Source organism: Pseudomonas sp. GNP012, from assembly GCF_054343835.1.
Genome location: NZ_JBTGUU010000001.1, coordinates 2,785,159 through 2,842,359, shown reverse-complemented (window position 1 = coordinate 2,842,359; position 57,201 = coordinate 2,785,159). Strand labels below are relative to the sequence as shown.

The following is a 57,201-nucleotide window of genomic DNA, read 5'->3' as shown; positions in this document are numbered from 1 at the left end:
TCATCGCCTCGATAATGGCTTTCTCCAGGCGCTCGGGCTGTCCGGGGTGGCTGCGCAAGACAGCCTTGAGATCCACCGAGTGCTCATTGCCCAGGCACAGCAGCAGGCGTCCTTCCACGGTCAGCCGCACCCGGTTGCAGGTGCCGCAAAAGTTGTGGCTGTGGGGGGAGATGAACCCCAGGCGAATCTGCGGCGCCTCGGCCAGGCGCCAGTAGCGCGACGGACCCTGGGTCGACTCGGCGGAGCCAATCAAAGTGTAGCGTTCGGCAATGCGTTCGCGGACCTGGGCGCTTGCAAAAAACGATTCTGCGCGGCTGTGCTCGTCGATGGTGCCCAACGGCATTTCCTCGATGAAGGAGATGTCGAGGTTGCGGTCGATGGCGAAGCTCACCAGATCATTGATCTCATGGTCGTTGCGCCCCTTCATCACCACGCAATTGAGCTTGGTGTTGCGAAAGCCCGCCTGGTTGGCCGCGTCGATGCCCTTGATCACCTGTGCCAGGTCACCGGTGCGGGTCAGTTCGCGAAAGCGTTGCGGGTCCAGGCAGTCGAGGCTGATGTTGAGGCGTTTGACCCCGGCCTCGAACAACGGCACGGCCAGTCTGGCCAGTTGCGAACCGTTGGTGGTCATGCACAGTTCACGCAGGCCGGGCAGGGCGGCGATCTTCTCGCACAGCTGCACCACGCCGGGACGAATCAGCGGCTCGCCCCCGGTCAGGCGGATCTTGCGGGTGCCCAGCGCGACGAAGCTTTGCGCCGTTTGATAGATCTCTTCCAGGGTCAGCACCCGTTGGCGCGGTAGAAACTGCATGTCCTCGGCCATGCAATACACGCAGCGGAAATCGCAGCGGTCGGTGACCGACATCCGCAGATAGTCCACGCGCCGGGAGAAGCCATCGATCAAGACTCGTTCTGACATGACACCCTCGCTTGGTGTTGGATGGGCTTTTGTGTAGGAGCGAGCTCGCGATGGTCGTTAACGAATGCGCGTGCTTACTGGCTAAACGCGGTGCTCTTGAGTCCATCGCGAGCAGGCTCGCTCCTACAGGTATTGCGCTGCTAACGGATCTGTTGAGCGCAGGTGTAGGAGCGAGCCCTGCTCGCGATGGTCGTTAACGGTTACGCGTGTTTACTGGCTAAACGCGGTGCTCTTGAGTCCATCGCGAGCAGGCTCGCTCCTACAGGTATTGCGCTGTTAATGGATCTGTTGAGCGCAGGCTAAGAGCAACTTTAACGGGCGTCCAATCACTATTAACAACCGGGTGATCGAGCGGGTCGATGATGAACTTTGTTTGTGGTTTAAAGGACTTTAATTGATTTTAAGTCATTGATAAATAATGATAAAAAACCGTGATAGAGCGTTTCGATAATGTAGTCGTAAATAGCGATTAGACAATAATTAATCCCCGTCCATATGCTTTTCTCCGTCAAACGATCAATGGCCTGAATCAGGTCACGGAGAAGTACCATGTCTCAAGTCGACCGCTACAAACCCTACAAAGGTGCCGCCGCCGGTTGGGGTGCACTGATTGCTGTTACCCGGAACTGGCTGGGCAGTGAAAACGCGCTGAAGAACATTCGCGCCATGCTCAAGACCAACCAGAACGGCGGCTTCGACTGCCCCGGTTGCGCCTGGGGCGAGTCGCCGGAAAACGGCATGGTCAAGTTCTGCGAAAACGGCGCCAAGGCGGTTAACTGGGAAGCCACCGGCCGTCTGGTCGACCCGGCGTTTTTCAACAAGTACAGCGTCTCGGCGCTGGCCGAGCAGAGCGATTACTGGCTGGAGTATCAGGGTCGCCTGACCCACCCGATGCGCTATGACGCGGCCACCGACCGTTACGTGGAAACCACCTGGGACGAGGCTTTCGCGCTGATCGCCCGGCACCTCAACGCGCTGGAATCACCGGACCAGGCCGAGTTCTATACCTCGGGCCGGGCCAGCAACGAGGCGGCGTTCCTCTATCAGCTGTTCGTGCGGGCCTACGGCACCAACAACTTTCCGGACTGCTCCAACATGTGCCACGAAGCCAGCGCGGTGAGCATGATCGAAAGCCTCGGCGTGGGCAAAGGCACCGTGGTGTTCGACGACCTGGAACATGCCGACGCGATCTTCGTCATCGGCCAGAACCCCGGCACCAACCACCCGCGGATGCTCGAACCCTTGCGCGAAGCGGTCAAGCGCGGAGCCCAGGTGATCTGCATCAACCCGCTCAAGGAGCGCGGACTGGAGCGCTTCCAGCATCCACAGCACCCGATCGAGATGCTCATGAACGGCTCCGAGCCGACCAACACCGCGTACTTCCGGCCGGCCCTGGGTGGCGACATGGCGGTGATGCGCGGCATGGTCAAGTTCCTGCTCCAGTGGGAGCGCGAAGCACAGGTCAGCGGCGGCGAGCCGGTGTTCGACCATGCGTTCATCGCCGAACACACCTCGGGAATGGGCGCCTACCTGGGCGAAGTCGACGCCACCAGCTGGGAGCACATCGAGCAGCAGTCGGGCATGTCCTTGGCTGACATCGAACTCGCCGCGCGCATGTACGCCCGGGCCAAACGGGTGATCATGTGCTGGGCAATGGGCCTGACCCAGCACACGCACTCGGTGCCGACCCTGCAGGAAGTCATCAACCTGATGCTGCTGCGCGGCAACGTCGGCCGGCCCGGCGCGGGCCTGTCACCGGTTCGCGGCCACAGTAACGTGCAGGGCGACCGCACCATGGGCATCAACGAACTGGCGCCCACCGAGTTACTCGATGCCCTGGAAAAACGCTTCTCCTTCAAGCCGCCGCGTGAGCATGGCCACAACACCGTGATGGCGATCGGCGCGATGGAGCAGGGGCGTTCGAAAGTGTTTATCGCCCTGGGCGGCAACTTTGCCCAGGCCACCCCCGACACGCCGCGTACCCACGCTGCGTTGCGCAAGTGCGACCTCACCGTGCACATCGCCACCAAGCTCAACCGCAGCCATCTGGTCACCGGTCGTGAAGCGCTGATCCTTCCGTGCCTGGGCCGCACCGACATCGACATCCAGGCCGAAGGGCCGCAAGGCGTCACCGTGGAAGACACCTTCAGCATGATCCACATCTCTCACGGCCAACTGAAACCCAAGTCCAAACACCTGCTGTCGGAACCGGCGATCATCGCCGGCATCGCTGCCGCGACACTGGGCAAGCACCCGATCGACTGGAACTGGGCCATCGGCGACTACGGCCGCATCCGCAACATGATTGCCGACACCATTCCCGGTTTCGAAGATTTCAACCGGCGCTTGCTGAACCCGGGCGGTTTCCACATGCCCAACGACGCGGCCAGGCGCATCTGGAAAACCGCCAGCGGCAAAGCCCAGTTCACTCCGAGCGTGCTGCCGCAGCACCTGATCAGCGAGGGCGTGCGTAACCTGGCGGTCAAGCCGCACTTGATCCTGCAGACCATGCGTTCCCACGATCAGTACAACACCACGCTGTACGGCCTGGATGACCGTTATCGCGGGGTCTACGGCATGCGCGACGTGGTGTTCGCCAACGAGCAGGACATTCGCCGGCTGGGTTTCGAACCGGGGCAGAAGGTCGACCTGGTGGCGCTGTGGGACGACGATCGCGAGCGTCGGGTCAGCGGTTTCACCCTGATCGCCTACGACATTCCGGCCGGTCAGGCGGCGGCGTACTACCCGGAGACCAATCCGCTGGTGCCGCTGGAAAGTTACGGTGACCGCACCTTCACCCCGACTTCCAAGTTCGTCGCCATCCGGCTGGAGCAGGCCAGGGCCAGCAACCTGATTTCGACCTCCGCTGCGTAGTACCGATCACTCAAGACTTTGTGGGAGCGAGCTTGCTCGCGATTGCAGGGTGCAAGGCGCCATTGATGTTGAAGGTGCCGGCCTCATCGCGAGCAAGCTCGCTCCCACAGTTTTAAATCCGCAATGAGGATTTCGATATGTTTAACCTGGAGGCACTGGACCTGGCGCGGATGCAATTCGCGTTCACGGTTTCGTTCCACATCATCTTTCCCGCCATCACCATCGGGCTGGCCAGTTTCCTGGCGGTGCTCGAAGGGCTCTGGCTTAAGACCCACAACGACACCTACCGCGATCTCTACCATTTCTGGTCGAAGATCTTCGCCGTCAACTTCGGCATGGGCGTGGTCTCGGGGCTGGTCATGGCCTACGAGTTCGGCACCAACTGGAGCCGCTTCTCCGACTTCGCCGGCAGCATCACCGGGCCTTTGCTGACCTATGAAGTGCTCACGGCGTTCTTCCTCGAGGCCGGTTTCCTCGGGGTCATGCTGTTCGGCTGGAACCGGGTAGGGCGCGGCTTGCACTTCTTCTCGACGGTGATGGTGGCCATCGGCACGCTGATTTCGACCTTCTGGATTCTCGCCTCCAACAGCTGGATGCAGACGCCACAGGGTTTCGAGATCGTTGATGGTCGCGTAATGCCGCTGGACTGGCTGGCCATCGTGTTCAACCCGTCGTTCCCGTACCGCCTGGCGCACATGGCGATTGCCGCCTTCGTGGCCACGGCGTTCTTTGTCGGCTCTTCGGCGGCCTGGCACCTGCTGCGCGGCAACGACACCAGACAAGTGCGCAAGATGCTGTCGATGGCGTTGTGGATGGCCTTGATCGTCTGCCCGATTCAGGCTGTGGTCGGCGACGCCCACGGCTTGAACACCCTGGAACATCAACCGGCGAAGATCGCCGCGATTGAAGGGCACTGGGAAAACAACGGTAGTGAAGCGACGCCGCTGGTGCTGTTCGGCATCCCGGACATGCAGGCCGAGAAAACCAGATACGCCATCGAGATTCCCTACCTGGGCAGCCTGATCCTGACCCACAGCCTCGACAAGCAAATCCCGGCGCTCAAGAGCTTCCCGAAAGAGGATCGCCCCAACGCGACGATCATTTTCTGGAGCTTCCGCGTCATGGCCGGGCTGGGCATGTTGATGGTGCTGGCCGGCGTGCTCGGCCTGGTCCTGCGTCGCAGCGGTGCCATCTACCGCAACCGCTGGTTCCTGCGCTTGATGCTGTGGATGGGCCCAAGCGGCCTGATCGCCATGCTCGCCGGCTGGATCACCACGGAAGTGGGGCGCCAGCCGTGGGTGGTCTATGGCCTGCAACGTACCGCGAATGCCGCGTCCAATCACAGCGTCACGCAGTTGAGCATCTCGTTGGCGCTATTCGTGGTGATCTACTTCTCGGTCTTCACGGTGGGTATCGGCTACATGATGAAACTGGTGGCCAAGGGGCCCAAACCCCATCACGAGCATGCGCCTGTGGGGCATTCCGATCAGGTGATCACACCGCGCCGGCCGCTGTCCGCCGACGCTGAAATCCTCGAAACCGACGCCCGCGTCAATTGAAGGAAGGGAGTTGAGTCATGGGTATTCAAGGTATCGATTTATCGCTGATCTGGGGCGTGATCATCGCCTTCGGCGTGATGATGTACGTGATCATGGACGGCTTCGACCTGGGGCTGGGCATTCTGTTTCCGCTGATCCCGGATGCGCAGGAGCGCGATGTGATGATGAACACCGTGGCACCGGTCTGGGACGGCAACGAGACCTGGCTGGTGCTGGGTGGCGCGGCGCTGTACGGCGCGTTCCCGCTGGCCTATTCGGTGATTCTCGAAGCGCTGTACCTGCCGTTGATCCTGATGTTGTGCGGCTTGATCTTTCGCGGCGTGGCGTTCGAGTTTCGCTTCAAGGCCAGCCCTGAAAAACGTCATGTCTGGGACATGGCGTTCATCGGCGGTTCGCTGCTGGCGACCTTCTCCCAAGGCGTGGTGATCGGCACTTACATTGCCGGTATCCCGGTGGTCGACCGGCAGTTCGCCGGTGGTTCGCTGGACTGGCTGGCGCCGTTTCCATTGTTCTGCGGAGTCGGCCTGATCGTCGCCTATGCGCTGCTCGGCAGCACCTGGTTGCTGGTCAAGACCGAAGGCATGCTCGAATCGCGCATGCGCCTGTTCACCCGGCCCCTGGCCTGGCTGCTGTTGACGGTGATCGGCGTGATCTGTGTGTGGACGCCGATCCTGCATCCAGACATCGCCACCCGCTGGTTTGCCCATGCGCACCTGGCGGTGTTCGCAGGCCTCGCGGTGCTGGCCTTGCTGGCGATGTTCGGCTTGCTCAAGACCCTGCGCCAACGCCACACCCATTGGCCGTTCGCCTTCACCCTGATGCTGGTGTTCCTCGGTTACATCGGCCTGGCGTTCAGTATCTGGCCGAACATCGTGCCGCCGTCGATCAGCCTGTGGGCGGCGGCATCACCGCCGACCAGCCAGTTGTTCATCCTGATCGGCGCGCTGTTCATCCTGCCGATCATCCTGATGTACACGGTCTGGAGCTACTACGTGTTCCGCGGCAAAGTGAGGATTGGCGATGGCTACCATTGATTCCCGTGAACCGGCACCGGCGCCTTGGTACAAGCGCCTGGGGTGGCTGGTGTTGATCTGGCTGGGCAGTGTGGTTGCGTTGGGGGTGGTGGCGGGGGCGTTGCGGATGTTGATGCAGGTGGCCGGGATGAGTAGTCACTGAGGTTCACTGAAAAAAACATGAAACCCGGAGCCCATGACAGGACTCCGGGTTTTTTGTTGGGTTGCGAAACTTTAAACCGAGGGCATTTCCTTTGGGGAAGCATTGATTTTTCTTAGAGTAATTTAGATCGTTTTCGGGCATTTTTCGATGCATCAATATGGTGTGTTTTATATGTTTAAGAAACTGTAGGAGGGTGGTGACATTATTTTGGGATGTTTCTGTTGTTAAAAAAGGATTGGTAGTTCGCTAATTGTAGGTGGTGTCTGAAATTTTGCTTTTCTCTTTACGTGGGCTTTCAGATTGTATTAGTTTTTATTTGTCGTGGTTGACGTTGGTTTGTCGGTCAATCGGTTTTTATTTTTACGGATTTATGATGTTGGTTCTGTGCGGTAGCGGGGGAAGAAAGAGATATTTAATTAAATTTTCGAGGTTTCAAGCTCAAGGAGTTCAAGATATGGATGAAGTAGGCGTGATGCTTGGTTCTAAAAAAGTCGGTATCCCTGAGAGAATGTTGGCGCAAACAATTAGGTCTGAAAGGTACGGCCCACCTTCAACCGCATTTGCTCTTGAAACCGTCCCTGTACCAGTCATTCAATCAGATGAATGCTTAGTCAAGGTTATGGCTGCTGGTGTGAATCATAATGGCGTTTGGGCCGCACGAGGATTTCCAATAGATGTCATTGAGCTACAAAGAGCCCTTGGTGAAGAGTGTGAGTTTCATATTGCGGGATCGGATGCTTCCGGGATAGTTGTTGCTGTGGGGAAGGACGTGGACGATATCGCTATTGGCGATGAAGTTGTACTGCACTGCGGTTGGTGGGATCGCGATGCGGTGACCGACGAAATCATGGACAAGTCGGCAAAGATCTGGGGTTACGAAATCAACTTTGGCGCTTTCGCTGAATACACTCGGGTCAAGCGCCAGGCAATCCTGCCTAAGCCCGCGCGATTGAGTTGGGAACAAGCGGCTTCCTACATGCTTTGTGGGGCAACGGCGTACCGGATGTTGCACGGCTTTGCACCCCATACGGTGCAACAGGGAGACGTGGTACTGATATGGGGCGGCAGTGGTGGAATGGGGTCCATGGCAATCCAATTGGTCAACGCTGCGGGGGCGATACCTATAGCCGTGGTCAGTAGCGAAGAAAAAGCTGCGTATTGTCGCGAGATCGGTGCAAAAGGCACGATCAATCGACAGGATTATAAGCATTGGGGAGGACTTGAAGATATTGAAGACCCAACCAAGTACGCCTGCTGGTTAGTTGAGGCCAAGCGGTTCCAGCAGGAGATCTGGCGTCTGGTTGGGGAGCGAAAATGCCCCCGAATTGTGATTGAGCATCCAGGTGAAGATACTTTTCCGACTTCATCTTTCGTCTGTGCCCCTGGTGGGATGGTAGTCATTTGTGCTGGCACCACTGGTTATAAGGGGACGTTCGATGTCCGATATCTCTGGATGCGCCAGAAAAGATTGCAAGGTTCGCATTTTGCCAATCTTGACCAGTGTCGTGAATTTAATAAATTGATTGATGAGGGCCTAGTGCAGCCATGCCTGACCCGATCTTTTTCCCTTGAGGATTTACCTGAGGCTCATCAAATTATGTTTGAGAATCGAGAGCCGCTAGGAAACTTCGTAGTGCGAATCGGTAGTCGTCGGGAGTGTTGATTTATGTTGTTCATTAATAGGTATTTGAATCAGGTTCGTGAAAGCCCTCAGTTTCCGGCTATTGCTGATGCATTGTCGGAGGTTTCATATGAGGAGTTGTTTTGTCGCGCGCGTCGATTGGCTTGGATGCTTGCAGGGGAAAGTTCGACAGGGATGATCGGTGTGGTAGTGAGTAGAAGTGTCGAGTACATTGTTTCAGTACTCGCTATACATTTGTTGGGTCGGACGGTTGTTCCGCTGGATGGTAATTACCCAGTTATCCGATTGAAGCAGATGATTACGTCTATTGACTTGTCTTTATGTCTGGTCAGTCATCAACAAACGATTGAATTGACTGGCATGTTGCAGGAATGCACGCACCTTTTACATATCGAAGACACGATAGGGGGTGCGACTGGCGAAGCTGAGTTCATGGTTGCGGCTGACGATGATACACCGGCGTACGTCGTGTTCACGTCTGGAACCACCGGCGTACCAAAACCGGTTCTGGTGCCTTATCGAGCACTCAGCACTTTGATCGACTGGATGGCTAAAGCAAAAGAGCCGAAAGGCACCACATTGTTGTATGCGGCACAGGGGTTTGACGTTTCATTTCAAGAGATCTACGCAACATTGTGCTATGGCGATCGCTTACTGATTGCCACAGATGCGCATAAAAAAGATTTGCGTGCCTTGTTCGATTATTTAGCTGCGGGAAAGGTAACTCGTCTGTTCCTGCCTACCTCAATGCTGATCCCACTGGTGAAATTCGGTCTTCAAGAAGGTGGGACACTGGTCGATTTGGAACAGGTGATTGTGGCAGGAGAGCAACTGAAGGTCACGCCAGCCGTCAGGCAGTGGTTCAAGGCCCATCCTCATTGTCGACTGATCAATCATTACGGACCATCAGAAACACATGTGGTGATGATCTACCAACTCGAAGATGAGCCGGGTGGATGGCCCGATCTGCCGCCGATCGGTCAGGTTACGGCAGGCAGTGATGCCTGGCTGTTTGATGAGCAGTTAAAACCTGTAGCACGAGGAGACTGCGGTCAACTGTACATTTCGGGTCGCTCATTGGCGTTGGGTTATTTCCGTATGCCGGAGCAAACAGAGGAGAAATTCATCACCCATCCCTTTACTCAAGAGCGGATGTACAACACAGGCGATATGTGTGTTCTCAACAAGCAGGCTCAATACGAATACAAGGGACGGCGTGACCGGCAGTGCAAGCTTCGTGGGTATCGAGTCGAGCTGAAAGAAATCGAGGCAGCAGTTGCGAATTCCGGATTGGTAGATGATTGCCTTGTCGTAGCGTTGCAAACAAATTTGATCACCTCGCTGGTCCTTTACTTTGCAGCACATGAGTCCGATCAAGATTTGAGTTTGAGTTTGCATGCACATCTTGCTGCAACATTACCGGAATATATGCTTCCGTCCTTTTACAAAAAAATTGCAGCCATTCCGTTGACCCTTAACGGCAAAGCCGACACTGCGAAGCTGCCACCGATTAGCGGGCTTAGATCGCAGTTGTCGTCTAGTTATGTTGCGCCGAGGGGCCAGCTTCAAACACTGGTGTGCGAACTGGCGGCGGAGTGTTTCGGGATCGACCGACTCGGTGTTGATGACAACTTCTTGGAGGCGGGAGCGAACTCTTTCACATTGATGGCCTTTTTAGCCGAGTTGCGCCACGTATTGGGTCACAGCTTACGGCAGACCGATCTGTTCGAGTACCCGACTCCCAGATTGCTGTGCGGAATCGTCCAGCGCTCGAAGCAAGTGCCTGAGTCAAAAGTCCCGGTCGTCTCTGTAACCCAGCGGAAATTGAGATCGGCTGCCATTCACAGTGTTCATGGAAAAAAGAGAGGCTGAAATGCACAACCATGAGGACTACTGCGCCGTACTGGATCAGAACAGCATTGCTATCGTCGGAATGTCTTGCCGGTTTCCGGGCGCGGGATCGGTGGATCAATACTGGCAAAATCTTTTGGCCAGCGTCGAAAGCATTCGGGTGAAATCTGACGTGGATGGGCGGGTGCATGCCCGCGCCGAACTGCCGGGCATTGAAGAATTTGATTTCGGTTTTTTCGGTTTCAGCTTCAAGGAAGCCCAACTACTTGATCCCCAACAAAGAGTCTTGCTTGAATGCGCATGGGAGGTGTTGGAGGACGCGTCGCTGAATGAGCGAGGCGGCTCCATCGGAGTGTTCTGCGGTGCCGGGCCCAGTTCCTACTTCATCAACAATGTACGTGGTCTGCAAGCACAAGAAACTGCTTGTGACTTGTATCAATCCTCTGAGTCACTGGCGCAGTTCATGGCGACTGACAAAGAGTTTCTAGCCAGCCGGATCGCCTACAAACTCAATTGCTGTGGCCCGGCGGTTAATGTTCAAGCTGCATGCGCGACATCTATGTTCGGCATTCATGCTGCGATTAATGCCCTGTTACTGGGCGAGTGCGAGGCCGCATTGGTGGGCGCGGCTGCCATCTCTGTTCCGCAATCGATTCCCTACTATTTTGAACCAGGGATGCCATTTAGCGCCGATGGTCATTGTCGTCCGTTTGATGCTTTGGCGAGTGGAACGGTTTTCGGTTCCGGAGCGGCGGTGGTCGGATTGAGGAGGCTAAGTGATGCACTTGCTGACGGCAATCAGATTCATGCCGTGATTCGTTCGGTGGCGACCAACAATGACGGTGCGCACCGGGCTGGTATGTCGGCGCCATCGGTTGCCGGTCAGGCTCGAGTCATCTGTGAGGCACTTGAACTCGCAGGTGTCGATCCCGCAGATATCAGCTATGTCGAAGCCCATGGCACTGCCACCCCCATCGGTGATCCGATCGAGATAAAGGCGCTGGCCAATGCCTTTGCCGGTCGTGATTGCGCACACACCTGCTATCTAGGGAGCGTCAAAGGCAACATTGGGCATCTGGGGTGGGCTGCGGGAATGGCAGGATTGATCAAAGCTGTCCTGATCGCCAAGCACAAAGTGATACCTCCGACCCTTAACTTCCAGCAATACAACCCCCAATTGCACATTGAAGAAACACCTTTTGAGATCAACCGTGAACCGGTTGCCATTAACCAACCTCACGTCATCGTTGGTGTTAGCAGTTTCGGGCTGGGTGGCAACAATTCGCACTTGATTCTTGAGACCGCACCGACAGTATCGATGACTCGCTTTTCTATCGACCATGAGCAGGCCTACCTGCTCCCCGTTTCGGCCAAAGACCCCAACGCTCTGCGAGACCTGTGCATTGCTTATAGGCAGTTTCTCGAAACTGAGACGGACAGCTGTTTTCCAGCATTTGTCTCCAACTTGAAATTTTCCAGATCACTGTTCGGGTACCGCACTTACATCGTTGCCAGCCGGCGTACGGAAGCGATTGAGGCCCTGAACGCGCTGTCCTTCGACAATCGTTCGCCGAACGGGCGTACTCCGGCGGTGGGGGTGATGTTCAGCGGTCAGGGCGCAGAGCATCGGGAGATGGGACTCGGGCTGTATGCTCAGGAAGCCTTGTTCAAGACTGAGCTGGATGCGTTTGATCCGGTCTGTCAGGAAACCTTTGGTGCGCGTGCCGTCGACCTATTGTTCGACGTACGGATCGAGCAGGACATTGCACTGTCGCAGCCGTTGACGTTTGCCTTGCAAGTGGCAATGGCGCGACTGCTTCTAGGTCATGGGATAACCCCTGTCGCTTTGTTCGGACATAGTCTTGGGGAGTATGCCGCCGCCTGCATCGCAGGTGTGTTCAGCCCGGAGCAAGGATTCAGAATACTCGTGCAGCGTGGTCGACTGCTGGATTCGCTCGGTGATATTGGAGCAATGGCCGTGCTGGGAGGCGATCACGCGTGTGCATCGAGACTGATTGGTACAGAACTCGGCGACTTGTCTATTGCAGCATTGAACGGCAGGAGCAATACGGTGGTGTCCGGACCACGGGAGGCAATTGAACAACTCCTGGCCAACGCGCAAGACGCTGGCGTCAACGCGACTCGACTGAAGATTTCACGTCCCGGGCATTCCAGTCTGCTCGATCCATTGCTGGAGAGCTTCGAAGCCTATCTGGACACTGTCGAAATGCACTCTCCGGTCGGCCCCTTCATTTCCACGTTGACGGGTGAGCTGGCGGGAGACGAAGTGGCAACCTCGCAATACTGGCGTCGACAATTGCGTGAAACCGTGAGCTTCAGTGCGAGTGTGGCATCGGCTTACGAACACGGCTGCACTCACCTTGTCGAGATCGGGCCGAAAGCAATACTCTCGGGCTTGGTTCTGGGGGACTGGGGCGATCGACTGAACGTGTTGCCGTTGGTCAAGGGTAGGGGGAAAGATCACCGGCAATATTTAACCGTCTTGGGCGAGTTGTTGCGGGTGGGCATCGATGTCCGTTTCCCAGAGCCGTCGCAGCGGACGCCAATCCTTTCGGGACTGCCGACTTATCCTTTTCAGCGGGTTCGCTGCTGGGTCGAAGCTTTGCCACCGGAGTCTGTCCCGACCGAACCTGTGTATCAGACAGTCTGGCAGCCGCTTAAGGCAGCGTCGATGGACGTGCAAGCGGCAGCGAGCATGAAGGTGCTGTTTTTCACTGCTGGCGAAACACCTGTGCAGGACGATATCCGCTATTTAGCAGGTGCTTTCAAACAGTTTCACTGTATCGCTCTTGATTTCTGGGCCGGTACCGGACGGGATATCGCTACGCGATCGTTCGACGAATTGTGGCGAGAGTACGGCGACGGCGTCGACCGAGTCTATCTCGATCTGCGGCACCTACCGGACACTCATGTATCTACAGCAGTTAGTGCCTGTGCTCTGACCTTGGACTTGATACGTAGCATCACGAGCTCTGAGCCGCAGATCTGCTTGTTGTTTGCCAAACAGGTTCGCAGCGATAGAGACAGGACGCCGGGGCCGGTGGCCAATAGTGTCGTCGGCATGCTGCGTTCTTTGTTGCTTGAGGAGCCTGGTCGAAAGGTGATCGTCCTTAACTTTCTCAGAAGTGCGCAGCCTCATTGCGCCGATGAGGCGAGGCCGATCCTGCTGTTGCCGTTCACTGAAGAGCTCGTCGTGACGATAGAACAAGGGCAGGTCAAAGTTCCGCGCCTGGAGCGCGTGATGGTTGACGACTTGCTGGATGGTGAAGTGGATCGTGACTCGCACTACCTGCTTCTCGGGGGTGGGGGCGGCATCGGCCAACAACTGATCGAACGCCTTTGTGCCGATGAGTGCGGTTCCATTTGCGTCATCGGCCGCGCACCTCAGCCTAATGACGCATTACGCAGGTTGATGATGCGTCATCCGACCGTCCGCTATCTGGGCTTCGACTTGTCGACCGATCAAGGGCGGGACGATTGTGCGCAGTATTTTCGGCAGACCATCGTGCGTCGGGTGACAATCTTCAATTTGGCCGTCGATCTCAACGATAAATTATGTAGTGAGATAGGGGTTGCGGATCTGCAGCAATCTTTCGATGCCAAATGCAGTAGTGTCCTAAGCCTGTATCACTTGCTGCGTGAGCAGGGCACGGTGATCGAGTGTGTTTTAAATTTTTCTACGGCAACCTCGATTCTGGGCAACGGCGGACAGTTGGCTTACGGGGCAGCTAGCGCTTTCCTCGATGCGGCCCACGCTATCCTGTTTCCTGAAGCGGGCCAAGTGCTGACGGTCAACTGGGGCGTGTGGGGTGATGCCGGAAAACTGCGTGATGCACATCAGCGCTTGCAGATACTCAAGGCCGGCGGTCTGAATAGCCACAGTTGCGAGCAGGGATACCTGTTCATCCGCAGGCTCTTGGGTGGTCCGTCCCGCCACGTTGCTTACATGAACATCGACGCTCAGCTATTAGCGGACAGGTCCCGAGTCAGCCAAAGGTTTCTGGAACACTTGACAGCCGAGCCCCGTCATCGCGAAATCAAGCACCCGGACAGTGTGGCGACGCGTCTGCTCGAATGTAGAGATGAGCACGAAATCGGCCAACTGCTAGAGAGCTGGCTGGTATCGACCACCGATGCGCTTGTCGGGCTGGAGGCGGCAAGCCAGGGAGATTATGACGCCATCAAGTCGTGTGGCTTCCAGTCGTTGGGGTTCGACTCTCTGGCGTTAATACAGCTGAAGAACGCCTTGGGCTCGCAATTTGGGTTGCAGTGGGGCCTCAAACGTTTCCACTCCATCGAGGCACTGAGCGAGTTGCACGCTGAACTGCTTGTTCATGTCAGTCAGCCGGCTTGGCTTGCAGCGAATCAGCCGAACAAAAGCGCCGTGGAAAACAACGTGCTGGACAGGGTTGTTTCCTTGCAACAGGCGCGGTGGATTTCGCTGATCGGGCAGGATTACGGTTTGCGCATTATTCCGTATCGGATTCACTGTTCCTTCGATGCCGAGCATTGTCGCAAGGCCCTGCTGCAGGTAGTCGACGAGCATCGATTGTTACGCACGTTTTTTCCACGGGGGCAGCCCGTGGTCAAGACGGCGGCACAGGTGGTCGAAGGCTTTGGGACTTTGTTTACCAACCTCGTAGGGCAATCGGAGGCGCAGCAGACACGCCAGATCACGACCCTTGTACGTTCAATGGCGCAAGAGTTGCCAAAGCCCGAGGATAATGTGACGTGGGCCATTCACTTCATCGACATCGCAGAACCTTGGTTCATTGCCTTGCTGGGTGTCCAGCACCTGGAATTCGATGGCAAGTCACTGACCTTGATGCTCGACCGTTTTGGAGAATGCCTTGATCAAATGGCCAGGGAACAGCCGCTGACCAGGATCGAACATGACATCGACTATGTCGACTACGCACGCCGTCAACAGCAGTATCTCAGTGGCGACTGGCTTAGAGATAAAGGCTTTTTCAAAGGGCTGTACAACGCATTCGAAAGACCTACGGTGCTTCCTGGACATCCTGGGTTCGACTCCACCACGGCGTGTTCGTCGTCGCGACACAGTGTTGACGTTGCCGGTGCGCACCGCACATTGAGCAAAGTGGCTGCGCAGAACGGATTTAGTGTGTTCAACGCCATTTTGTATGCCTACGCCTCGACCATGGCCGAGGTGATTGGCTGTGGTCAGCTGATTATCAGTGCCATCAACAGCGGCCGCGGCTTGAGCGAATTCAACGATGTGATCGGCCCGTTCACGTCTCCGTTACCGGTACCGATTATTGTGCATCACGAATGGTTGACCGGGATCTCAATGGTTGCACGCACATTGGAGGCTATGCACGCCTATCCGATGATGCACCCGACGATGCTTATCGATGAAGTATCTGCATTTTCGGGGATGGCCCATGACGCCTACTTTTCCGACCTCGGTATTAACTTCCTTAACTACCGTCACACCGTTGCGAGTCCGGGCAAGGTATGGATCGATGGGGTAGAAATACTTGGCCCTGTAGGCGAGGGGGTTCTGTCGGGGGCCAACGTCGAAGACATGCGACGAGTGCCCGGACTGCATCTGGTGGTTGAAATCAACAGTGATGACTTGCGCTTCAATTTCTGGTTCCACACCCAGCGTTTTACCAGCACCGAGGTGAAAAGTTGGGGCGATCTCATGGTGCGTAACGTCAATGAGCTGCTGGACCTGCCGAGGGCATTCAATGAATCGTGAGCCTCCGACACTGCTTTGCTTTTCTTATGCCGGTGGCAGTGCCGGATTCTATGGACGTTGGCGCAGTGTGTTGCCCCATATCAAGATCATCCCAGTCGACATGCCGGGGCGAGGTACTGCTCGGGACTTAAAGACCTTGGTGACCCGAAATGAAGTCATTGACTACCTGCTCGAACATTACCTGCGGCGGTGTATACCGCCGTTCGCATTATTTGGACATAGCCTTGGAGCACGCATCGCGTTTGAGTTGCAGTCGGTGTTGCAGTGTAACTATGGGTTGCAAGCCTCGCGGCTGTTTATCAGTGGTTGCCTATCGCCTGAGCGTTTTACTCGTGCCATGGCTATTAGCGAGCGGGATCTGAGCGATTCGACATTATTGCGGATACTGGCCGGACTGGGTGGTACACCGCCGGAACTTTTGGACAACCCACTCTTGATGCGGACGGCACTGCCAATGATTCGGGCTGATTTTGAGTTGGCGATTGACCTCTCCAAAAGTACCGTCATGCCCGTTGCATCACCCATCCATCTGTTGCTGGGCAATCAGGACAAAGTCACTTGCCTGTTCGAAGACTATCCCGGTTGGCGGCGTCATACCTACCGAGGGTGTCAGGTATCCCTCTTCGAAGGGGATCATTTTTTTATCCGCTCCCAGACGAACCCGGTTGCCATGCTTGTCGGGGAACAGTTGAAGGAGGTTGTGTCACATGAGGAATGAACTGCAGATACAGGATTGGTTAGGCAGTGGCGGCTGGCCCTTGTACACCATCGGTCAACGAATGATCGAGCTCGCCACGCAAGAACCCTCTTGTGCCTATCGTTGGTGTGTTCGTGATGTTCGGCAGGGTATCTGCCATATGTTCAATGAACACATGGCAGGTCCTGCTTCGAGCACCCGCAAGCTGTACATCCTTGTGACTACGCTGCTGCTGGTTGAGCGCGCAGAACTTACACTAGAGGAAACCCTTGTGGTCGATAACTCCAGGGCAGGGAACCAGACCTGTGGTGGTCTCTGGTTATTGGACAGTCCTCGAACATTCACTATCGCTGAACTACTCAAGTTGATGATGGGGCTGAGTGACAATGTCGCTACGTTCTATCTGGTTGAGCGGATTGGTTTGCAACGCCTGAATGCACTTTCAACGGATCTTGGACTGCGTCAAACCCGACATCTATCGTCGGTGCCAATTCAAGCATTGTCTGAGGATCACTCCTTGGACGCCGTCAACTCCACGACGGCGTGGGATCTGGCAACAGCGCTGTCATTTTTGGTCGATGGCGCAGAAGGTCGACTACCGCAAGGCGGTACCTTCATTGGCCAGCAACTTTGCCGGTTCGGCCTTGATTCCATGCGTGCCCAACAAGACACCACTGCAGTTAGGAGCTGGATGGATGATGTGGGTCACATAGGCGACAAGCAGGGCGTCGGCTATCGAAATTACAACAACGTCGGTTATTTGGTTCGTGATGGCTCGGTGCGGATAGTCTTTTCGTTCATTGTCGATGACCTTCACCGGATGGAGAAGCCGCGTCCGGCCTTTGCTTACGCCAGGGATTTCATTGCTCTGTTCTTTCGATTGCTGGACGACTCCAGCAAGTTCCAGTCATCTTCGAAGGATTCTTGATATGGTCTGTTCACTGGCTGAAAGCTACCAAAACAAATCCGCTATTTATGACAGCGCTAGACCGTCCTATCCGCTGCCGGCAATCGAATTCATCCACAATCAGCTCGATTTGTCCTCGGGCTTGCCGGTGTTGGACGTCGGTGCGGGTACCGGAATACTGACCCGGCAACTGGCGTTGAATGGAATACCAGTTGTTGGCGTGGAACCTGATCCGCAGATGCTCGCAAAGGCTCGAGCGGGGACCCATGCGCCCAATGCAAGTTTTCGAAATGCTACCGCCGAGCAAACGGGATTTGCTTCCGGCTCCGTGTCGGCGGTGGTGTGTGGTCAGTCTTTCCACTGGTTTGATCCAGGTAAGACCCAGGCTGAGTTCAGACGTGTACTGGCCACAGCAAACCCGGTATTTCTTGTCTGGAATATTCGTAGTCCCGACTGCGACGGATTTCATCGTGATTACGAGCAACTGCTGCTGAACCAGTTCGAACGTTATGAGGAAACGTTACAAATTGATCAATGTCTGGAAGATCGTCTCCGACAGTTTTTTGAGGGGCCGTACGAGGAGCGCACGTTCGTCAATAGCCAGCAGTTGAGCGCATCGGGACTGCTAGAAAGAACCATGTCTTGTTCTTATGCCATGCTGGTCGGAACACCAGAATATGATTCGGCCAGCCGCGCCTTAAACGCTCTGCATCAGCAATACCGGCAAAACGATGTTGTTTCCATGATCTATAAAACGCGAGTGGTCTATGGACGTCTTTGAACGGTTGAATGTGAATCAGCTATTGCGCGGAGCCGCTTGGGTGGTGCCATTATCATTTTTCCCAACATTGGCGCGGGCTGCATTTCTTTCCTATTTCCTGATTTTCCTGAGTGAGCGGTTTTCGCTGTCAGTGGATCAGATCGGTCTTTTTGTAGGAGGATTCATCCTCCTGAGTTCTGTCGGTAGTCTGGTGTCTGGCGCGTTACTCGACAGAATGAGTATCAGAAGATTGATGCTGAGTTCATCGGTCCTGCAGTCTGCTGTGTACGCCGGTCTGTTGTGGTCCGATTCGCTGGTGCTCGTGTTCATCCTGTGCTTGGTACTCAACCTGGCGTACCTGTCCCTCGAAACGGCCATACGCATGTGTATCGCTCGTTGGATTCCCTCAACAGAAACTGCTTCCGTGCTCTCAATTAAATACACCCTTACCAATACGGCGTATGCATTGGGGCCATTGGCCGGCCTCTGGTTGAACAAACAAGGCGTTTCGCCAATGTTATTTTGCAGCGCAGCCGCGATTGTATTTGCCTTGGCGGCGTTCCGTCCTTTCGCGGATACACAGGAGCGCGAACAACCACGCGACAAAAACGAAGGCATTATTGGCTCTCTGGCGAATATGGCGAAGGACTGCAAGCTGCTGAAATTCACAGTGGCCAGTGTCCTGTTGGCCGGCGTATTCGGGCAGTTTCACCTGTATGTAGGCCAATACTTGCTGACGATGTACTCCACCGAGCAAATGTACGAAATCATCAATGTGGTATTCGTCACCAACGCACTGGCATCAATCCTGTTGCAGTACCTGATCGGTCGCAAGGTAACGGCTGAACGCTTCAGGATTTGGACGTGCGGGTGTGTCTTGGCCTTCGCCGTCGGTCTGTTGGGGTTTGCATTCTCCAGCACGTTATTTGCCTGGGCTGTCTTCACTACCTTGTTTACGGTGGGGGAGATCATCATTCAGCCTCTTGAGTTTCTATATATCACGCGTATTGCTCCTGCCCGAATGGCAGGGGCGTACTACAGTTCTCAAAACCTTACCTATCTCGGAGCGGCATTCACGCCGGTGGTCTGCGGTTATATCCTCGTTGGCTTCAGCCCCTTATATTTTTTGTTGTATCTATTGGTGTTGCTGACTGTAGGCGGTGTGATTTTTTACAACGCAGGCGAAAAGTTGGCCTCTCTGGAAACAGTTCAGCCCCGCAATAGCAGGGCTGTAGGCGATCAGGGATCAATATGATTTTGCATAAAGTGCCCAGGTGTCCGTTTTACGACCGGTGAATAAACAGGTTGCGGAAGCTTTAGGTTGGTTGAGCGGAATACAGCGAACGGTTACTCCAAACTCTCCGATGGCTTTTTCAACTTTTTTGTCTTCGGTGAAGGGGGCGAGAACAAAGGCGTTAAGTTTTGCGTTCTGTTTAAATCGCGTTTTGAATTCGTCCAGGGTAGTGACCATTGTGGTGTTGTCGGCCAATTTCTTCTGTGCTACCTCCAACATGTCTTTTTGAAGGGTGGCCAGTATTTTAGAGATATTTTTAACGAAACTTTCAGTGTCAAGCTTCAGAAGAATTTTGCAGTTGTTTCGACAGGAGTAAGACACCACATTTTGCTCCAGTTCCTTAATGCCAATCTCGACCCGGACAGGGACGCCACGCTTTATGTGGAACCACTTTTTTTCACCGCCGTTCATGTCCCGCCAATCGATGCTGGCCCTTAGGTTTTGCCCCTTCAGTTTTTTCCGGGAAAGCTGTTTTTGCAGTTTTTTGCAGTAGGCATTAATGGCATCTGCATTTTGTTCGTCGCGGACGATCGGAACAATGATCACCTGGGTCGGCGCCACGAGGGGCGGGAGTACTAGCCCGTCATCGTCTCCATGGGCCATTATCATCGCGCCGATCAATCGCGTGGATACTCCCCAGGACGTGGTCCATGCCAGTTCCTTTATCCCTTCTTTGTTCACGAAGCGAATGTCTGAACTCTGTGCGAAGTTCTGGCCTAGAAAATGAGAAGTACCTGCTTGCAGGGCCTTGCCGTCTTGCATCATTGCTTCAATGGTATAGGTGCTGACGGCGCCCGGAAAACGCTCCCAAGAGCACTTTTCGCCCTTGATTACCGGTATGGCCAAGTGCTCGGTAGTAAAGCGCTCGTAGATATCCAGCATCTTTAGCGTTTCGTCCAAGGCCTCATCATGAGTTGCGTGAACGGTGTGACCTTCTTGCCATAGGAACTCCGATGAGCGAAGGAAAATCCGAGGACGCATTTCCCAGCGCATTACGTTCGCCCATTGATTGATAAGTAGCGGCAGATCCCGATAGCTTTGTACCCATCGTGAAAAGGATGCACCGATGACCGTTTCACTGGTGGGCCTGATGATCAACGGTTCTTCTAGTGTTCCTGCGGGAGTAAGTGTTCCATCCGTTGATTTTTCGAGACGGTGATGGGTTACAACCGCGCACTCTTTGGCAAAGCCTTCAACATGCTCGGCTTCTTTTTGAAGAAAGGATAACGGAATCAATAGTGGAAAATAGGCGTTTAAATGTCCTGTGTCTTTGATTTTCTGATCAAGTTCTCGTTGAATCTGCTCCCATATGCCATATCCCCAAGGACGGATAACCATGCAACCTCGAACTGGAGAATTCTCAGCCATTTCCGACTGGATAATCACTTGTTGATACCAGTCAGAAAAGTTGTCATTTCTTGTAGGTGATATTGCGTTTTTCATAGAGCCCTGACTTTGAGGTCGAAATTTGCTATTCGAAATGGTGTCGTAGGGGCTAGGTATATTTATTGCGCTTTGAAATTTCAAGATTTCATGTGTGGTTTTTCATATTTCAGAAATTTCCTTCAGAAGGATCTTTCATTTTGTGAAGTTACTCCACTCTTCGACATGTTCATTGACCACAAAGAACCCCCGATGCAATCGCTTCGGGGGCTATGGCACTCACTGCGCCCCAAACATCGCCGTCCAGTAAATCCCCGCATCGCTCTTCGGGTCGGTCGCATACGCCGCTCCCAACTCGCGGAACTGCGGGTTCATGAGGTTGGCGCAGTGGCCGGGGCTGGACAGCCAGCCTTCGACCACTTTGTGTGCGGTGTCTTGCCCGGCGGCGATGTTTTCGCCGATCTGCTGGAAGTTGTAGCCGGCCAGTTCCGCGCGGTCGCCCGGGGTGCGGCCGTCGCGGTCCTTGTGGTCGAAATAGTTGTTGTTGGCCATGGAGCGCGAGTTGCTTTCGGCGGCGCTGGCCAGTGTGGCGTTCCAGGCCAGCGCTGGCGCGGCGGGGAAGGATTGCGTGCCGCACTGGCGTGGCTGGGTGCGTGCGGTGTTGAGTTCGGCGAGCAGCTTCTGGCCTTCGGCCTGCGCGTCGCCCAAGCGTGCGCTCAACAACGGCCGAGCGACCACGATGCGCCATTGCTGGTCCTGGCGGCTGACGCCGACATCGACGAATTGCGGGTCGAGGACGATCTGGCAAAAACTCTCCTGGATCGCCTTCATCGCTGCGGCTGCATCGCGAGGTCCGGACAGGCTGATGGCCTGCACGTTTTTCATCGGATAACCGGCAGCGGCCATGGCCTGCTGCAGATTACCGATGCTCGAGGCGCTCAGCACCAGGCGCGGGTCGGCCGACAGCGGCGGCAGTTCCGATGACACCTGGCCGGCACAGCGCTGTAGTTGGCTGCGGTAGACGTTGATCGATTCGATCAATTGCGCTTCGTCCGCCGCCATGGCGTTGGCGGCACATACCAGGCCCAGTGACACACCGGCCAAGCGCATTGCGGATGAGATGAATCCCATGAAAATCCCCTTTGAGCAGATGGCGCTCATGATGCGCGAAGTTGGCCCATTTAAGACAACGGATTTATCCAGAGTGTAGTGGGGTGGGCGAAATCATTTCACGACTAGACTGAATCGAACCACTCACCGAGCGACACCGACCATGCGCCTCGACTGGATCGCCACCTGCTTCGCCCTCACACTGCTCGCCGGCCCGGTATCGGCTACGGATCAGGAGCAAAAAGAGGAATCGGCGGAGAACAAGGCCCAGGTGCTGGAACAGAAGGCCGCCGAGAATGAATCCCCGGCAACGGCTCCCAAGGCCGAAGCCATTACCCCGTCCGAGGTCCAGGCCGTTGACCCGGGAGGTGCCGCGCCGCTGGACGATGCGATCACGTGCCTGGCCCGCTCCATTTACTGGGAAGCCAAGGGCAAGGACTCTGCCGACATGGAGGCGGTGGCCAATGTGGTCATGAATCGCTTGGGTCACGAGGGCTTTCCGGACACGGTGTGCAAGGTGGTCAAGCAGGGATCGGAGAGCAAGAGCTGTCAGTTCTCCTGGTGGTGTGACGGCAGATCCGACTCGGTCCAGGAAGAGGTGCCGTATGCGATGGCCAAGGAAATCGCGCGCAAGGCCCTGAACAAGGAACTGCCGGATCGCACCCAGGGTGCCTTGTATTTCCATGATCGTACGGTCAAGCCGGATTGGGCCAGGGAATACATCAGGACCGTGGATATCGGCCTGTTCCGGTTCTATAAGCCCCGTGACGGATCGGCCAGGTAGCAGCGCTGATTTCGGCCAGATAGTGTTTTTGCAGAGGTCGTGCGCGGCGTTATCCAAACTGAAATGTTTCTGTTTTATAAGCTGCATGACGCAACCGTGCGTGACATGACGTTATAAGCAGGAACTGCACATGAAGCGGGTGAGGGTCTGGATCAGTAATTTCGCGTCGATCGCGGCGCAGTCGCCAGCGTGCGCTCCATGACCGTCCTGGTCACCGGTGCCGCCGGTTTCATCGGTTTTCATACGGCCCGGCGCTTGTGCCACGAGGGGCAGGCCGTCGTCGGTATCGACAACCTCAATGACTACTACGACGTGGAACTCAAGCACGCACGCCTCAAGGTGCTGGAGACTTTGCCGGGTTTTCGCTTCCGGAAAATGGACATCGTCGACAAACCGGCCCTGATGGACCTGTTCCGCGACCATGGTTTTACCGAGGTGGTGCACCTGGCGGCGCAAGCCGGGGTGCGTTACTCGCTGGACAACCCGGATGTCTATGCCCAGTCGAACCTGGTGGGTTTCCTCAATGTGCTGGAAGCCTGCCGGCACCATCGCCCCGAGCATCTGATCTATGCCTCGAGCAGCTCGGTGTACGGCACCAACAACAAGATGCCGTTCAATGTCGAGGACCCTGTCGATCATCCCGTATCGCTGTACGCGGCCAGCAAGCGCGCCAATGAACTGTTGGCCGAAAGTTACTGCCACTTGTATGGCTTGAAAGCCAGTGGCTTGCGCTTTTTCACCGTCTACGGCCCGTGGGGCCGCCCGGACATGGCGTTGTTCAAGTTTACCGACGCCATCCTCAAAGGCCTGCCCATCGACATCTACAACCAGGGCCAGATGTCGCGCGACTTTACCTATGTCGACGACATTGTCGAAGGCATCGCCCGACTGCGCCCAAAGCCGCCGGTGCCGCAAGGCTCTGGCGCTGGCGTCAACCGGCTCTTCAACATCGGGCGTGGCATGCCGGTGGCATTACTGGATTTCGTCGAGTGCCTGGAGTCGGCCCTCGATCGGCAGGCCCGGCGTAACTACCTGCCGCTGCAGGCCGGTGATGTGGTCAAGACCTGGGCCGATGTCTCGGCACTGGCCGAATGGGTGGGGTTCAGTCCGCAGGTGACGCTGGAAACCGGCGTCGCAGCGTTTGTGCAGTGGTATCGGCAGTTCTATCGGATTTGAAGCGTTCGCCTCTGATCTCGAAAAAATCATGAAAGGCGAGAGAGACTCCATGAGCCAAGACATTTTTGTATCCGTGCTGATCCCGGCCAAAAACGAAGCGAACAACCTCAAGCCGCTGCTTGAGGAAATCCGCGTGGCGCTGGCCGATGAGTCGTACGAAATCATCGTCGTCGACGATGGCAGTACCGATGCGACCCTGCAGGAACTGCGGCAGATCCGCCAGAGCGGCTTGAACACCCTGCGCATCCTGCATCACGAGCGTTCGCTGGGGCAGAGCACTTCGCTGTACCACGCCGCCCGGGAGGCGCGCGGGCAATGGCTGGCGACCCTCGATGGCGACGGCCAGAACGACCCGGCGGACATCCCCGGCATGCTGGCGCTGGTGCGCGGCGAACCGGGCAAGGTCGATGTGCAACTGGTCGCCGGGCACCGGGTCAATCGCCGCGACACCGCGAGCAAACGCTACGCCTCGCGGTTCGCCAACAACCTGCGCCGCCGCCTGCTAAAGGACGCCACCCCGGACACCGGTTGCGGCCTGAAGCTGATCGAGCGCGCGGCGTTCCTGCGCCTGCCGTACTTCGACCACATGCACCGCTTCATTCCGGCGCTGATCCAGCGCCACAACGGGCGCATGATCGTGCACCCGGTCAACCACCGGCCGCGCACGGCCGGGGTGTCGAAATACGGCAATCTCGACCGCGCGCTGGTGGGCATTCTTGACCTGATCGGCGTCTGGTGGCTGATCAAGCGCACGCGGCTGAACACCATTGCCCAGGAGCTCGAAGGATGATGCTGACCCGTGAAACTCTGTGGCTGGTGGTCGGCTTTGCGGGGCAGATTGCCTTTACCGGGCGTTTTGTCCTGCAGTGGCTGTACAGCGAATACAAAAAGCGCAGCGTGATCCCGACCAGCTTCTGGTACCTGAGCATCGTTGGCAGCTCCTTGCTGCTCGCTTACGCCATCTACCGTCAGGATCCGGTGTTCATTGCCGGGCAGGCCTTTGGCTCCATCGTCTATTTTCGCAACCTGCAATTGATTGCCAAAAGCCGCAGCGTGAAGGAATAAACCATGCGTAGATCGTTGTCGCCCCGGGTCGAGTGCCTGGGACTGATGCTGCTTGCCCTGTTGCTGATCGGCGCGGGGCTGGGGCTGCGCCAGGCTCAGAACGTGGATGAGGAGCGCTTCCTCGGCGTCGCCCTGGAGATGCTGCAAAACGGCTCGTGGTTGATCCCGCACCGTGCCGCCGAGATCTACGGTGACAAACCGCCGATTTTCATGTGGACTGTGGCGTTCTTCACCTGGCTGACCGGCAAGCCCAACATCGCGCTCTACCTGCCGGGACTGTTTTCGGCCGTGACGGTCACGGCGATGGTCTATGACCTGGGTCGTCGCCTGTGGACCCAGCGTACCGGGCGCAACGCCGCGCTGCTGTACCTGGCGACCTACCAGACCTACAGCATCCTGCGCACCGGCCAGATCGACAGCTTTTTGATTCTGTTCACCTCGCTTGGCGTCTACGGTCTGGCGCGGCACCTGCTGCTGGGACCTGCGTGGCGCTGGTTTTACGCCGGCTGCGCGGCCATGGGCATCGGTGTGATCACCAAGGGCGTGGGTTTTCTGCCGGCGCTGTTGCTGATTCCGTACGCCTATGCGGTGCGCAAAGGCTGGCCCGGCGTGGTGGCCATGCCTGGCGAGGCGCGCAAGTGGTTGCTCGGACTTGCGCTGATGCTTGGCGCCATCGCGACCTGGCTGCTGCCCCTGGCCTTGTCGATCATCCTCAATGGCAGCGCCGATGAAATGGCCTATGCGCGGGAGATCCTCCTGCGTCAGACCGCGGGCCGCTATGCCGCGGCATGGCATCACCGCGAACCGTTCTGGTACTTCTTCACCAAGGTGATTCCGCAGTATTGGCTACCGTTGGTGCTGGTGCTGCCATGGCTGGTGCCTGCCTGGCGCCGGCAGTTGCAAAAACGCGACGGCAGGGTTTTGGTATTGCTCGGTTGGGTGGTGCTGGTGGTGCTGTTTTTCTGCATCAGCACGGGCAAGCGCAAGTTGTACATCTACCCGGCGCTGCCCGGGCTGGTGCTGGTCGCCGCGCCGCTGATTCCTTGGCTGCTCAAGCGCTGGTTCAAAAAGCACCCGCGTTTGCGTCGAGTGTTCCCGGCACTGGTGGCAACCTGGTTCGCGCTGTGGTTCGCCCGGGGTTTCATCGAACCGCTCAAGGACGGCACCAATATCGATCAGGTGCTCATGGCGCAGGCGGCGACCATGACCCGGGGCGCCGATCTGGTGCTGGTCAACTGGGAGGAGGGGCACTGGTTGTTCGCCCGCCAGCCGATCGTGCATTTCGGCATGGACAACTCGTCCATCGAGAAGGCCGCGCTGTATCTGCGCGAACACCCCAAGGCCTACGCGTTGGTGCCGGATGACGTTTTGAACCAGTGTTTCAACGCCGAAGCGGCCCGTGAGCTGGGCGAAAACGCCCGGGCGAACTGGTCGATCGTGGGCGCGGATGCCGACAACGGCAAATGCCAGCCGCCTGAAACCGGCAAAGCCTATCGGTTCAGCTGGAATGACCCGCACATGCCAATGGCGCCGGCGCAGGTAGCCAATCCCTGAAGACAAAAAAAGGTCCTTCACGCAATCCCGGAAAACTGTAGGAGCCAGCCTGCTGGCGATGGACTCAAGCGCGCCGCGTTCATCCAGTTCACCCGCGTTATCGTTGACGACCATCGCTGGCAGGCCAGCTCCTACAGGGGACCGCGTTCATCCAGCTCACCCGCGTTATCGTTAACGACCATCGCTGGCAGGCCAGCTCCTACAGGAGACCGCGTTCGGCTCTCCTGTCACCGGCTGGCGTCCAGCACCACGCGGTAGCGCGCCTTGCCGCTGCGCAAGTGATCGATGGCGTCGTTGATCCGGCTCATGGGAAACATCTCGACCTGCGGCAGGATCTGATGGCGGGCGCAGAACTCCAGCATCATCGCGGTGTTGGCCGGTGAACCCACCGGTGAGGCGGACATGGTTTTTTGTTGGGGAATCAGGTTGAACACGTGCACCGGAATCGCGTCGGGCACGACGCCGACAAAGTGCAGGCGCCCCTTGCCGCGCAGGGTGGCGAGCATGGCGGTCCAGTCGAGGTTGGCGTTGGCGGTGACCAGAAGAAAATCCAGGGTGCCGGCAATGTCGTTGAGCGCATCGGAGTCGGTCGAGGCAACCACCTTGTGTGCGCCCAGGCGCCTGGCTTCGTCCTGCTTGCTCAGCGATGAGGTGAACGCCGTGACTTCGCAGCCCCAGGCGTTGAGAAAGCGCAGCGCCAGGTGACCAAGGCCGCCGATACCCACCACGCCGACCCGGTCGGTGGGCTTGATGCCGAATTCCACCAGCGGGTTGAACACGGTCGAGCCGGCACAGAACAACGGCCCGGCCATTGCCGGGTCGAGCCCGGCCGGGATCGGCAGGGCCCAGGCCCAGTGCGAGCGGACGCGGTCGGCAAAGCCGCCGTTGCTGCCGATGATGGTCGGTTGCACCGTGCTGCACAGGTTATGCGAGCCTTCGATACAGGACGTGCAATGCATGCAACTGCCCTTGTACCAGCCGATGCCCACCCGTTGCCCCAGTTCCAGGCCACGCACCTGATCGCCCATCCGCACGATACGACCGACCACCTCATGGCCGGGAATGAACGGGTAGCGGCTGATACCCCAGTCGTCGTCGATCAGCGACTGATCGGAGTGGCAGACGCCGCAATACTCTACGGCGACTTCCACCTCATCGTTGCCCAACGGACCGGGATCGTAGCTGTAGCGTTCCAGTGGCGCGCCCGCTGTCGTGGCGGCCCAGCCGGTAAAGGTGGTGAGTTCGCTGCTGTCGCTCATGGGATACCTCCAGATCAGAAGTCAGGGGGCTTGGCCGCTCGGGAGCAGCGGCGGAGCGAGGAAAGTGTAGCGGGTTGCCGGCGTCGCATCGGGCGCGAGCCTGGATACTTGAAAATACAAAGGCGCCCGATCTGGACACAATGCCGATACATGAGCGCGGTTTCATGGGGCCAGGTCCCACGACAACAGAGAGCTCCGCCATGTTCCGCAAACTGCAGCAGGTCGCCAGAATGTTCAGCCAGAGCGCCCGATTGATGGTCGGCGTTCCCGAGTACGACAACTACGTGGCACAAATGGCCCGCAACCATCCGGGCGAGCCAGTGATGAGTTATGAGGCGTTTTTCCGCGAACGCCAGGAAGCGCGTTTCGGTCGGGGCAAGTGCAATACGCGGTGCTGCTGACTCGAGAGCTACCTCAGAAATCCAGATCAATCACGAAGGCATCATCGAAGTCGGGGTTTTCGTTGATGCCGTTCTTGGCATAGCCCCGAGGGTTGCAGACCACGCGGGTGTTGCCCACCCGATAATCAAAACTGCCATGGGTGTGGCCATGCAGCCACAGCGCCGGCTGCCAGTCTTTGATCCGCGATTCGAGATCCGAGACAAAACTCGAGTTGATAGGCGAATCGGCAAAGGTCGGGCTGATGCTCGATCGTGTCGGGGCGAAATGCGAGACCACCACCGTGGGCGTGCTGCTGTCGCGGGCGAAGCAGTCTTCCAGCCAGGCGACCGTCTGCAGAAACACCAGCTGGGAAATGGCCGGCGTGAACAGGTCTGGAAAATCGGGGGCGATCTTGATGTGGCTGAAGTCACGGATCAGTTGAGTCGCCAGGTTGATACCCAGCGCTCGATCCTCGGGGCTGTCGAGCAGACGATAGTCAGACCACAAGGTGCAACCGAGAAAACGCACGCCGTCGTGCACGTACTCCTTACGTTCCAGCACGTGGATCTGCGTGCCTTGCGCCAGGCTGTTCAGCTGTTCGTAGGTCGAGACCAGGTCACTGCCATAGAACTCGTGATTGCCTGCCACGTACAGCAGCGGAACCGGGCACGCCCTGGCCCACTCGATGGCCTTGGCGGGTCGCGCGATGTCCCCGGCGAGCACGACAATATCGGCGTCCACGGCGGGAAAGGGGACCGCGTTGACGGACAGGTGCATGTCGGACAGCAAGGCGATGCGCATGGATCAACTCCGGCGTGTCTTGGAGGGCTGGTCAATCAAGTTACGCGTTGTGAGCCCGTCGCCACAACCCTGCTCCCACAGTTTGATCTTCAGTGAACGCCAATCCCACGGCTGGCCAAAATCCCTGTGGGAGCGGGCTTGCCCGCGAAGAGTCCGGCAAATCCAATAGAGATATTGGCTGAACTACCGCCTTCGCGGGCAAGCCCGCTCCCACAGTTTTGATCTTCAGTGAACGCCAATCCCACGGCCGGCCACAATCCCTGTGGGAGCGGGCTTGCCCGCGAAGAGTCCGGCAAATCCAATAGAGATATTGACTGAACTACCGCCTTCGCGAGCAAGCCCGCTCCCACAGTTTTGATCTTCAGTGAACGCCAATCCCACGGCTGGCCAAAATCCCTGTGGGAGCGGGCTTGCCCGCGAAGAGTCCGGCAAATCCAATAGAGATATTGACTGAACTACCGCCGTCGCGAGCAAGCCCGCTCCCACAGTTGACCTGTTTACTTCAAATACCACCCCCAAGGCTTGTCACTGACGTACTCGGTCACCTGCTTGACCTCCAGGTAATTGTGCAGCCCCCATTGCCCCAGTTCCCGGCCGATGCCGCTGTGTTTCATCCCGCCCCAAGGCGCTTCGACGAAGGTCGGTTGCGAGCAGTTGACCCAGACGATCCCGGCGCGCAGCTGGTTGGCGACCCGGGCGGTGCGCTGCAGGTCGGCACTCATCACGGCGGCGGCCAGGCCGAAGCGGCTGGCGTTGGCCATTTGTACTGCTTGTTCTTCGGTCTTGAAGCGCTTGATGCACAGCACCGGGCCGAACACTTCTTCGCGCCACAGAATGCTGCTGTGGCCGGGCTCATCGAAGATCGCCGGCTCAATGAAATACCCTTCGGCCAGATGCGCCGGGCGCCGTCCGCCCGTGAGCAAACGGGCGCCACTGGCCAGGCCCTGATCGATGAATCCGAGCACCTTGTCATACTGGCCCTGGCTGACCAGCGGACCCAGCAGAACCCCGGGCTGCATGCCGGGGCCGATGCTGATCTTGCGGGTTTCCTCCACCAGCCGTTCGATCAGGCGTGGGGCGATGCTTTCCTGCACCAGCAGGCGTGATGTGGCGCTGCACACCTGGCCCTGGTTCCAGAAGATCCCGAACAGAATCCACTCCACGGCGGCTTCGACATCGGCGTCATCGAACACGATAAAGGCCGACTTGCCGCCCAGTTCCAGGCTGATATTCTTGATGTCCCGCGCCGCCGCCGACATGATTTTCGCCCCGGTGGGCACGCTGCCGGTGAAGGCCAGTTTGTCCACGCCGGGATGTTCGGTGAGCGGGCTGCCGGCGTCGGCGCCCAGGCCGGTGACCAGGTTCAATACCCCGGCGGGCAGGCCGATACGGTCGGCGGCGGCGGCCAGTTCCAGGGCGGTCAGCGGCGTCAGCTCGGACGGTTTCAGCACCACCGTGGCCCCGGCGGCCAGCGCCGGCGCCACTTTCCACGCGGCCATCAGCAGCGGGTAGTTCCAGGGAATGATCTGCCCGGCCACGCCTATCGGTTCGTGGCGGATGCGGCAGCGGAAACGCTCGTCCGGCAGGGCCAGCGGCTGGTCCTGCTGCTGATCCAGTTCGCGGGCCAGACCGGCGTAGTAACGAAAGCAACCAATCGCATCGCCAATGTCCCACTGCGCTTCGGGCAGCGGTTTGCCGTTGTCGCGCACTTCCAGTTCCGCCAGTGCCTGTTTGCCGGCCTCCAGTTCATCGGCCAATGCCTCCAGCCACTGCGCACGCTCGGCGCCGCTGGTCTGACCCCAACCATTATCGAAGGCCCTGCGAGCGGCGCGCACGGCATGGTCGACATCTTCTTCAGTACCCGCTGCCACGCGGTGCAAAGCCTGTTCGGTGGCAGGATCGATCACGTCCAGATAGCCACCCAGGTCCGGGCTGACCCATTCGCCGTTGATGTAGAGCTGATCACGCATGGTGCGACTCCTGGACGCCGGTGCGGCGGTTTTGCAGATGGCGGGAAGTGAACAGCAGGGCCAGCGACACGCAGATGATCACCGTGGAAATCGCGTTGATCTCCGGCGTCACGCCGCGGCGGATGGAGGAAAAGATGTAGATCGGCAACGTCGTTTCGGAACCGGCGACGAAGAAGGCGATGATGAAGTCGTCGAAGCTGAAGGTGAAGGCCAGCAGGAACCCGGCCATGATCGCCGGGCTGATCTGCGGCAGGGTCACCCGCCAGAAGGTGTCCATCGGTGGCGCGTACAGGTCCGCCGAGGCTTCCAGCAGGGCCTTGTCGAGGGAATCGACGCGGCTGCGCACGATCACCATCACCAGGGCCATGGTGAACAGCGAGTGTGCGGCGATCACGGTGAAGAACCCCATGTTCAACTTCGGCACAGTGGGCAGCCAGCTCGCCAGCAGCGGGTTGATCAGGTCGAACAGGCTGATGAAGGCGATCAGCGTCGAGATACCGATGACGATACCGGGCACGATGATCGCGCAGTAGGTCAGCGCATCGAACAGCAGGCGCACCTTGGCGCCGCAGCGCTGCAAGCCGAACACCGCCAGGGTGCCGAACAGCGTGGCGATCACCGCCGAGCTGAAGGCGATGAGCGCGCTGTTACCCAGGGCTTCCATGATGAAGGGGTTGCCGAACGCGGTGCCGAACCATTGCACCGAGCAGCACTGGAAGGCCAGGCCACTGCGCCCGGCGTTGAAGCTGAACAGTACGATCAAGGCAATCGGCGCGTAGAGGAACAGGTACAGCGAAGTGGAATAGCTGCGCAGCCACATGTCACAAACCTCCGTCGGCAGGGCGGCCGCCGTAGCGCGCCACCAGTTTCAGATACACGCCGATGATCAGCAGCATCATCGCCACCAACGTCATGGCCAGCGCACTGCCGAACGGCCAGTTGCGCGATTGCAGGAACAGGTCGACCAGCGCATTGCCGACAAAGAACACCTTGCCGCCGCCGAGAATGGCCGGGATCAGGAACTCGCCCATCAGCAGGATGAACACCAGCATCACCCCGGTGATGATCCCCGGCGCGGACAGCGGCAGGGTGATCCGGCGAAAGCTTTCGAAGGCGCTGGCGCCCAGGTCGGCGGACGCTTCGAGCAGGCGCTTGTCGAGTTTTTCCAGGCTGACGTAGATCGGGAACACCATCAGCGGCAGGTAGCCGTAGACGATGCCGATCAGCACCGCCCACGGCGTGTTGATCAGCCGCACATCCTCAAGCCCCAGGCTGGCCAGCAGCGCCGGAATGCCTTTGCCGCTGAGGATGAAAATCCACGCATAGGTGCGGATCAGAAAACTGGTCCAGAACGGCACGATCACCAGGGTCAGCAACAGCGAGCGGCTCCTGCTGACCTTGACCGCGAGGAAGTACGCGAGCGGATAGGCCGCCACCAGGCACACCAAAGTGCCCAGCGGCGCGAGCATCAGCGTGTTGCTGAACGCTGCGCCGCGAGAGCCGAGGTTCAGGTAGTTGGCCAGGGTGAAGCCACCGGCGTAACCGCCCACGGCGCTGCGCTCGCCGAAACTGAAAACCAGGATGATCACCAGCGGCATCAACAACAGCAGCAGGAACCACAGGGTCGAAGGCAAGAGCATCAGCAGGGTAATGCGCCGGCCGAGGCTGCGCCGCTGGCGAACCTCGGCCGACAGGGCATGGCCCGGCTGCACCGTTTGCGGGTGGGCGGCGGCATTCATGGATGACTCCTCATTGGCCATGGTCAGGCGATCAGGCGGACTTGAAACGCGCCATCAGTTCGGCACGCGCCGGGCTGGTCAGCGTCGCGGCGGCACCGAACTCAAGCGGGCTCAAGGCCTCGGCGGCCGGGTACATGATCGGGTCGTCGAGCATCGCCACCGGCAGCAAGGCATCGACACGCTTGTCGCCGCTCGGGTAGCCGTGGCTCAGCACTTCCAGCTTGTTGTGCTGCGGATCGAGCAGGTAGTTGATGAACGCGTAGGCGGCGTCCTTGTGTTCCGAACTTTTGGGAATCGCGAAGAAGTCGCTCCACAACTCGCCCCCTTCCTTGCCCAATTCGAACTGCATTTGCGCGTTGTCGCGGTGCAGTTGCGAAGCGTCGCCGGTCCAGGACATCGCCAGCCAGGCATCGCCGCTGCGCATCGACGGCTGGATGTCGGAGTTGATCGCGAACAGGTGCGGCTTGATCTCGATCAGCAGCTTTTCCGCGTCGGCCAGTTCTTTCGGGTCCAGGGAGTTGAAGCTGTAGCCGAAGCTTTTGAGGGCGTTGCCAATGGCGGTCAACTGGTAGTCGTGGACCATCGTCCGGCCACTGGCCGGGCCCTGGGCGGCGACCCAGAATTCCTTCCAGCTGGTCGGGCCGTTTTTCAGCTTGCCGGCGTCGTAGAGCATGCCAGTGGTGCCCCAGTTTTTCGGTACCGCGTAGACCTTGCCGTCCACCGTGCCCTGGGCCATGAATTTCTGCTGGAACGCCGAGGCATCGAAGTTGGGAATGCGCGACAGGTCCAGCGGTTCGATCAGGCCCAGCCCGACGTAGGTGCTGATGGTGTAGTTGGTCGGCACCAGCACGTCCCAGCCACTGCCGCCGGCCTGCAATTTGGCGAGCATTTCCTCGTTGGAACCGAACACGCTCATCGACACCCGGGCGCCGGTGGTCTTGCCGAAGGCGTCGAGGTTCTCCTGGCTGTGGTAGTTCGGCCAGGTCGCCAGCGACAGGCGATCACCGAGCTTGGCCTGCTCGGCCGCCTCGGCGCTGGAGGTCAGCAGGCCGGGCATGTTGGTGGCGACCACGGCGGCAGCGATACCGAGGCCGGTGCGACCAAGGAACTCGCGACGGCTGATCGAGCCGTTCTGCCAGCTGCGCAGGGTTTGTATAAAAGTCTTCTGGTCCATAGCACGCTCCATATCCGGTTGATGAATCGAATCGATGATTTACAACGCCATGGCCAGGCCATTGGCGTGATCCCAGCCGACGCGAACCGCTGCGCCGTGTTCGAAGGCATTGGCGCCGTGATCCTGCTGGCGCGGCACCCGCACGCAAACCACGCCGAAGGCCTGGGTGCGTACGCGGTATTCGGTGGAGTTTCCCAGGTAGATCCGGTCTTCGACGCAGCCCGGCAGCTTCACTTCGCGGCTCATCTCGGCATGGGCGCCGGCGATGCTGATCAGCTCCGGGCGCACCGCAATGCAACCGGCTGTGTTGGCGCTCAGGGCTTTACCGGTGGGCGTCAGCGGGCTGGTCAGTTCCAGACCCTGCTCGGTACGCAGCACCACCGAATTGCCGTTGAGCTGGCGCACGGTGCCGTCGAACAGGTTGGACTCGCCGATAAAGTCGGCGACGTAGCGGCTGGCCGGAGCCTCGTAGAGTTGCTCCGGGGTGGCGGTCTGGATGATCGAACCGTTGTGCATCACGCTGATGCTGTCGCTCATCGACAGGGCTTCTTCCTGGTCGTGGGTGACCAGCACGAAGGTGATGCCGACCTCGCGCTGCAAACGCAGCAACTCCGATTGCATCTCCTTGCGCAGCTTGCGGTCCAGCGCGGCCAGCGGCTCGTCGAGCAGCAACACCGTCGGCTTGTTGACCAGCGCGCGGGCGAGGGCAACACGCTGTTGCTGGCCACCGGAAAGCTCGCTCGGCTTGCGCTGGCCAAAGCCGCTCAGGCGCACCATTTCCAGCGCTTCATCGGCCATGCGCAGTTGCTGTTTCTTGTCCGGGCGCGGTGTGCGATAGCGCAGGCCGTAGGCAATGTTCTGCGCCACGGTCAGGTGCGGGAACAGCGCGTAATGCTGGAACACCATGTTCACCGGCCGCTCGAACGCCGGCACACCGGCCACGCTCTTGCCGGCCAGACGAACCTCGCCGCTGGTGGGCTGTTCGAAGCCGGCGATCATGCGCAGGGTAGTGGTCTTGCCACAGCCCGAGCCGCCGAGAAAGGAATGAAACGAGCCACGCCGCACCGCGAAATCCAGACCGCTGACGGCCTGCACCTCGCCATAGCGTTTGACCACATTGCAGAATTCGATATCGCTTGGCGGGGTGTTGTTCACGAGGCGGGCTCCCTTGCAGTGATGAATCAGTGCGTCGGGGGCCAAACTAGCAATGGGGGTTTTGCGGTGTATATATCCCTACGGGGATAGAAGCAGATTGTTGTAGGAGCGAGCTCGCTCGCGATGGACTCAAGAGCGCTGCGTTCAGCCAGTCATCCCGCGTATTCGTTAACGACCATCGCGAGCAAGCTCGCTCCTACACAAAATGCAGATGCGTGTTTAAAGACATCCGGGGTTACTTCGCGAAGGCTACACCACCTTGCGTCGTTGCCTACAGGTACGCCAGAATCCGCCGGCTTGTGCGCCTTGGGCCTGGGTTTTATCGTTTGCCGGTCACTGGATAACAACAGTGATCGGGTTTGGTAGCCCGGCTATGTGAGGTGCAAAGCGTCATCATCTGCAGCGTTTTTCTACTCTGCTCTATGGTGGCCATGCACAGGGCGCCTTCGGGCGCGCCGGTCTCCTTGCATCCCGGTCTACCAACCTGCGTATGGCCACCACCCTCCGTTTGGTAGCGTGAGAGTGATGGCTCCTTTTTACGATGCGAGGAGTTTCGCTATGTTCAAGGTCACACCCAACCCGCCTGACACTGATCCGGCATCTCCGTGCGAAAGCCTCGATTACGACCTCAACCCCGGCCCCCAGATCATGGCGACGCCGCGCAAGCCCAGCACCATGTTCATCGTCAATCCCGAACTCAATACCGAAACCTTGCTGGTGCACGCCTGCGAGTCGCTGGCGTCGGCCAATGTCATGGCCAACGATCTGGTGGATCATCTGGAAGGGCCGAGCCGCAATGCATTGTTGGGTATTGCGCAGGTGATCATGTTGGGGGAGTTGGCGGTGAACCGGGCACTGGATCAACTCGATCCGCCTGAATAACCACACCTATCCAGGCAACACAAAGACCTGTGGGAGCGGGCTTGCTCGCGAAAGCGATATTCCAGTTGCCATATCAGTTGCCTGACACACCGCTTTCGCGAGCAAGCCCGCTCCCACAGGGTGTTGTGCTAGCTGACAGGTATCAGGCCTGCAGCCTGAGGCCGGGCGCCTGCAACGGATCCTCCGTCAGCTCCCGAATGAACAACCCCAGCAACTCCGACTGGCTGCCAATCCCCAGTTTGGCGTAGATGTTCTTGCGGTGAATTTTCACCGTGCCGGGGCTGATGTTCAGTTGTTCGGCCACCGAGGCGCTGGAGTGGCCGCGCAGCAACAGCTGGACAATCTCCTGCTCGCGCCCGGTGAGGATGTGCGCGCCGAAGTGGTCGAAGGCTTCGCGGATCTTGAAGTCCAGGTCCTGCGCCGGTCGCGGTTGCTGGGCCTGGCGCAATCGCCAGGCTTCATTGATGACCTGTTCGACCACCGCTTGCGCACACTCGACCAACTGCATTTCGTCCCGGCTGAAGGCGCAATTGGCACTGGAGCGCATCAGCGACAACACCGCCGTGGCGCCGTTGCCGAGGTCGACGAAAAACGCCACTTCCTCGGCCAGGCCGGTCTGCTGGTAATAGGTCAGGAAGTATTCGCCAAGGTAGAAATGGTCGGGGGCGAACTGGCGCAGACGCCACAGCCCCGGCGCCTGCCCGCGTGTACAAGCCAGGTAGAACGGATCGAGCAGGTAAGGCCCGCACTGGTAGTCGTCGACATACACTGCGCGCTTGTCTGCTGAGAACGTATCGAACAACGCCAGTGGCCGGTGATTGCCTTCGTAGACAAACAAGACGAAATGATCGACCGGGCAGATTTGTCGAAGCCAGTGGCTCAATCCCGACAGCCGCGCATGCCCGGCAGGCAGGTCGAGCAGGTGGGCGACTCCGGTGGTCCAGAGTTTCAGTTCCTTGGGGCGCATGGCGACTACAGGCAGAAGAGGATGGCCTTTGGATGCACAAAGTACGCCATGGCGGGTGGCCCCGTGTGGAGCGGGGTGGCGCACGGCAAGGCGTTTAAAAGACGCACCGCATTGGGGCCGGGTGTTACCGAGTGCTACAGGGTTGGTAGCAGAAATGATCAGGAGCACAGGTGGCTTTCCCTGAGCTCAACCCTCGCCCCCGGAAAACCTGCGCGCCAGCTGTCGCTGTTCAAATGCCTCGCTGATGAAGTCGATGAACGCCCGGGTCTTGGCCGGCATGAGGGCGCGAGTGGCGAAGTACATGGAAATGGTGCCGGCATCGGCGTACCAGTCCGGCACCAGGCGCAGCAGGTCGCCGCGTTCGATCCAGCCTTGCACATCCGCCACGGCGAGAAACCCTACGCCCAGCCCCAGCAATACCGCCTCGCGCACGGCAACGGGATCGTTGACGATGATGCTTTCCCTGACTTGCGCGGGCACTTCCACGCCGGCCTTGTTGCGCATGCTCCAATAACGTACCCGACCGGTCTGGGGGGATCGCATCAAGATGCCTTCAAGGTCTTCGAGTGCGTCCGGGGTCGCGGGGACAGGACGGCCCCGCAGGTAATCCGGTGAAGCGACAGCGATGACATGAGCAGGGGCCAACGGTCGTGAAATGACGCCTTGGGCCAGCTCAAAGCCAGCGCCGATGGCCACGTCATAACCATCGGCGATCAGGTCTACCTGGCGGTTCTCGAAATGCCATTCCGGGCGAATCAACGGATAACGGGCCAGAAACGCCGGCAGCAGGGGCAGCACGTGGCTGATGCCAAAGGTTGGCGCCATGCTCACCTTCAGTTGCCCGCAAGGTTCGCCCTGATCGGTCGCCACTGAACTGATCGCGTGTTGCAAGGCGTCGAGGTTGCCGCCGATGGACGCCAGGAAGTGCTCGCCGGCTTCGGTCAATGTCAGCTTGCGGGTCGAGCGATGGAACAAGCGGACGCCAAGGTTGCGTTCAAGCATCGCCACATTGCGGCTGACAGCGGCGGGCGTCAGGGCGAGATGACGGGCCGCGGCCGAAAAGCTGCCGGTCTGCGCGCTACGGACAAAAGACTCCAGATTGGCCAGGGTTTCCATCGCTCACCTGATACGAATGCTTGAAAGTGATTTAAGTCATTGCACTCTAATCATTAAGTATTGGCGCGGCCATGATGATTTCACCTTAACCCGAGAGTGAATCCATCATGACGACCCAAACCCTCCCGCTTGCCGGAAAAGTTGCCCTGGTTACCGGCGGCTCGCGTTCGATCGGCGCAGCAATTGCCAGGCGCCTGGCCGCCGACGGTGCGCAGGTGGCACTGACCTACAGCGCCTCGCCGGACAAGGCCCGGGAAGTGGTGCAGGCCATTGCCAGCGAAGGCGGCCGCGCCATGGCGATTGCGGCGGATGCCGGTGAACCGCAAGCGATGCGTGCGGCGGTTGCGCAAACCGTCGACACCTTCGGGCGCATCGATATTCTGGTCAACAATGCCGGCCTGGCCCTCGGCGGCCCGATCGAAGACATCGAGTTCGAAACCTACCAGCGCATGATCGCGGTCAACGTCACCGGCGTGTTCGTGGCCACCCAGGAAGCCGTGCGCCAGATGAAGGACGGCGGCCGCGTCATCCATATCGGTTCGTCGATGACCCGTTATGCCGCATTCCCCACTGCCTCTCTGTACACCCTGACCAAAGGCGCGATCACCGGTTTCAACCGCAGCCTGGTGCGTGACCTGGGACCAAAAGGCATCACGGTCAACACCGTGCATCCGGGCCCGACCGATACCGACATGAACCCGGATGGCGGCGCGGTCAGCGATTTCGTCAAGCCCGGCATCGCTGTTGGCCGCTACGGCCAGCCCCACGAAATTGCCAGCCTCGTGGCCTTCCTCGCCGGCCCCCAAGCGGCCTTTATCACCGGCGCCGACATCGTCGCGGACGGCGGTTTCACGGCTTGACCCATTTCTTTCATTGAACGAGGAATTTTCACTATGACCACTATCGGTGTGATCGGCGCGGGGGCTATAGGCAGTGCTTTTGCCCGGGCAGCGGCAAGCAAGGGGATCAGCGTCATCCTTTCCAACAGCCGTGGCCCGGCGTCGCTGGTTGAGCGGGTCAGGGAACTGGGGCCGCTGGTCAAGGCCGGCACCCGGGAGGAGGCCGCCGCACAGCCGATCGTGCTGGTCGCGGTGAACTGGTCGAAGTTGCCGGCAGCACTGGCAGGGCTGCCGGACTTCGCCGGGCGGATCGTGATCGATGCCAACAACCCGATCGAAGCGCCGCTGTTCAAGGGTGTCGATCTGCATGGCCGGACTTCCAGCGCGGTGTTCTCCGAGCTGGTACCCGGTGCCCGGGTGGTCAAGGCATTCAATCACCTGCAACCGCAGCTGATTTGCGCCGACCCGGGGAGGGAAGGCGGGCGCCGCGTGCTGTTTTTCTCCGGCGATGACCCGCAAGCCAGGGAGACGGTCGGTGGCTTGATCAACCGCCTGGGTTTCTTCGGCATCGACCTGGGGATGCTCGACGTCGGCGCCCGGCTGGTGCAGTTTCCTGGCGGACCTTTGCCGGCACTCAATCTGGTCAGTTTTGCCTGAGCAGATTGAGGCGCGCCTTTCATTGCCGCAACCGCCATCAGCGCCCAGACACCGACGGGCGCTGCCCAGTAGACGGCAACAGGATCGTCAGAATCCCCAGCAGCGGCAGGAATGAACACAGCGTGTAGACGTACTCGATGCCATGGATATCGGCCAGGTGCCCCAGCAGCGCAGCACCGATCCCGCCGAATCCGAACATCAGGCCGAAGAACACCCCGGCGATCATGCCGACGTTGCCGGGCACCAGTTCCTGGGCGAAGACCACGATGGCCGAGAATGCCGAGGCGAGGATGAAGCCGATGATCATGCTCAACACGCCCGTCCAGAACAGGTCGACGTAGGGCAGGGCAAGGGTGAACGGCGCTGCGCCGAGGATCGAGAACCAGATCACCCGCTTGCGGCCGATCCGGTCGCCGATCGGGCCGCCAAAGAACGTGCCCGCCGCGACGGCGCCGAGGAACAGGAACAGGTACAGCTGCGAACTGGCCACCGACAGGTCGAATTTCTCGATCAGGTAGAAGGTGAAGTAACTGGTGAAGCTGGCCATGTAGAAGTATTTGGAAAACACCAACAGCGCCAACACGATCAGAGCGAAGGTCACCCGCCGTTTCGACAGGCCGTGGGTGGCCTTGCTGCCTTGCTTGAGCTTGAACAGGTTCAGGTGATTGCGATACCAGCGGCTCAGGCCATATTGCACGAGGATGGCGAACACCGCGAACAGGCCGAACCAGGCGACGTTGCCCTGGCCATAGGGAATGATGATCGCGGCGGCCAGCAAGGGGCCGAAGGCGCTGCCGGCGTTGCCGCCGACCTGAAAGGTCGATTGCGCCAGGCCGTAGCGACCGCCCGAGGCCAGGCGCGCCACCCGCGAGGTCTCCGGGTGAAAGGTCGACGAGCCAACCCCCACCAGCGCCGATGCCACGAGAATCGCCGGGAAACTGCCGACCATCGACAGCATCAGGATACCGATCAGGGTGCAGACCATGCCGGCCGGCAGCAGCCACGGTTTGGGATGACGGTCGGTGTAGAAGCCGATCCAGGGTTGCAGCAGTGAGGCGGTGAGCTGGAAGGTCAGGGTGATCAGGCCGACCTGGGTAAAGCTCAGACCATAGCTGGCCTTGAGCATCGGATAGATCGACGGCAGCACGGCCTGGATCAGGTCGTTGATCAGGTGCGCCAACGCACAGGCGCCGATGACGCGCATGACCAGGGGGCTGGCCTGGCTGGCGACCGAGACGGTGGGTGAGGGCGAGCTGAGGGTGGTGGTCGACATAGGCAGGTTTCCGGATAAAAAAACGCGAGCCGCGAACGCAAGGCGCAGCCAATTTCAGGGTTCGGCGTTATCCTATGGCCCACAAAGTCGCCCGTCTCGCGCAACTCGGGCGCGGACCATCGCAAAAAGGGCGTCATGATCAAGCCATTACAGACATTTCTTGCGGAGATCGACCAGGGCGGCTGGAGCGTTCGCAGCAGTGCGACCGACTACCCGGAAAACTGGTTTATCGCGCCGCATTCCCATGAAAAGCATCAACTGATCTATGCCATCGAAGGTGTGATGGTGGTGCACGCCGCCGCCAGCCAATGGACGGTGCCGCCGAGCCGTGGCATCTGGATGCCGAGTGGGGTAGTGCACTGGATTCGCTGTGTCGGGCCGATCAAGATGCGCAGCGTGTTTGTGCACCCCGGCGCGAGCCCGGACCTGCCCGGTGAAACCCGCGCGGTGAGTGTGTCCGCATTGCTCAGTGAGCTGATCAAGGTCTCGGTGGATTTCGATTTCAATGGCGACCCGGACTCGCGGGAAGCCCGGGTGCTGCGGCTGATCCTGGATGAACTGACGATACTGCCGACCTTGCCATTGAACCTGCCGCAGCCCAGCGATCAACGGATCAGCCAGATCTGTAGCGCGTTGCAGCAGGACCCGGGCGATGGCTCGACCTTGTCGGACTGGAGCGCGCGGTTGAGCCTCGACGCCAAAACCATCCAGCGCCGCTTTCGCAAGGAAACCGGCATGACTTTCGGCCAATGGCGCCAGCAAGCGCGACTGCTGCTGGCGCTGGAACGCATCGCCGTCGGGGAGAAGATCATCGACATCGCCGGGGCGCTGGGATACGACAGCCCGAGCGCGTTCACCACCATGTTCAAGAAGCAGTTCGGCAAGACGCCGAGTGATTTTTTCAAGTGAGGCGGCCGCCCGTGGGACGGCCGCTTGATGCCTGAATCCGCTCAGGATCCTTGCGGTGTTTCACCCCGGGCCAGTCGGGCATTGATGTCTTCGATGACCGCTGGCAGATCGACGATGGTGTCGATCAGGTAGTGCGGGCGGGAGCCTTCGAACATCCTGACGATGCGGGCCCGCTCACTGTCCAGCCTGTCGGAAGGCAGGGCCTTGTATTGCTCGTAGGTCAAGCCCAGGGCATTGCCGGAACAGGTCAGCGCGACCGTCCACATCCCGGCGGCACGGCCTTCGAGAATGCCGGGCCAGGTGTCGTCGACCTTGACGCAGGCGGCGACGTCACTGATCCCCAGGGCAATCACGTTGGCCAGGGCCTGGGCCGGGTAGGGACGGCCGTTCGGCACCTCATCGGTGGCCACCACATGGTCCGCCACGTAGCCATTGTGCCGCGCCAGTTCGACCACTTTTTCCATGACCACGGCCGGGTAACCGGAGCACGAGCCGATTTTCAGGCCCTTGTCGCGCAAGGCATTGATGGTGTTCAGCGCGCCGGGTATCAGGGCCGAGTGCAGGGCGATTTTCTCGATCTGCAGCGGCATGAAGCGTTCGTACAGTGCGGTGACATCGTCATCGGTCGGCAGGCGGTCAAACACGGCACGGTAGCGCTCGGCGATCTGCGGCTGATTGCACAGGGTGCGGATGTGATCCCACTTGCCCATGCCCATCGGGCCCCGGGCTTCTTCCAGCGAAACGGCGACGCCGAACTCGGCAAAGGCCTCGACGAAAATCTGCGTGGGGGCGAAGGAGCCGAAATCGACAACGGTGCCGGCCCAGTCCAGGACCACGGCTTGCAGTTGGGTCGGTTGTTGGTAGTTCATGGTATTTCTCCATTTTTTGTTGTGGGCAGGCCGTCCCTCCTGTCGCCAGGAAGTAGGCCTGTGGATTGCTCAAGGGTGAGACGAAATCAGGTGGCCGGCGTTGGGCTCGAGTCGAACAGCTCCGCGATCATCGGCCGGTTTCGGCGAATGCCCAGGCAGCACAGGTGGTAGTCGATGGAAAACGGGTGATTGACGAAGGTGATCGGTTTGGTGCCGGGCGTTTCGGTGTACTCGACGGCCGAGACGAAACCGATACCGATGCCCTTGGCGATGGCATGGACGATGGCCTCGCGGCTGTTCAACTGCATGACGCAATTGAGGGCGACGCCCAGGCGCTTGCAGCTTTCCTCTACCAATTGGCGAGTGCGGGAGCTTTTTTCCCGCAGCACCCATTTCTCTTCGCTGATCTGCTCGACCTGTACTTCTTTCTGCCGGGCCCAGGGATGGTCCTCGCGCACCACCGCAATGATCGGGTAGCGCCGGTAAAGCTGCGTGTCAAAACGCTGGTCGAATTCGGACAGGGCCAGGATCGCCACATCGATATCGAAGTTGAACAGGCGATCCAGGGTCTCTTTTTCCGGAGAAAACGAGGTTTCCAGCTCGATGTCCGGGTGCCGCTGCATCAGTTCGTAGGTCAGGTTCATCGCAATGGGCGGGGACACTGCGCCCAGGCGCAGCATGCCGGTCTTGCGTTGCTTGAAACTCTGCAGCAGTTGCACGGCTTCATCCTCCTGGCCGAACAGGCCCTGGGTGATCGCATAGAGTTGGTGCCCGGCGGCACTCATTTCGATAAAGCGGCCGCGGCGATGGAACAGCTCCACGGAAAACTTCTTCTCCAGGGCATTGACCTGCTCACTGACCGTGGGCTGGCCGACGCTCAGGTACTCGGCGGCGAGGGTGAAGCTGCCGGTCTTGGCCACCGCATGAAATGAACGTAGCCACTTGTGGTACTGGTACATAGACGATCCTGTTCAGAAGCCGCGCCTTCGATTCAACCTGCCGTGCCCGGCAATCAACGCCTGATGAACAACGCGACAATTGCACTGCACAGGCAGGCGCTGGTGACCACGATGAAGATCAGCGAGGTGTTGCCGGTACTGTCGAGCATACTGCCGATCAGCGGTTCCGCCAGGCCGGCGAACAGATAGGAAGAGAAGTTCATCACGCCGGTCGCCGTGCCGGCGCGCTTGGCGCCCACCAGGTCCGGGCACAGTGCCCAGAAGCTGGAAGCGGGGCCGTACACGAAGAAACCGCAGAGGAACAACGCCACAAGGCCGGTCGCGCTGTGGGGGGCAAGGGTCCACATCCACATACTGGTCGCTGCGCCGAGGAACATGTAGAGCATGATCGCCAGGTAGCGTTTGGAGCCGAACAGCTTGTCCGAGATCCAGCCGTTGCTCAGCGCGCCGATGGCCATGCCGACCGGAAGGGCCACGGTGATCCATTTCGGATCGATCATGCTGTCGCCGCTTTTCCAGTTGGCGCCCAGAAAGTGCACCGGCACCCAGACGATCAAACCGTAGCGGGCAGCGTTCTGGAACCCCAGGGACACGGCGGCGATGATCAGGCGAAAGTTCTTCAGTACCGCTTTGTAGCGTTGCGCCGATGTTTCGGTTTCACCGTGCGCCACCTCATGGTTCTTGTCCTCGGCGTTGGCCACGCCCGTGTCGGCCAGCGGTTCGAACCCCAGGTCTTGCGGACGCTCGCGGGCCACCAGGTAGAAGATGATGCCGCCCGCCAGCATGAGCAATACGGGCAGGCGGAAGATCCAGCGCCATTCCAGATGCATCACTTCCAGCACGATGATCGAGGTCACGTAGGAAAGAACGGAAGCGCAACCGGCCGCGAACACATACAAGCCGTAGACCTTGCCGCGTTCGCCCGCGCTCCACCAGTTGGAGATCAGCCGACTGCCCGGCGCCCAGCCCAATGCCTGGAAGTAGCCATTGATGCCCCAAGGCAAAATCAACGCGGCAAAGTTGCTGGCGAAACTGGTCACCCAGTTGGCGCCGCAGGACAGCACGGCGCCCAGCGTCATGATGCGCCGGCCACCGAACTTGTCGGCGAGGTTGCCGTTGATGGCCTGGCCAATGGCGTAGGCCCAGAGCATGACGGCCGATACCCAGCCAAGGTGCTCTTTGGTAAAGCCGAACTCGGCCTGGATACCGGGAATGGCGAAACCGAACGTTTGTCGCCCGGTATAGAAAAACAGATAGCAAAACATGGCGGCCAGCAGCATGCGCCACTGGGCGACGCGAAACGATGCAGTGTGTACGGCGAGACCTGGCATGGTTTGGGCACGATTCATGATCTTTTCCTTATTCTTGTTCGTTCCCTGCGAGTTGCGGCGCAGGGTGCACTCTTTTTCAGGTGCGGCAGGAAATCGTCGCGGCTCGTTACGCCGCTGGCAGTGTAGTGTCTTGGGGGCTGTCGAGCCCTAGGCCGCTCGTGAGCCGATGAAGTTCTTGCCGCGTGCGCCCTGCAGGGCGAAATCGATCATGACTTGCGCCTCTTCGGCCGTTACGCCGTAGTCGGCGAATTCGGTCTTCACATCCAGGCTGTGCAGGAAGGCGCGCAAACGGGCCTGGGCTTTATCCAGGTCTGGTCCGAAAACCCGTTGCAGGGTCTTGTCACGCGTTGCGTCGTGGCCCCAGGCAAGGCCCAACACCAGTGGCAAGGTGAAGGAGCAGGCGATGCCGTGGGGCAGACCGTAGTGCAAGGTCATCTCATAGGAAATGGAGTGGGCCAGCGCGGTCTTGGTGTTGGAGAACGCCATGCCGGCCTTGAGTGCGGCGAGGGCCATCCGTGAACGCAGTTCCTGGCTGGACAGGTCACGCCGCAGCAAGGGCAGGCATTCGAGGATGTCCTCGATGGCAGAGATGGCGAAAGTGTCGGAAAGCGGGTTGGCGTTGATGTTCCAGATCGACTCCAGTGCGTGGGACAAGGCATCCAGGCCTGTGGAGACGGTGACGCTGGCCGGCACCGTGAGCATCAGTTGCGGATCGATGATCGCGACCTTTGGCCAGGTACAGTCCAGGTGCAGGGAATACTTCTTGTGGTTGGCCGCGTCCCAGATCGTCGCCCAAGGCGTGACTTCACTGCCGGTGCCTGCCGTGGTCGGGGCTGCGATCAGCTGTTTGCTGCGTACCGGAACGAAGGGTTTGCCGCTTGCCAGCAATGCCAGCAGTTCATCGAAGCGGCCTGACTCGGTGCCGACAATCAGCGCTTTAGCCGTGTCGATGGCACTGCCGCCTCCGACGGCAATCACCGCATGGCAATCGCCGGCTTCCTGCCAGAAGCGTTCATAGGTCGCGCGCAGTTGCGCGACATCGGGATTGGGCTGGACATCTTCGATCACGTAGACCAGACGTTCACCCAGCAGCGCCTGGAGGCGATCCACCAGCCCCAGGTCACGGGCTTCGGGAAAGGTTACGACGGCAACGTTCTGGTGTTCGGTGATGGCGGCCAGCTCTTGCAGGCTGCCCCAGCCGAAACGGGTATCCACTGGGTTGTGAAATCGGGCGGTCATGGCGGGTCCTTGGTTTTTGTTGTTGGAAGTGACGCCATGCTCGCGGTCCACGCACTGCTGCACAAATCGATAATTCGCAGGTTTGAATCGGCTGGGCCGATAGTGGGGCGAGCTTACGGGACACGTATCCACCTGTGAGTTGAATGAACGAACGCTGCACGGCGTAAAGAAATCACCTGGAACACTGGGGGAAATGCGCTGTTTCCCTTCATCGAGCCCTTGAGTGTCGGCCAGCACGGTCCGTTCTATGAGTTGCGCGTCTACGACCTGGTCAGCAGCGGGTTGCAGCCGACACTCGACGGCTGGAGCAACGCCATTGAAGCGCGGACCACCGAACCCTATTCGCCGGTGTACGCGGCGTTTACGCCACCGACGGCGTCTGGCCGCCGGAAAACTCCGGCCCGCAACTGCGCGACATGCGCTCGACGATCTACCTGCCAGCGAGGTTTTCGCCCTTGCAATGACGAGGGCTCGGCTCATGCGCAGCCGAACGGTGCGCATTAGCGACGCGCCGGAAATGGCCCTGTAAACTGGCGGCGCAAAAGGCGCTCGCCTTACCCTTTCAAGCAAGAGAAATTCCAATGGCAAACCACGACCTGACCTTTACGCCTGACCTCGATGCCGATTCGATCTCCTCCGACGTCGTCGGTTTCGCCGGTGTGCTGGTCTCCACCCAGATCCCCACCCGTGCCGACGGCAGCCTGGAACTGGGCGACATCACCCTGCAAAGCGAATGCACCCTGCAAGCGCTGAAGGTTGCCCTGGAACGTGCCGGCAGCTCCATGGACCGCGTGATGCACCTGACCATCTACCTCACCGACATGGCCGACCGCGCCGCGTTCAACGAGGTCTACAAACGCTACTTCGCCAAGCCGTGGCCAGTGCGCGCGGCTGTCGGGGTTGCCTCGCTGGCGGTTGAAGGCATGCGCGTGGAAGTGACCGCGATGGCGGCCAAGGCCTAACTGCAGCAACACACACACACACACAAAACCCTGTGTGAGCGGGCTTGCTCGCGAAAACGGAGTGTCAGCTTGCATGAGTGTTGACTGACCCAGCGCTTTCGCGAGCAAGCCCGCTCCCACAGTTGAATGTGTTGTGCACAAATTCTGAGTACGACATGAAATCCCCCTGTGGGAGCGGGCTTGCCCGCGATGGCGGCGTGTCAGTCGACATCAATTTTGGCTGTCACACCGCTTTCGCGAGCAGGCTCGCTCCCACAGGGGATGTTGGGCAGGGGCTAAATTTTTGGTCAACGCCGATCAAATGTAGGAGCGAGCTTGCTCGCGATGAACACAAGGGCGACGCGTGCATTCAGAATGCCCGCGTCATCGTTAGCGTCCATCGCGAGCAAGCTCGCTCCTACATGGATTCAGGCAGGGTAGATCTACCCAAGGCCACCACCGGGCAGCATACGGGTGCCGGTCAGGCATTTCGCCGCTACAATGCACGCCTCGACCGTGACAAGCCTGACTAAAAAAACTATGTCTTTGCCCAAACATCACCTGGAATTGCTCAGCCCTGCCCGCGATGTTGCCATCGCCCGCGAGGCTATCCTGCATGGTGCTGATGCCGTGTACATCGGCGGCCCGAGCTTCGGCGCCCGCCACAACGCCTGCAACGAGGTGAGCGAGATTGCCGAACTGGTGGAATTCGCCCGTCGTTATCACGCGCGGATCTTCACCACCATCAACACGATCCTGCACGACAACGAACTGGAGCCGGCCCGCCAGCTGATCCACCAGTTGTACGACGCCGGCGTCGATGCGCTGATCGTCCAGGACCTGGGTGTGATGGAACTGGACATTCCGCCGATCGAACTGCACGCCAGTACCCAGACGGACATCCGCACCCTGGAGCGGGCAAAGTTTCTCGATCAGGCCGGATTCTCGCAACTGGTGCTGGCCCGCGAGCTGAACCTCAAGGAAATCCGCGCCATCGCCGACGAAACCGACGCGGCCATCGAGTTCTTTATCCATGGCGCCTTGTGCGTGGCGTTTTCCGGCCAGTGCAACATTTCCCACGCGCAGACCGGGCGCAGCGCCAACCGCGGCGACTGCTCCCAGGCTTGCCGCCTGCCGTACACCCTCAAGGATGAAAAGGGTGGGGTGATCGCTTACGAAAAGCACCTGCTGTCGATGAAGGACAACAACCAGAGCGCCAACATCCGCGCGCTGGTCGAGGCGGGCGTGCGCTCGTTCAAGATCGAGGGCCGCTACAAGGACATGGGCTATGTGAAGAACATCACCGCCTACTACCGCCAGCGTCTGGACGACGTCCTCGAAGACCGCCCGGACCTGGCCCGCGCTTCCAGTGGCCGCACCGCGCACTTCTTCCTGCCCGACCCGGAAAAAACCTTCCACCGTGGCAGCACCGATTACTTCGTCACTGACCGCAAGATCGATATCGGCGCCTTTGACTCGCCGACCTTCACCGGTCTGCCGGTGGGTGTGGTCGAGAAGGTCGCCAAGCGCGACATGCAGGTCGTGACGCACGAGCCGCTGTCCAACGGTGACGGCCTCAACGTGCTGGTCAAGCGTGAAGTGGTGGGTTTTCGCGCGAACATCGCCGAACCCAAGGGCGAATTCGAGGAGGACGGCGAGAAGCGTTATCGCTATCGCGTCGAGCCCAACGAGATGCCGGAGGGGATGTACAAGCTGCGCCCCAACCATCCGCTGAATCGCAATCTCGATCACAACTGGCAACAGGCGCTGCAAAGGACCTCGGCTGAGCGTCGTATCGCCCTGAGCTGGGTCGCTCGCTTGCGTGAAGAACAGCTGGAGCTGACCGCGACCAGCGAGGAAGGCATCAGCGCCAGTGTCACGCTGGCCGGCCCGTTCGGCGCGGCCAACAAGCCGGAGCAGGCGCTGGAGCAATTGCAGGATCTGCTCGGCCAGCTGGGTACCACCCAGTACCACGCCATCGACATCAAGCTGGATGCGCCGCAGGCGTTCTTCATCCCGAACTCGCAGCTCAAGGCCTTGCGCCGCGAAGTGATCGAGGCCTTGACCCAGGCGCGGGTCGCCGCCCACCCGCGTGGCAGCCGTAAAGCCGAAACCACGCCGCCGCCGGTGTACCCGGAGTCGCACCTGACCTTCCTGGCCAACGTCTACAACCAGAAGGCTCGCGACTTCTATCACCGCCATGGGGTCAAGCTGATCGACGCGGCCTACGAGGCCCACGAGGAAGCCGGCGAAGTGCCGGTGATGATCACCAAGCACTGCCTGCGTTTCTCCTTCAACCTGTGTCCGAAACAGGCCAAGGGCGTGACCGGCGTGCGCACCAAGGTCGCGCCGATGCAGCTGATTCATGGCGATGAAGTGCTGACGCTGAAGTTCGATTGCAAGCCATGCGAAATGCACATCATCGGCAAGATGAAGGGCCACATCCTCAATCTGCCGCAACCGGGCAGCGTGGTCGGTCACATCAGCCCCGAAGACCTGCTCAAGACCATCCCGCGCGCACCGCACTGAGTGACCGGCGAGCGCGCCGCAACGGCGCGCTCGCCATTTGCTCCAGATCCAGCGAAAGGGCGTCCTCGTTTGTAGTTTTTTTGTTTTAAGCGCGGAGCATGGCCTGTTCTTGCTGGAATCCAGACGCTGGCGACAAATCGGCAGCTGCAGTCGACGCTACCCGCAGGTCTCGAGGACGGCTTTTTCAGCTCGTTTGAATTCCTGTTTGATGTCGGTGGGGATGCGTTGCTTTTTGAGTTCCTGGCCGAGGAAGGGTTGATCGCTGCGGGAGTGGACCTCGGCGTCTTCGGCCGTTATCTGTGCTTCGATGGCCGCGGCGTGCTTGTCGATGACGGCATTGACCTCTGCTTCGTTCCTGGCCGTATCAAGTGCCAGGACCAACTGGCCAGCCTCGGCTTTTTCGGCCTCGGCATAGGCTTCGACCGTCAACCCGGAGGCCAGGGCCCGCGCCTGGGTTTCCAGTCTGTTGAGATGCTCCCGGGCGGCCCTGCAGACCGCTTCCTGTCGCTGGCTCTCGATGTGTTCCCAAGTGTTCAGTCCATAAATCGCGGCCCCGACCACCAGGATGGTTGCAAAGGTGCCCATCAGTTTGCCTTTCACATTTTGCGCCCTCAAATGGCAAAGGAGGGGTGTTGAGCAAACGATTTCCGATTCCATCCCCTAAAGGAAAAGCGTAGCAGACGTGATCGGGCCGAATGTGCGCCGAGCACTTCCCGGGGACTTGGCTGAACACTAAGCATCTGTTTTAAAAAACAAATTGTTTTATTGGGGCTTCCCATACGAGGCAAAAGTTGGTAAATTGCCGCCCACACTTGCACAGGCCCTCAGGGAGCCTGTCACGCAAGCAGGCAACAGCGCTTGTTGCCACTCAAGAAAGCGAGTGCCTGGCACTCATCGCAACAGATACAGGGGCGTCGCCAAGCGGTAAGGCAGCAGGTTTTGATCCTGCCATGCGTTGGTTCGAATCCAGCCGCCCCTGCCATTTTTCTTCCTGCTCAATCAGAAAACACTCGACCGACGGTTGTTATTCGTCGATTCGTCGGTTTTTTGCGCTCGTTACTCATGTTCCGGATGTTCCCTCGCAAACCCGCGTGCAGCCAAGGCTTGCGCAAGGTCTTTGTGCACGAGCCTCTAGCGAAAGCGCTCCGGGATGGCCTCGGCAAACGGATACCAGGCAAACCAGGGCCTTGCCTCGTCGATCACCCGCTTGACCGAGGGCCTTTCGGTCAACCTGTCGAGATAAGCGCGCAAGTGGCGATGATCGTCGGCAAAGGGGACGAGGGTGCTGGCGTAGAACAGCGCCGGGGCGGCGGCGCAATCGGCCATGCTGAATGCCGGACTGGCCACCCAGGTTCGTGCCGTCAGTTGCCGTTCAAGCAGGCCGTACGCCGTTGTCAGCGCGGCGCGCTCGCGGGTCAGGTCGCCGTTGGCGGCGTTCAGGCGGTCAGCGACGATCTTCTGCATCGGCACCTGGACGTGGAGGTCGAAAAAGCGATCCCACAGCCGCACTTCCAGGGCGGCTTCCCAATCGTGGGGAATCAGGTGCGCCTGGCCGGCATGGAGCCGGTCCAGATATTCAATGATCACACTCGACTCCGGCACGTTCTTTTGCCGGGTGTGATCGCGAAGCACCGGGAACTTGCCGATCGGCCACAGCGCTTGAAGTTCGCCCCGGTCGGCGTCGTTGCCCAGGTCGATAACCCTTTTTTCAAACTCGATGTCCAGTTCATAGAGGGCGATCAGTGCTTTGTGGCAGAACGACGAGAGCGGGTGGAAATAAAGAGTCAGTGACATCCTTCCATTCCTCGGTGAGATGCAAACCGCTTCATTATCCGTCGCCATCGGCCAGTGCGCGAGGCGCTCCATCATGATGTCCGGTGCGGGCTGTTCGGGTTAGAGTACAGATCCTGGCCTGAATATCAGGCATGCCATGTTCAGGGTCATACCGCCATGCACCAGATCGGACTCATTGTTTACCCCGGTTTTCAGGTTCTGGGGCTGGCCATGTGTGCCGCCTTCGAATTGGCCAACAGTGCTGGTGACGAGCCGTTTTACCGCATTACCTTGTTGTCCGAGCCGGGTGGCCTGGTGCAAACGTCTGCCGGTTTTGCCGTGCAGACCGAAGCGTTCGACCAGCGCGGCTTCGATACGCTGCTGGTCCTGGGCGACAACCTGATCCGCCCGACCACTGCGGGCATGCTGGCGTTTTTGCGCCGCGCCAGTCACGGCACCCGACGCCTGGGCTCGATTTGCACAGGGGCGAATGCCTTGGCGGAGGCGGGTTTGCTTGATGGCCGGCGGGCAACCACCCACTGGGCGCATGTGCCGGCCTTTCGCAAGGCGTACCCGAACGTGAAGGTCGAGCAAGACCGGATCTTCGTCAATGATGGTCATCTGTGGACGGCAGCGGGCATGAGCGCGTGCGTGGACCTGGCGTTGGCGTTGGTGGAGCAGGACCTGGGCGCCGACCTTGCACGCAAGGTGGCGCGGCAGTTGGTGGTGTACCACCGGCGTTCCGGCGGCCAGTCGCAGTTTTCAGTGATGCTGGAACTGGCCCCCAAGACCGATCGGATTCAGGCCGCGCTGAACTACGCCAGGCAGAATCTCAAGTCTGCGCTGTCGGTCGAGGAGCTGGCCAGCGCGGCCAATCTCAGCCCCCGGCAATTCAGCCGGGTGTTTCATGCCGAAACCGGCCAGTCTCCGGCCAAGGCCATCGAAAGCCTGCGGGTCGAGTCGGCCCGGTTGATGATGGAAACCGGACGGCACTCCATCGATGTGGTGGCGACGGACACCGGTTTTGGTGATCGGGAGCGGATGCGCCGCGCTTTTATTCGTGCCTTCGGGCAGCCGCCGCAGGTGATTCAGCGGGCCAGTCGGGGTTGATTTGTTGATGTCCTGAAAAGTGGTATATACGACATTCAAGCCTTGATATGATGTGCGTAATATTGATCTCGTTGAAACTTTTCCCTCAGTGAGATCACCGCCATGACCATCGTCAAAGCCGCCGCCGTACAAATCAGTCCCGTTCTTTACAGCCGTGAAGGCACGGTCGACAAAGTGGTGCAGAAGATTCTCGAACTCGGCGAACAGGGCGTGCAATTTGCCGTGTTCCCGGAAACCGTCGTGCCGTACTACCCGTACTTTTCCTTCGTGCAATCGCCGTTCGAAATGGCCGCCGAACACCTCAAGCTGCTGGACCAGGCTGTCACCGTGCCTTCGCCCGCCACCGATGCCGACGGCTCGCTGATCCAGCGTCGCCGCAAGATCTCCCCGACCTACCATGAACGCATGATCTGGGGCATGGGCGACGGTTCCGGCCTGCGGGCCGTCGACAGCGCGGCAGGGCGAATCGGGCAACTGGCCTGCTGGGAGCATTTCAACCCGCTGGCCCGTTATGCCTTGATGGCCGATGGCGAGCAGATCCATGCGGCGATGTACCCGGGGTCGTTTGCAGGTCCGTTGTTCGCCTCGCAAATGGAAGTCAGCATTCGCCAGCATGCCCTGGAGGCCGCGTGTTTCGTGGTCAACTCCACGGCGTGGCTGTACCCCGAGCAACAGGCGCAGATCATGGCGGATACCGGCTGCGCCATCGGCCCGATCTCCGGCGGCTGCCATACCGCGATCATCAGCCCGGATGGCACGGTGCTGGGTTCGTTGCAGGAAGGTGAAGGCGAGGTGATCGCCGACCTCGACATGGGCCTGATCGACAAGCGCAAACGCATGATGGATTCCCGCGGCCACTACAGTCGCCCGGAACTGCTGAGCCTGCTGATTGACCGTACACCGCACGCCCATGTGCATGAACGCAGTGCGCACCCGAAGCTGGCCGAGCAGACCGGGATGGAAGAAGTGATTGGGTAGGCTGTTCACGCAATTGCGGGGAACACCGATACCTGTAGGAGCGAGCTTGCTCGCGATGGAGGTCAACGATGATGCGGGGAGCCTGACACCCCGCGGTGCACTCAGGTTTTTCGCGAGCAAGCTCGCTCCTACAGATGTTTCGTAATCTGTGAGCCCCGGGATTCCGTGCAAAAAAAACAGGGGACTTCATGGAAGTCCCCTTTTGTTTGTCCGCGTTGCAGATTGCGTTTCAGCGACGCCAGAAGTAACGCGCCAGCAGTGCGTCGAGGCTGAGCTTGCCGGCACCGGACAGCAACAGCGGAGTGAGGGTCACAAGGTAGATCAAGGGCAGCTTGAAGTTACCGTATCCCTTGTTGCTGATGGCGTAACCTTGGGCAAGTTCACTCAGGGTGTGCCAGTCGGCAGGCCAATGCACGGCGGCGGTGGCGACGAGGGTCACCACCATCAGGCTCAACGCCGAGAAGCGTGTGCCAAGGCCCACCAGCAAAGTCATGGCGAAGATCAGTTCGGCCCACATCGACAGTTCCCAGTTCAGCGTCGCTGGAAGGTGGTCGAACGGAAACGGGAAGCGCTCCTGGATATCGGCGAACCAGTTCTGGCCGTTGAATTTTTCCAGGCCCGACTCGAAGAATTCCCAGGCAAGGAACACTCGCAGCGCCAGGGGCGCAACCCAGTCGCCGGCACGGTCGAGGTTCAGGTTCAGGCCTTTGACGGCCGAGGAAATGGAGGTGTTCATGGACGATGATCTCCTTCTGGTCGGGGAGGCGGGGCAAGGGCATGCCCCGTGAGTTGAGCGCTTTGATCAGCCAGGCCAATCGACCGGCGTATTTCATCAACGGGGTGTATCTGCGGTGTGTCGTTGTGGCGGGGTTTTGCGTGCGGGGTGTGTCAGGGGCGGGGCTGTATACATTGAGATACGTAACCATGAGATTTTTCATCCAGTGCACAACCATTGTGGGAGCGGGCTTGCTCGCGAAAGCGGTGTGTCAGCCAGACTGATGTTGCCTGACACACCGCTTTCGCGAGCAAGCCCGCTCCCACAGGGGATCACCGGTGCGAAGCGTGACGCTCCGGGGAAATTGCTATACATTTTCCGGCCGCCCCCTGCATGGTGAAACCGCTTCATGTCTCTCGCGCTCGAACGTCTAGTCGCTGGTACGCCCATCCCTTTCGCCGGCAATCGTGTCACCGTGGTCACCCCCGAACTGGCGCAACGCTTCCAGCCCGGTGATCACCTGCTGGTGGAGCAGGTCAGTGGCGAGTTGTTGTTGATCCCGGTGGCGGACCAGCAAGCGGCCAACGTCGCGATCGAGCGCGCCCAGGCGGCGTTTAACGCGCTGTCGGCGGTGTCCGATCAAGCGATCAGCGCTTTCTTCGACCTGTTTGCCCAACGCCTGGAAACCCCGCAATGCTGGTCCTTGATCGAGGCCGCCAACCTGGCCGACATTGAGCGGGCCAAAGCGCGCGGTCGCTCGACCACCCGGTTGCTGGCCGATGAGCGCATGCGTCGCGACATGATCGCCGGCCTGCGCGCGTGGCGTGATGCTGCGGCCAGTCGGGGCAAGGTGATCAGCTGCGTCGAGCACGATGGCTGGAAAGTCGAGCAAGTGGTCTCGCCGTTGGGTATTGTCGCGTTCGTCTTCGAAGGCCGGCCGAATGTGTTTGCCGATGCGGCCGGTGTGTTGCGCACTGGCAACACCGCCGTGCTGCGCATCGGCAGTGATGCGTTGGGCACGGCCCAGGCAATCGTTACCCATGCACTGAACCCTGCACTGAGCGACGCCGGCTTGCCGGCCGGTGCGGTGTCGCTGGTGGAAAGCGTCAACCACGCCGCCGGTTGGGCGATGTTCGCTGACCGCCGCTTGTCACTGGCGGTGGCCCGCGGTTCGGGTCGCGCCGTCAGCCAGTTGGGCAGTATCGCGCAGCAGGCCGGTACGGCGGTCAGCCTGCACGGTACCGGTGGCGCCTGGCTGGTCGCCAACGCCGATGCCGACGCCCAGCGTTTTGCCGCCGTGGTGCGCAACTCCCTGGACCGCAAAGTCTGCAACACCCTGAACGTCTGCCTGATTCACCGCGACCGCGCCGCTGAATTGGTGCCGCTGTTTCTCGACGCACTCAAGCAGGCCGGCACTGCGCGGGGGCAGGGCTGCAAGCTGCACATCGTCGAAGGCAGCGAGTCGCACCTGGCGCAAGACTGGCTGACCGCAACGGTCGAGGTGTACCGCGCCGAAGGCTATCAGACCGAAGCCCAGGCCGAGCCGTTGCCGGAAGATCAATTGGGCCGCGAATGGGAGTGGGAAGAAACCCCGGAAGTCAGCCTGAAAATCGTCGACGACCTGGACAGTGCCATTGCCTTGTTCAATCGCTACAGCCCGCAGTTCACCGTGTCCTTGATCAGTGAAAGCGCCGAGACCCAGGAGCGTTTCTACAACGCAGTCAACGCGCCTTTTGTCGGCAATGGCATCACCCGTTGGGTCGACGGCCAGTACGCGCTGAACAAGCCGGAACTGGGCCTTTCGAACTGGGAGAGCGGGCGCCTGTTTGCGCGCAGTGCGATTCTCTCGGGTGATGGCGTGTTCACCATCCGTAGCCGCATGACCCAGACCGATCTGGGCGTCAAACGCTGAGACGGGGAAACGCCACGCAGGATCGGGTACTGCGCAAGCTTTCCATGCAGGGGGCAGCGCCAGAGCAGCGGGGCTGCGGCGCAAGAACAACTACCGCAGTGCGGCCTCGGTGGCGTTTGTGGATCTGGTGATGGGCTCTGATACCGCGAACCCTTGTGGTAGCGAGCCTGCTCGCGAATGCGGTGTATCAGTTGGTATGGTTTTATCTGGTACACCGCATTCGCGAGCAGGCTCGCTCCCACAGTTGATCTTCGCTCAGGCATAAAAAAAGGCCTGCTCCTTATTGGGAGCAGGCCCTGTTTTTCAATAAGTCAGTGACGACTCATTCAATTAGTAGAACCGGTCAATTACCCGAACTTCGTTCTGATTCTGCATCGAGGCCCAGGCCTGTTTCAGGGTTTGCAGAACATTACCGATGAAGTCCTTGTCGGCCGCGGCCTTCTTGCCGACATAGCCCTGGCCGCGACGGTACATCTTCAGTCGGGCAAGCAGGTTCTGGTTGTTCTGGTCGAACTCTGCTTCATGAGCGTGCGGCGACAGGGGGTCGATATGAACCTGGCCACACTTGCTGATCCAGAGAATATGGCTGTCGTGGCTGTCTTTCTTTGCAGCGAACATACGAGCCAGTTCATCGATAGTTGGTTGATTGTTCAGATTCATCATAAAGCCCCTTGACCAATTGGTGATCTTTCAAAGTTGATTCGCTAATACAGGTAGCCCATCGGTTAGTTGATCCCTGGCACCGAAACCAGGACGTCAGCGTTCGACCGCCTTATCGGGCGGGGTCCTGCGTCTGTTGCATGTAGTCGTGTTGAATAACTGCTACGCAATAGCGTCACAACGAAGAGAAGCGGCGAAAACCTTAAGGCCACTGCCGACATTTTCAGGGTCGGCCACAAGCATCATGAGGATTGCTCGCCAAGACTTCTCGCCCTTGTACTGGACGTTCAGGCCAGGTCAGCTTCTTCAATCTGCCTTGTGGGCAGCGTGTATCCGGGAAAAACAGCTCGGCGGTCAGACGAGCTTGCTCAAACGTGTTGCCTGTACTCCCGATCGGGGAGACGTCTGCATCATGCAAGGGCAAAACGGAGGCGTCAACGGTTTTGTAGTGATTATTTTCAGTCACTACATATTGTCGGACAAAGCTGTTCGGAATTAGCGGTGGGAGGCGAGGGCGTGTCGGTCAGGACGACAAAGGCGGACACGCAAAGCGGTAAAAAGTGCAG

General features: G+C 59.2%; 48 protein-coding genes, 1 tRNA gene and 1 pseudogene (2 of these 50 cut by a window edge). 28 read left to right on the top strand and 22 right to left on the bottom strand.

The window, feature by feature from the left end; genetic code table 11:
• Window positions 1–919, bottom strand: partial view of a GTP 3',8-cyclase MoaA gene (gene moaA, locus ACXX83_RS12640; protein WP_458548634.1) — the 5' portion only. The gene continues 80 nt to the left of window position 1, outside the view; the window shows 919 of its 999 coding nt (coding positions 1–919); the start codon lies at window positions 917–919; its stop codon lies beyond the left edge, outside the window.
• 549 nt (window positions 920–1,468) lie between these two features.
• Between moaA and ACXX83_RS12635 the strand changes: the two genes are divergently transcribed.
• The 11 genes from ACXX83_RS12635 (at window position 1,469) to ACXX83_RS12585 (ending at window position 19,386) form a co-directional block, all read left to right on the top strand.
• The gene (locus ACXX83_RS12635; RefSeq protein WP_458548633.1) at window positions 1,469–3,793 is read left to right on the top strand and encodes an FdhF/YdeP family oxidoreductase; all 2,325 of its coding nucleotides are present in this window, start codon (window positions 1,469–1,471) and stop codon (window positions 3,791–3,793) included.
• Window positions 3,794–3,930: 137 nt separating this feature from the next.
• Window positions 3,931–5,352, top strand: a complete 1,422-nt coding sequence (locus ACXX83_RS12630) for a cytochrome ubiquinol oxidase subunit I (protein WP_458548632.1) — start codon at window positions 3,931–3,933, stop codon at window positions 5,350–5,352.
• 17 nt (window positions 5,353–5,369) lie between these two features.
• The gene (gene cydB / locus ACXX83_RS12625) at window positions 5,370–6,386 is read left to right on the top strand and encodes a cytochrome d ubiquinol oxidase subunit II (protein ID WP_458548631.1); all 1,017 of its coding nucleotides are present in this window, start codon (window positions 5,370–5,372) and stop codon (window positions 6,384–6,386) included.
• Window positions 6,373–6,528, top strand: coding sequence for a DUF2474 domain-containing protein (locus ACXX83_RS12620; RefSeq protein ID WP_116265165.1), 156 nt, complete (start codon window positions 6,373–6,375; stop codon window positions 6,526–6,528). Before cydB ends, ACXX83_RS12620 begins: the two co-directional genes overlap by 14 nt.
• 454 nt (window positions 6,529–6,982) lie before the next feature.
• Window positions 6,983–8,191 (top strand): crotonyl-CoA carboxylase/reductase, encoded by a 1,209-nt coding sequence (gene ccrA / locus ACXX83_RS12615; protein ID WP_458548630.1) that lies wholly within the window; start codon window positions 6,983–6,985, stop codon window positions 8,189–8,191.
• A gap of 3 nt (window positions 8,192–8,194) precedes the next feature.
• Window positions 8,195–10,042: a non-ribosomal peptide synthetase gene (locus ACXX83_RS12610; protein ID WP_458548629.1), complete on the top strand. Its 1,848-nt coding sequence runs from the start codon at window positions 8,195–8,197 to the stop codon at window positions 10,040–10,042.
• Between the two features lies 1 nt (window position 10,043).
• Complete coding sequence (locus tag ACXX83_RS12605; protein ID WP_458548628.1) at window positions 10,044–15,767, top strand: beta-ketoacyl synthase N-terminal-like domain-containing protein; 5,724 nt, start codon at window positions 10,044–10,046, stop codon at window positions 15,765–15,767.
• Window positions 15,757–16,485, top strand: a complete 729-nt coding sequence (locus tag ACXX83_RS12600; protein ID WP_458548627.1) for a thioesterase II family protein — start codon at window positions 15,757–15,759, stop codon at window positions 16,483–16,485. The genes ACXX83_RS12605 and ACXX83_RS12600 overlap by 11 nt, the downstream gene beginning before the upstream one ends.
• Window positions 16,475–17,392 carry a serine hydrolase gene (locus ACXX83_RS12595; RefSeq protein ID WP_458548626.1) on the top strand — a complete coding sequence of 306 codons (918 nt, stop codon included), beginning with the start codon at window positions 16,475–16,477 and terminating at the stop codon, window positions 17,390–17,392. The genes ACXX83_RS12600 and ACXX83_RS12595 overlap by 11 nt, the downstream gene beginning before the upstream one ends.
• 1 nt (window position 17,393) lies before the next feature.
• The gene (locus tag ACXX83_RS12590; RefSeq protein WP_458548625.1) at window positions 17,394–18,152 is read left to right on the top strand and encodes a class I SAM-dependent methyltransferase; all 759 of its coding nucleotides are present in this window, start codon (window positions 17,394–17,396) and stop codon (window positions 18,150–18,152) included.
• On the top strand, window positions 18,139–19,386 hold the full coding sequence (locus tag ACXX83_RS12585) for an MFS transporter (protein ID WP_458548624.1): 1,248 nt from the start codon (window positions 18,139–18,141) through the stop codon (window positions 19,384–19,386). The genes ACXX83_RS12590 and ACXX83_RS12585 overlap by 14 nt, the downstream gene beginning before the upstream one ends.
• On the opposite strand, the gene proS is transcribed toward ACXX83_RS12585, so the two are convergent.
• On the bottom strand, window positions 19,378–20,868 hold the full coding sequence (proS, locus tag ACXX83_RS12580; protein ID WP_458548623.1) for a proline--tRNA ligase: 1,491 nt from the start codon (window positions 20,866–20,868) through the stop codon (window positions 19,378–19,380). The genes ACXX83_RS12585 and proS overlap by 9 nt on opposite strands.
• Before the next feature lie 219 nt (window positions 20,869–21,087).
• Window positions 21,088–21,939, bottom strand: a complete 852-nt coding sequence (locus ACXX83_RS12575) for a CAP domain-containing protein (RefSeq protein ID WP_217835474.1) — start codon at window positions 21,937–21,939, stop codon at window positions 21,088–21,090.
• Window positions 21,940–22,081: 142 nt separating this feature from the next.
• On the opposite strand from ACXX83_RS12575, the gene ACXX83_RS12570 reads away from it, so the two are divergent.
• The 5 genes from ACXX83_RS12570 (at window position 22,082) to ACXX83_RS12550 (ending at window position 26,497) form a co-directional block, all read left to right on the top strand.
• Window positions 22,082–22,702: a cell wall hydrolase gene (locus tag ACXX83_RS12570; RefSeq protein ID WP_458548622.1), complete on the top strand. Its 621-nt coding sequence runs from the start codon at window positions 22,082–22,084 to the stop codon at window positions 22,700–22,702.
• Window positions 22,703–22,900: 198 nt separating this feature from the next.
• Window positions 22,901–23,878 (top strand): NAD-dependent epimerase, encoded by a 978-nt coding sequence (locus tag ACXX83_RS12565; protein WP_458548621.1) that lies wholly within the window; start codon window positions 22,901–22,903, stop codon window positions 23,876–23,878.
• Between the two features lie 49 nt (window positions 23,879–23,927).
• On the top strand, window positions 23,928–24,668 hold the full coding sequence (locus tag ACXX83_RS12560; RefSeq protein WP_458548620.1) for a glycosyltransferase family 2 protein: 741 nt from the start codon (window positions 23,928–23,930) through the stop codon (window positions 24,666–24,668).
• Window positions 24,665–24,943, top strand: coding sequence for a lipid-A-disaccharide synthase N-terminal domain-containing protein (locus ACXX83_RS12555; RefSeq protein WP_007976061.1), 279 nt, complete (start codon window positions 24,665–24,667; stop codon window positions 24,941–24,943). The genes ACXX83_RS12560 and ACXX83_RS12555 overlap by 4 nt, the downstream gene beginning before the upstream one ends.
• 3 nt (window positions 24,944–24,946) lie before the next feature.
• On the top strand, window positions 24,947–26,497 hold the full coding sequence (locus ACXX83_RS12550; RefSeq protein ID WP_458548619.1) for an ArnT family glycosyltransferase: 1,551 nt from the start codon (window positions 24,947–24,949) through the stop codon (window positions 26,495–26,497).
• 227 nt (window positions 26,498–26,724) lie between these two features.
• Here the strand turns inward: ACXX83_RS12550 and ahr are convergent, their stop codons facing one another.
• Window positions 26,725–27,756, bottom strand: a complete 1,032-nt coding sequence (gene ahr, locus ACXX83_RS12545) for an NADPH-dependent aldehyde reductase Ahr (protein ID WP_458548618.1) — start codon at window positions 27,754–27,756, stop codon at window positions 26,725–26,727.
• Window positions 27,757–27,956: 200 nt separating this feature from the next.
• On the opposite strand from ahr, the gene ACXX83_RS12540 reads away from it, so the two are divergent.
• Entirely contained in the window at window positions 27,957–28,157 is a 201-nt protein-coding gene (locus tag ACXX83_RS12540) for a YbdD/YjiX family protein (protein WP_458548617.1), read from the top strand.
• 13 nt (window positions 28,158–28,170) lie between these two features.
• Here the strand turns inward: ACXX83_RS12540 and ACXX83_RS12535 are convergent, their stop codons facing one another.
• The 6 genes from ACXX83_RS12535 to ACXX83_RS12510 all read right to left on the bottom strand — a co-directional run bounded on the left by ACXX83_RS12535 (window position 28,171) and on the right by ACXX83_RS12510 (window position 34,976).
• Window positions 28,171–28,938 (bottom strand): metallophosphoesterase, encoded by a 768-nt coding sequence (locus tag ACXX83_RS12535; RefSeq protein WP_458548616.1) that lies wholly within the window; start codon window positions 28,936–28,938, stop codon window positions 28,171–28,173.
• 497 nt (window positions 28,939–29,435) lie between these two features.
• Complete coding sequence (locus tag ACXX83_RS12530) at window positions 29,436–30,908, bottom strand: aldehyde dehydrogenase family protein (RefSeq protein WP_458548615.1); 1,473 nt, start codon at window positions 30,906–30,908, stop codon at window positions 29,436–29,438.
• Window positions 30,901–31,728 (bottom strand): ABC transporter permease, encoded by an 828-nt coding sequence (locus tag ACXX83_RS12525; protein WP_015095519.1) that lies wholly within the window; start codon window positions 31,726–31,728, stop codon window positions 30,901–30,903. The genes ACXX83_RS12530 and ACXX83_RS12525 overlap by 8 nt, the downstream gene beginning before the upstream one ends.
• A 1-nt stretch (window position 31,729) precedes the next feature.
• Window positions 31,730–32,647: an ABC transporter permease gene (locus ACXX83_RS12520; RefSeq protein ID WP_458548614.1), complete on the bottom strand. Its 918-nt coding sequence runs from the start codon at window positions 32,645–32,647 to the stop codon at window positions 31,730–31,732.
• 31 nt (window positions 32,648–32,678) lie between these two features.
• Window positions 32,679–33,821, bottom strand: coding sequence for an ABC transporter substrate-binding protein (locus ACXX83_RS12515; RefSeq protein ID WP_458548613.1), 1,143 nt, complete (start codon window positions 33,819–33,821; stop codon window positions 32,679–32,681).
• A 39-nt stretch (window positions 33,822–33,860) separates the two neighbouring features.
• The gene (locus ACXX83_RS12510) at window positions 33,861–34,976 is read right to left on the bottom strand and encodes an ABC transporter ATP-binding protein (RefSeq protein ID WP_126046138.1); all 1,116 of its coding nucleotides are present in this window, start codon (window positions 34,974–34,976) and stop codon (window positions 33,861–33,863) included.
• A gap of 558 nt (window positions 34,977–35,534) precedes the next feature.
• Here ACXX83_RS12510 and ACXX83_RS12505 point away from each other — a divergent pair.
• The gene (locus ACXX83_RS12505; RefSeq protein ID WP_217835464.1) at window positions 35,535–35,858 is read left to right on the top strand and encodes a DUF6124 family protein; all 324 of its coding nucleotides are present in this window, start codon (window positions 35,535–35,537) and stop codon (window positions 35,856–35,858) included.
• 142 nt (window positions 35,859–36,000) lie between these two features.
• Here ACXX83_RS12505 and ACXX83_RS12500 read toward each other — a convergent pair whose 3' ends face one another.
• Window positions 36,001–36,825 carry a response regulator transcription factor gene (locus ACXX83_RS12500; protein WP_126046136.1) on the bottom strand — a complete coding sequence of 275 codons (825 nt, stop codon included), beginning with the start codon at window positions 36,823–36,825 and terminating at the stop codon, window positions 36,001–36,003.
• A 186-nt stretch (window positions 36,826–37,011) separates the two neighbouring features.
• A complete protein-coding gene (locus ACXX83_RS12495) occupies window positions 37,012–37,941 on the bottom strand; it encodes a LysR family transcriptional regulator (protein WP_458548612.1) in 930 nt (309 codons plus the stop codon).
• A gap of 107 nt (window positions 37,942–38,048) precedes the next feature.
• Between ACXX83_RS12495 and ACXX83_RS12490 the strand changes: the two genes are divergently transcribed.
• Together ACXX83_RS12490 and ACXX83_RS12485 are read left to right on the top strand one after the other, a co-directional pair.
• Window positions 38,049–38,801 (top strand): 3-oxoacyl-ACP reductase family protein, encoded by a 753-nt coding sequence (locus ACXX83_RS12490; protein WP_102702576.1) that lies wholly within the window; start codon window positions 38,049–38,051, stop codon window positions 38,799–38,801.
• A gap of 33 nt (window positions 38,802–38,834) precedes the next feature.
• On the top strand, window positions 38,835–39,437 hold the full coding sequence (locus tag ACXX83_RS12485) for an NADPH-dependent F420 reductase (RefSeq protein WP_458548611.1): 603 nt from the start codon (window positions 38,835–38,837) through the stop codon (window positions 39,435–39,437).
• Between the two features lie 37 nt (window positions 39,438–39,474).
• On the opposite strand, the gene ACXX83_RS12480 is transcribed toward ACXX83_RS12485, so the two are convergent.
• On the bottom strand, window positions 39,475–40,710 hold the full coding sequence (locus ACXX83_RS12480) for an MFS transporter (protein ID WP_458548610.1): 1,236 nt from the start codon (window positions 40,708–40,710) through the stop codon (window positions 39,475–39,477).
• A 135-nt stretch (window positions 40,711–40,845) separates the two neighbouring features.
• On the opposite strand from ACXX83_RS12480, the gene ACXX83_RS12475 reads away from it, so the two are divergent.
• On the top strand, window positions 40,846–41,619 hold the full coding sequence (locus tag ACXX83_RS12475; RefSeq protein ID WP_458548609.1) for an AraC family transcriptional regulator: 774 nt from the start codon (window positions 40,846–40,848) through the stop codon (window positions 41,617–41,619).
• 41 nt (window positions 41,620–41,660) lie between these two features.
• On the opposite strand, the gene phnX is transcribed toward ACXX83_RS12475, so the two are convergent.
• The 4 genes from phnX to psrA all read right to left on the bottom strand — a co-directional run bounded on the left by phnX (window position 41,661) and on the right by psrA (window position 46,017).
• Entirely contained in the window at window positions 41,661–42,488 is an 828-nt protein-coding gene (gene phnX / locus ACXX83_RS12470; protein WP_223542617.1) for a phosphonoacetaldehyde hydrolase, read from the bottom strand.
• Between the two features lie 86 nt (window positions 42,489–42,574).
• Complete coding sequence (locus ACXX83_RS12465) at window positions 42,575–43,447, bottom strand: LysR substrate-binding domain-containing protein (protein ID WP_217835458.1); 873 nt, start codon at window positions 43,445–43,447, stop codon at window positions 42,575–42,577.
• A 53-nt stretch (window positions 43,448–43,500) separates the two neighbouring features.
• Complete coding sequence (locus tag ACXX83_RS12460) at window positions 43,501–44,796, bottom strand: MFS transporter (protein WP_458548608.1); 1,296 nt, start codon at window positions 44,794–44,796, stop codon at window positions 43,501–43,503.
• 129 nt (window positions 44,797–44,925) lie between these two features.
• Window positions 44,926–46,017 carry an iron-containing alcohol dehydrogenase PsrA gene (psrA, locus tag ACXX83_RS12455; protein ID WP_126046131.1) on the bottom strand — a complete coding sequence of 364 codons (1,092 nt, stop codon included), beginning with the start codon at window positions 46,015–46,017 and terminating at the stop codon, window positions 44,926–44,928.
• A 198-nt stretch (window positions 46,018–46,215) separates the two neighbouring features.
• On the opposite strand from psrA, the pseudogene ACXX83_RS12450 reads away from it, so the two are divergent.
• From ACXX83_RS12450 to ACXX83_RS12440, 3 genes and pseudogenes are all read left to right on the top strand, one after another.
• Window positions 46,216–46,481 (top strand): annotated as a pseudogene (locus tag ACXX83_RS12450) (NIPSNAP family protein); the annotation flags it as partial.
• Window positions 46,482–46,598: 117 nt separating this feature from the next.
• Window positions 46,599–46,979 (top strand): RidA family protein, encoded by a 381-nt coding sequence (locus tag ACXX83_RS12445; protein WP_116582778.1) that lies wholly within the window; start codon window positions 46,599–46,601, stop codon window positions 46,977–46,979.
• Window positions 46,980–47,498: 519 nt separating this feature from the next.
• Window positions 47,499–49,487, top strand: coding sequence for a peptidase U32 family protein (locus ACXX83_RS12440; RefSeq protein WP_102702707.1), 1,989 nt, complete (start codon window positions 47,499–47,501; stop codon window positions 49,485–49,487).
• A 156-nt stretch (window positions 49,488–49,643) separates the two neighbouring features.
• Here the strand turns inward: ACXX83_RS12440 and ACXX83_RS12435 are convergent, their stop codons facing one another.
• Entirely contained in the window at window positions 49,644–50,072 is a 429-nt protein-coding gene (locus ACXX83_RS12435) for a hypothetical protein (RefSeq protein ID WP_458550198.1), read from the bottom strand.
• Window positions 50,073–50,394: 322 nt separating this feature from the next.
• On the opposite strand from ACXX83_RS12435, the gene ACXX83_RS12430 reads away from it, so the two are divergent.
• Window positions 50,395–50,469, top strand: a tRNA-Gln gene (locus ACXX83_RS12430).
• Window positions 50,470–50,618: 149 nt separating this feature from the next.
• Here ACXX83_RS12430 and ACXX83_RS12425 read toward each other — a convergent pair.
• On the bottom strand, window positions 50,619–51,281 hold the full coding sequence (locus ACXX83_RS12425; protein ID WP_015095501.1) for a glutathione S-transferase family protein: 663 nt from the start codon (window positions 51,279–51,281) through the stop codon (window positions 50,619–50,621).
• Window positions 51,282–51,437: 156 nt separating this feature from the next.
• Between ACXX83_RS12425 and ACXX83_RS12420 the strand changes: the two genes are divergently transcribed.
• A complete protein-coding gene (locus tag ACXX83_RS12420; RefSeq protein WP_458548607.1) occupies window positions 51,438–52,370 on the top strand; it encodes a GlxA family transcriptional regulator in 933 nt (310 codons plus the stop codon).
• A gap of 102 nt (window positions 52,371–52,472) precedes the next feature.
• Window positions 52,473–53,348, top strand: coding sequence for a nitrilase-related carbon-nitrogen hydrolase (locus ACXX83_RS12415; RefSeq protein ID WP_458548606.1), 876 nt, complete (start codon window positions 52,473–52,475; stop codon window positions 53,346–53,348).
• 229 nt (window positions 53,349–53,577) lie between these two features.
• Here ACXX83_RS12415 and ACXX83_RS12410 read toward each other — a convergent pair whose 3' ends face one another.
• Complete coding sequence (locus ACXX83_RS12410; RefSeq protein ID WP_217835453.1) at window positions 53,578–54,084, bottom strand: HvfX family Cu-binding RiPP maturation protein; 507 nt, start codon at window positions 54,082–54,084, stop codon at window positions 53,578–53,580.
• A gap of 388 nt (window positions 54,085–54,472) precedes the next feature.
• Here ACXX83_RS12410 and ACXX83_RS12405 point away from each other — a divergent pair, with 388 nt between their 5' ends.
• On the top strand, window positions 54,473–55,975 hold the full coding sequence (locus ACXX83_RS12405; protein WP_458548605.1) for an aldehyde dehydrogenase family protein: 1,503 nt from the start codon (window positions 54,473–54,475) through the stop codon (window positions 55,973–55,975).
• 330 nt (window positions 55,976–56,305) lie between these two features.
• Here ACXX83_RS12405 and ACXX83_RS12400 read toward each other — a convergent pair whose 3' ends face one another.
• The gene (locus ACXX83_RS12400) at window positions 56,306–56,635 is read right to left on the bottom strand and encodes a hypothetical protein (RefSeq protein WP_033047536.1); all 330 of its coding nucleotides are present in this window, start codon (window positions 56,633–56,635) and stop codon (window positions 56,306–56,308) included.
• A gap of 523 nt (window positions 56,636–57,158) precedes the next feature.
• Window positions 57,159–57,201, bottom strand: the 3' end of a protein-coding gene (locus tag ACXX83_RS12395; protein WP_458548604.1) for a GNAT family N-acetyltransferase. 461 nt of this gene lie beyond the right edge of the window; only the last 43 of its 504 coding nucleotides appear in the window; the start codon falls outside the window, past its right edge; it ends in the stop codon at window positions 57,159–57,161.

Coding starts and splice junctions, on each gene's coding strand:
- ACXX83_RS12635 (WP_458548633.1), top strand. CDS start 1,469: ATGTCTCAAGTCGACCGCTACAAACCCTACAAAGGTGCCGCCGCCGGT.
- ACXX83_RS12630 (WP_458548632.1), top strand. CDS start 3,931: ATGTTTAACCTGGAGGCACTGGACCTGGCGCGGATGCAATTCGCGTTC.
- cydB (WP_458548631.1), top strand. CDS start 5,370: ATGGGTATTCAAGGTATCGATTTATCGCTGATCTGGGGCGTGATCATC.
- ACXX83_RS12620 (WP_116265165.1), top strand. CDS start 6,373: ATGGCTACCATTGATTCCCGTGAACCGGCACCGGCGCCTTGGTACAAG.
- ccrA (WP_458548630.1), top strand. CDS start 6,983: ATGGATGAAGTAGGCGTGATGCTTGGTTCTAAAAAAGTCGGTATCCCT.
- ACXX83_RS12610 (WP_458548629.1), top strand. CDS start 8,195: ATGTTGTTCATTAATAGGTATTTGAATCAGGTTCGTGAAAGCCCTCAG.
- ACXX83_RS12605 (WP_458548628.1), top strand. CDS start 10,044: ATGCACAACCATGAGGACTACTGCGCCGTACTGGATCAGAACAGCATT.
- ACXX83_RS12600 (WP_458548627.1), top strand. CDS start 15,757: ATGAATCGTGAGCCTCCGACACTGCTTTGCTTTTCTTATGCCGGTGGC.
- ACXX83_RS12595 (WP_458548626.1), top strand. CDS start 16,475: ATGAGGAATGAACTGCAGATACAGGATTGGTTAGGCAGTGGCGGCTGG.
- ACXX83_RS12590 (WP_458548625.1), top strand. CDS start 17,394: ATGGTCTGTTCACTGGCTGAAAGCTACCAAAACAAATCCGCTATTTAT.
- ACXX83_RS12585 (WP_458548624.1), top strand. CDS start 18,139: ATGGACGTCTTTGAACGGTTGAATGTGAATCAGCTATTGCGCGGAGCC.
- proS (WP_458548623.1), bottom strand. CDS start 20,868: ATGAAAAACGCAATATCACCTACAAGAAATGACAACTTTTCTGACTGG.
- ACXX83_RS12575 (WP_217835474.1), bottom strand. CDS start 21,939: ATGGGATTCATCTCATCCGCAATGCGCTTGGCCGGTGTGTCACTGGGC.
- ACXX83_RS12570 (WP_458548622.1), top strand. CDS start 22,082: ATGCGCCTCGACTGGATCGCCACCTGCTTCGCCCTCACACTGCTCGCC.
- ACXX83_RS12565 (WP_458548621.1), top strand. CDS start 22,901: ATGACCGTCCTGGTCACCGGTGCCGCCGGTTTCATCGGTTTTCATACG.
- ACXX83_RS12560 (WP_458548620.1), top strand. CDS start 23,928: ATGAGCCAAGACATTTTTGTATCCGTGCTGATCCCGGCCAAAAACGAA.
- ACXX83_RS12555 (WP_007976061.1), top strand. CDS start 24,665: ATGATGCTGACCCGTGAAACTCTGTGGCTGGTGGTCGGCTTTGCGGGG.
- ACXX83_RS12550 (WP_458548619.1), top strand. CDS start 24,947: ATGCGTAGATCGTTGTCGCCCCGGGTCGAGTGCCTGGGACTGATGCTG.
- ahr (WP_458548618.1), bottom strand. CDS start 27,756: ATGAGCGACAGCAGCGAACTCACCACCTTTACCGGCTGGGCCGCCACG.
- ACXX83_RS12540 (WP_458548617.1), top strand. CDS start 27,957: ATGTTCCGCAAACTGCAGCAGGTCGCCAGAATGTTCAGCCAGAGCGCC.
- ACXX83_RS12535 (WP_458548616.1), bottom strand. CDS start 28,938: ATGCGCATCGCCTTGCTGTCCGACATGCACCTGTCCGTCAACGCGGTC.
- ACXX83_RS12530 (WP_458548615.1), bottom strand. CDS start 30,908: ATGCGTGATCAGCTCTACATCAACGGCGAATGGGTCAGCCCGGACCTG.
- ACXX83_RS12525 (WP_015095519.1), bottom strand. CDS start 31,728: ATGTGGCTGCGCAGCTATTCCACTTCGCTGTACCTGTTCCTCTACGCG.
- ACXX83_RS12520 (WP_458548614.1), bottom strand. CDS start 32,647: ATGAATGCCGCCGCCCACCCGCAAACGGTGCAGCCGGGCCATGCCCTG.
- ACXX83_RS12515 (WP_458548613.1), bottom strand. CDS start 33,821: ATGGACCAGAAGACTTTTATACAAACCCTGCGCAGCTGGCAGAACGGC.
- ACXX83_RS12505 (WP_217835464.1), top strand. CDS start 35,535: ATGTTCAAGGTCACACCCAACCCGCCTGACACTGATCCGGCATCTCCG.
- ACXX83_RS12500 (WP_126046136.1), bottom strand. CDS start 36,825: ATGCGCCCCAAGGAACTGAAACTCTGGACCACCGGAGTCGCCCACCTG.
- ACXX83_RS12495 (WP_458548612.1), bottom strand. CDS start 37,941: ATGGAAACCCTGGCCAATCTGGAGTCTTTTGTCCGTAGCGCGCAGACC.
- ACXX83_RS12490 (WP_102702576.1), top strand. CDS start 38,049: ATGACGACCCAAACCCTCCCGCTTGCCGGAAAAGTTGCCCTGGTTACC.
- ACXX83_RS12485 (WP_458548611.1), top strand. CDS start 38,835: ATGACCACTATCGGTGTGATCGGCGCGGGGGCTATAGGCAGTGCTTTT.
- ACXX83_RS12480 (WP_458548610.1), bottom strand. CDS start 40,710: ATGTCGACCACCACCCTCAGCTCGCCCTCACCCACCGTCTCGGTCGCC.
- ACXX83_RS12475 (WP_458548609.1), top strand. CDS start 40,846: ATGATCAAGCCATTACAGACATTTCTTGCGGAGATCGACCAGGGCGGC.
- phnX (WP_223542617.1), bottom strand. CDS start 42,488: ATGAACTACCAACAACCGACCCAACTGCAAGCCGTGGTCCTGGACTGG.
- ACXX83_RS12465 (WP_217835458.1), bottom strand. CDS start 43,447: ATGTACCAGTACCACAAGTGGCTACGTTCATTTCATGCGGTGGCCAAG.
- ACXX83_RS12460 (WP_458548608.1), bottom strand. CDS start 44,796: ATGAATCGTGCCCAAACCATGCCAGGTCTCGCCGTACACACTGCATCG.
- psrA (WP_126046131.1), bottom strand. CDS start 46,017: ATGACCGCCCGATTTCACAACCCAGTGGATACCCGTTTCGGCTGGGGC.
- ACXX83_RS12445 (WP_116582778.1), top strand. CDS start 46,599: ATGGCAAACCACGACCTGACCTTTACGCCTGACCTCGATGCCGATTCG.
- ACXX83_RS12440 (WP_102702707.1), top strand. CDS start 47,499: ATGTCTTTGCCCAAACATCACCTGGAATTGCTCAGCCCTGCCCGCGAT.
- ACXX83_RS12435 (WP_458550198.1), bottom strand. CDS start 50,072: ATGGGCACCTTTGCAACCATCCTGGTGGTCGGGGCCGCGATTTATGGA.
- ACXX83_RS12425 (WP_015095501.1), bottom strand. CDS start 51,281: ATGTCACTGACTCTTTATTTCCACCCGCTCTCGTCGTTCTGCCACAAA.
- ACXX83_RS12420 (WP_458548607.1), top strand. CDS start 51,438: ATGCACCAGATCGGACTCATTGTTTACCCCGGTTTTCAGGTTCTGGGG.
- ACXX83_RS12415 (WP_458548606.1), top strand. CDS start 52,473: ATGACCATCGTCAAAGCCGCCGCCGTACAAATCAGTCCCGTTCTTTAC.
- ACXX83_RS12410 (WP_217835453.1), bottom strand. CDS start 54,084: ATGAACACCTCCATTTCCTCGGCCGTCAAAGGCCTGAACCTGAACCTC.
- ACXX83_RS12405 (WP_458548605.1), top strand. CDS start 54,473: ATGTCTCTCGCGCTCGAACGTCTAGTCGCTGGTACGCCCATCCCTTTC.
- ACXX83_RS12400 (WP_033047536.1), bottom strand. CDS start 56,635: ATGAATCTGAACAATCAACCAACTATCGATGAACTGGCTCGTATGTTC.